The following is a 42,493-nucleotide window of genomic DNA, read 5'->3' on the forward strand; positions in this document are numbered from 1 at the left end:
AAAAAAATTCAAAGCTGCTATGATTAAGGGTCTAGAGAAAAAAGCTAAAAACATTGGTTATCAGCTTATTCCGGTAGGTGTTCATTAGCAGTGCCGCTCTCGTAGCGCTTATTGCGATCCAGCTTGCGATGTATCGAAGGAGACAGCAGAGCCCGCTGTCGTTCTTCGATACGTTTGAAGTCTGATGGTTTCGAGGCTTATTATTCAAACACTCTGAATGACAGCGGTGAATGCAGCTGTAGCTCCCGCTGCCCCACCAGCCACCTGCTGTCATCCTGAGCCCCGCCGCTGTCACATTGAGCGGAGTCGAAATGTCAACAGCGGGGTAAACTCCGTCGAAGTGTCGGCAGCGAAAATCAACAAATGAAGAAGTCTGCAGTATAGGATGAGATATCGGCTTCCACCTGTTGAGCATCTGGTTATTTGGAGACCGGGAACTCAATTCGACTTCTTTTGTTGATTTTTAAGAGCCCACTCAACCCACTTTTTATCCCCCATCATTTTCACTTGATTTAGCTGCAAAAATATTTCTGACAAGTTCAAACCCTTGCTGTGTGCGGCTTTGATGGGATGAGTTGAAATTCAGAGCTTTACTATTATCGGGATTGGCGTTTGGGATTTGTTGTGGATGGGGCAGTGCTGAACTCTGATGTTATTATCTCTAATTATTGACAGAGTAAATCATTTTCAGCGTTTCCAGATTTTACCCCCTTAAGTTTACCATTGCGTTTATATTTCTCCGGTTTAATTACATCTCTATATTTTACTTCCTTAAGTTTGCCATTGCGTCTATATTTCTCACATTTAACAAGATCTCCATTTTCGTCAAAAATCAGGTATTGTTCGAGATTTCCGGAATTATAGACCCATTTTGTCCAAATGCGTTTATTGAATCCATACAGAGTTACATTATCTATTCTTCCGGCTCTGTCAAACAGATATTCCGCTCCCATCTGAATTCCGTTTTGAAAATATTGATATTCCGACAGAGCATTTTTTTTTCGCCAATAAAAACTATATTGATACCCGTCAGGTGATCCGTTCTTGTAGTTTCTTACCCAAGAAAAACTGGAATTGGGATTTAAAAGTACTTCCAAACCATTGTTTATCCCATGGCTAAAATAAACATAACAGGACAGTCTTGAACTTGAATTATAAAAAATATATCGCCAGCCATCAACAAAACTGGAATCAATTAGAAAAACAGTCTCAACCGTTCCATTTTTGTCTATAACAACGTGTATTCCATTATCCAATGAATCAGTTGGCTGGTGCAAATGATAGCTGAGCGGGGAAAACGACCCGGAGCTTTTATCAAATTTCAACATGGCAAATTCCGATCTGGGTTTATGCTTATTCGGAATATATAAATAAGAGCTATCCTGAAAATCTTTAATGACAAACGTATCTCGTGGAATCACAACGTTCATATTCTTGAAAACCGAGTCGGCACACCGTACCTGAGCAGAAATATGACTACCACACAACAAAAATGAAATTATAATGATGATGTATTTCATATTATTTAATTCTTATTGGTTGCAATAAGATTGGTTATTCAGTAATAATACAATGCTAAAGTAAACCATTTTCTCTAATTATTGAGTATTCAAGCTTTTTTTAAGGCGTGCCCACAATGCAATCGTATAGCTGTTTTGTTTTCACAGAGCTAAGCTGCAAAAATATTTCTAATAAATTCAAAAACCAGCGCTGTGTGCGGATTTTATGAGATGAGTTGAAATTCCGTTGTTTGCTATTATCAGGATTGGCGTCTTGGGATTTATTGTGGATGGGTCAGTATCGCATTATATAATAATCTTGTATTTTACAAAGACGTCCTATAAAGGAAAAAAGACATCAGAGGAACTCCGATAATAAATAATGTGAATAGGAGTTTTAACATGTGTCGTTTGGAGTCCCAAATTTGTTCATTTTGTTCGTACAATTGCTCAATGTTTACAATTTTAAAATACCTAATTCCAAAAATGACAGGGGAAACTATCCCAACAATTAAAACAAATTCAATCGTATTTGTTTTAAGATATTGGCTTAGTGAATTTGGATACAAAATTCCTGATAAACTGCAAATTGAAACAGCAAGAGCGGCCATGTAGAAATTGAAATATAAAAATGCACTCCATTTAGCATCCTGTTTTGATTTAATCAGAAAGGATACAAGCCTGAAGATATTAATAAACGCCCAATCGAAAAAGTTCATAACCTGTTATTCTTTACCATTCTTCTTACATCGGCGGCAACGACAAGGCCTGCTTTATCTCTCTGAAATCAGGCAGATACTGCTTTTCACGTGCACGCTCCATGTCGTAAATGATTCTTCCGAAACGTCCGAAAAACGGGAATGCGATGTTGCGGTATTCGTAGGTCTCGTCATTCAGGATATCATCGTGATTGGTGTAAATGGTGGCGGCCAGAAAAAACTCAACACCTTCGCGGAGGTTGACAACATAGGCCACGTCCGAGGCAAAGCCGTAGCTGAGGCCCACCACATTGAAAACGCGCAAAGCCCCATCGTAGATGGTGTCTTTGTGGTCGCCCATTAGAAAATATTTCTTGTAGCTGTCTTCGTATTTCGGCCAGTTGTGATATTCCTCAAACATGGATTCACGCGGGTACATGGAAAAATACTGCAACAGAAACAGCCGGTCGTGCGGACTAAGGTCCCAGCGCTTCTGCTCATCAACCGCTTCGGGCATAATGAATGAAATGAGCATTTCGAGCGCATCTTCGAGCGGCAGATAGTTGTTGTTGCTGAAATCGCGGGGTTGTTCCAATATTTTTTTGCCATCCCAAAATCCTTTGCCAACTTTGGCATCGATGTAAGCGGGCAACTTGAATGCGGACTGATTTTCCTGTTCAGGCTGGCTGTAAATAATTTTTCCTTCATCGTCGTAGAAACAGAAAGGGTTGGTGAACCTGTTTTCATCATCATCGCATTTGGCAAAGCGTTTCAGAATAACCGGATCGGTGTATCCTTTGCGACGCAGACCATCATTCAGTTCTTTCTGCCCCACAAATTCGAAAAGCCGGTTGTAGCTCCAGTTGTCCGATGCAAGAAGAATTCTGCGAATAAAATTCGCAATACAAGGATAGTCCTCTAAACCGGAAGTGTCGGTTTTGAATTCAAACTGGCAGGAATGTTCCTTGCCGATACTCAGTCGGGTATATTTGTCAACGCCTCTGCTTTTGAGCGACTGCAGCTTTTCGAGGGTCAAAAGCAGGGTAGGCAGTTTAACAAGGCTGGCCGGGTAAAAATATTTACCACGATCTATTCCTAGTTTGTGATACGTGAGATGCGGTATTCCATATTTATCACGGTCAACCTGCACATAGATCAGCTGCAGTTCGTACCACTCGGGCATCATATACAATTCGGGAAATGAATCGCAATATTGTTCGAAGATAATTTTGCCAGGCAAACCGGATGTATCCCGATCCTTTGGCCAGTCCTGTGCAAATGCAACGGTAGTCCCGAGCAGACAGAAAACAAGTAATAAAATTCTAAAGAGCATTATCTGACCCTTACTTTCTGGCCGAGTCTCAGAACTGAATTTTTGTTGATTTTGTTGAGTGAACAGAGCTTGTCAACGGTGGTGCCATATTTCCTGGCAATTGCAGACAGGGTGTCTCCTTTTTTCACAATATAGTAATTCCCAACAGCAGTACCGTTGGCCGTAGATCCCTTATAGTCACCCTGGCTGCTGGTGCTGCCTCCATATTGTTTGGTTGTGGTGCCTGTTTCTGTTCCTGTATTGGTTCCATTAACACCATCGGCTACATATGCTTTGTGACTTTGAGAAATTTTAAAATCATTGGCAGTCAGCACAATGGTATCCATTTTCAGGTCAAGCGAATCAAAGGACATTATTTTAAGCGGATCAAAAGCATGGTCGCGGTAGCGGCATTCGAAGTGAAGATGTGGTCCAGACCAGTGTGCACCAGTATTTCCGCCACCACCAATTACCTGACCGGCTTTAACCATCTGGCCGGGCTTGATATACATCTTTGAAAGGTGCGCGTAGTAGGTCTCCAAGCCATTGAAATGCCGGATTATTATCAGATTACCGTAACCACCTGTGTTGTATTGTGCGTAACGAACTTTCCCGTCGAAAGCAGCCCTTATGGGAGTTCCGAAATCAAGACCGATGTCAACTGCTTTGTGCGGCCTGCCTGAACGCCAGCCAAATCCGGAAGTAATTCCGCCCAATAAGGGGGGCGTGAATTTGTGCAGACTGTCCACCAGAGCAAATTTTACCGTATCGGGCAGCGGTTTATCTTCCGGATACATGTAAGCAAATGTTATATCATTCCAATATTCGGTAAAAATGCGTGCCGTGTCGGCGATGGCTTTGTCACGGGCCAGATCTTCGATGGAACTAACATACGACCACACATTATCACTGAATAATACAATCTGTTTACCATTAGCTTCAACCGTGTCTATTACAGTAGTTGAGGCCCATTGTCCGGCTGATGTGAGTGACATCAGAACAAGGCCGAAAAATGCTGAAAGAGTGATCCCGGTCTTTGATTTAATCATCCGCTATTTTTTTCTTGTAGCTACAAAGATATTGGATTCTTCGTTATAACCAAAACGAAAACTCAGCTTTGAGGCATTTTGCGGCCATGATTTTTTTAAATCTTCCTGATAAAAGTGTGAAAAAACAGGGATTGGTCGTGTATAAATTCCATAATATCCAAAATTCCAATCATTTTTGTTAAAAAACCTACAAGGAACTCCGCTGTCATCCTGAATGAGGAATTTTGAATGAGAAAGAACGATCTCTCTGATTTTATCATATTTGTCCTCGTGCATGCAGTAACTGCTTGATTTTACAATGGTTGTCATGTTGGTAGGTAGCGACTTCAGGAAGGTTTCAGCTTCGGGCATGCTCGCAAAACCATCGTTTCGGATGCTTACGCTGTAATAATACAATTTGTTCAACTTGTTTTCGCCGGGTCTTAAAAAGGTGATTTCAACTCCGTTGCTAAACTTTTTACCTGTTTTGTCCAGCACTTCGGTTTCACTTAAAACCTGTTTGCCATCTTTCGAAATGGTGGCGGGGCTAATATTCTGAATATGCAGATTCAAACGTGCCATAAAAAACAACAATACAGGAATGGTTCCTTTGATCTGCTCATTGTTCATCTGTACCTTCATGCTTTTTGTAATGAAGAAGCTCAGGTTCAGATTATCCCTGATGGCATTGTTGAGCGCTGCGAAAAACGAGGGCATTGAGTTTTCAATCTTTGTGATATCCGGAATAATTCCCACAGGTTCCAGTGCAACCATGTAATAGTTTTCTGCCTTCGGCAGGAAGGTGTACATGTAAACAAAGTCGGGTCCGCTGAAAGGATAAAATACATCGGAGGTAGTCTCATTTATTCCGTTTAATTCCTTGTCGATCCAGGGTTGCATAGCTCCCAGTTTGTTTTTCTGAAATTCCGCCCAGCTCTTGTCAATGTCGGCTGAGTAGTTTTTCCATTCTGTCTTTTCGGTATATTCTTTCAGAACGCTGCTGTCGCTAACAGGCATCCCAGCTACAAACCGCGCAATATCATTGTAGAAGTGATTCAGAACTATGGTCTCGGTTGGTGCCACAGTGTCATTCGAAGTAGAGTCGGTACCATTTTGTTTGTCCTTGCTGCTTCCGCCGCATGAAATCATGAAAAAGATGCTGAGCATCAGGATGAAAAGACTTGTTTTCATATTGTTTTTGGTTTATTTGATTGCTTGCTGAAAAAATACAGAACAGCGCCTACTGCAATGGTTGCTAGTCCGAGCAACGATTCCAGCGGTCGCGAGTAAATCACGAAAATGGTGATCCAGAGATTGAAAATCAGAAAAATAATTGGTGTAACCGGATAGCCCCAGGTTTTTACAGGCCGCTCTGCGTCTGGAAATTTGCGTCTGTGGACAAAGACTCCAAGTACTGTGAAGAATGTGAAAAGATTGAGCACAAACCCCGTGTACATAATCAGAGATTCGAAAGTTGAAGTGATAATCAGAACGAAACTGATTGCAAATTGGGTGATCAATGCAATATACGGAATGCCGTTTTTATTTTTCCTGGCCAAAAAACGCAGCAGTTTGAAATCTTCACCCATGACTAAGGTAACGCGCGGGCCGGCAAATATCATGGAGCTAATGCTTGAAACAAGCAACAGCGATATAAAAAGCCCCATAAATACTCCAAGTTTGTTCCCGAAAATATACATGGCTGCAATGAGTCCGATTTCGGGATTGCCAACCATCTCATCAACAGGCGTTGAAATCAGAAAAACAAAATTCAGCAGAATGTACAGAACCATTACCACTACACTTCCGATTACGAGCGACTTTGGTAATTGCTTTACCGGATTTTTCAGATCGTTCACAAAATAGGCCGATGCGTTCCAGCCACTGTAGGCATAGGATACAAAGACCAGTGCAACGGCAAAGGCCGGATTCAGAATATCATTGCCTGTGTCAGCGCTCACCGCAAATGAGAGTGGCTGGGCTTCCGGAAGAAAAAACAATCCGGCACCAACAAAAATGACAATAAAAGTTAGTTTCAGAATTGTAAAAACATTTTGAAATCCGCCGCCAGTCTTTATTGAGTTGCTGTGCACCATTGTAATGAGCGCCAGAATGATTATCCCGGCTATCATGGGCGTTGTTTGAAGCCAGTTGATGGAATAGGTGTTACTTAATATATCAATTGACTGATGATAATAGGTGCCAAAAGCTATGCATGCTGCGGCCACTGGCGCTGCAAATCCGATGGTGGCTGATATCCAGCCGGCCAGAAATCCAAGCGCGGGGTGATATATTTTGCTCAGAAAATTATATTCGCCACCGCTGCGGGGCATGGCTGCACCAAGCTCTCCGTAAACAAAGGAGCCGAACAAGGCCATAATGCCGCCAATAGCCCATAGTATCAAAATGGCAGCAGGATTTTTTATATCGAAAAGCTGAAAACCAAGAGATGTAAATACTCCGGTTCCAACCATGTTGGCTATCACGAAGTTGATGGCAGTAAAAAGCGTGAGTTTTTTCAGATCTTTATTCATCAGGAGAGACATTGATTGTATTGCGAGGCAACTTTAAACATTTCAAGATATTCTTTCGGATCAACAGTGAGTAAATAACGAATCGGATCAACAGGCTTTCCATCTTTCCATATTTCATAATGCAGATGCGGCCCGATCGAAATTCCAGTGCTGCCTACAAACCCTATCACATCGCCTGCACTCACCTTCGATCCGGGATCGACCTTCGACTCAAGTAGTTGAGCATAAAGGCTGTAGTATCCATGTCCGTGATAAATATATACCATGGTTCCGTAACCAGCCAGATTTTTAGGCACCTCCTGCACAACACCATCACCTGAAGCCAGAACTTCTGTACCAGCTCGGGCTGCAAGGTCTAACCCATTGTGCTGACGCGCTGTTTTAAAAATCGGATGTATGCGTTTCCCAAATCCTGACACCAGCGAATAACTGCCTTCTTTAAGCGGAACGCGTATCGGAAGTGAATGAATATAATCTGCATTATTTTTCAAAAAATACCCAGCGAAGTCAATGCGAATGGCATCTTTGTAGGCAATATTCTCAATTTTGCTGTAACGGGCTTTTACCAGTGATAGCATACCGGAAAACTCAGCACTGTGTGAGTTGTTCTGGGATTCTTCGAGCAGTTGGTTGCTCAGCAATGTGGTATCGGGCGGATCAGTTTCGAAAATCTCGCGGAATAAATGCCGGTCCTGCAATTCAAGATTACGTAGCAATTCAATATTTTGCTGATACTGAAGCTCCGCTTTTTCATAGGTTTCTTTAAATACAGCCAGATCGTGTTCTTTTTTTCTGACGTCCTTCGATTTGATGAATGTGGTTCCCAGAAGAATAAACAGCAAGCCGAAGGCAATTCCGACCAGCAGAACATAAAGCACATTGCGCCATCGCGAGTGCTTTTTATACACCACTTCGTAGTGCATCGTCTGCGGATTGAAACGTAAATGTTGATCGGACATGTTTTGAAATGTATGCAAAATTAATAAATAAACTAATTTTGCAGATAGTTTTATTAAGTACATTACAGAACAAGCTCCCTATGACCAGCAACGAAATCCGAAAGGCCTTTCTCGATTTTTTCAATTCGAAGTCGCATTCAATTGTTCCTTCAGCCCCCATGGTGCTTAAGAACGACCCTACATTGATGTTCACCAACGCAGGTATGAATCAGTTTAAGGATTATTTCCTCGGGAACGAAATTCCGAAAAGCAAACGGGTGGCCGATAGCCAGAAATGCCTGCGCGTATCGGGTAAACACAATGACCTCGAAGAAGTTGGCATTGATACTTACCATCATACCATGTTCGAAATGCTTGGCAACTGGTCCTTTGGTGATTATTTCAAGAAAGAAGCCATCGAATGGGCCTGGGAACTGCTGACTGACGTTTTTAAACTCAACAAAGACCGTTTGTTTGTTACCTATTTCGGAGGCGATGAGCATGAAAAGCTTGATCCTGACACCGAAGCCGCAGACTTTTGGAAAACACATATTGACGAAGCTCGCATCCTGCCTGGCTCGAAGAAAGATAATTTCTGGGAAATGGGCGATACCGGCCCCTGTGGCCCGTGCTCCGAAATTCATGTCGATCTCCGCTCCGATGCCGAACGTGCTGCTGTTGACGGAAAAACATTGGTCAACAACGATCACCCGCAGGTGATTGAAATATGGAACCTGGTTTTTATTCAATATAATCGCAATGCATCAGGCAAACTCGAGCCACTGCCGGCAAAACATGTTGATACCGGCATGGGTTTCGAACGGCTGGTAAGAGCTATTCAAAATAAATCATCGAATTATGATACCGATGTGTTTACGCCGTTGATTGCTGAAATCAGCTCTCTGAGCGGGTTTGAATATGGTAAAGACGAAAAGAAAGACATTGCAATGCGCGTAATTGCCGACCATATGCGGGCTGTAAGCTTTGCTATTGCTGACGGTCAGCTGCCTTCTAATGCCAAAGCGGGTTATGTTATCCGCCGCATTCTTCGTCGCGCTGTGCGTTATGGTTATTCATTTCTTGATTGTAATGAACCTTTCATGCATAAGTTGCTCCCTGTCCTTGAAAATCAGATGGGACAACAATTCCCGGAGTTAACAAAACAAAAGGAACTTATTGGCAATGTGATCCGTGAAGAAGAAAACTCTTTCCTGCGCACCCTGGCAACGGGCGTTCACATGTTTGAGAATTATGTTTCAAAACTGGCCGGAAGTAAAACCATTGATGGGAAATTTGCTTTTGAATTGTATGATACTTACGGCTTCCCGATTGACCTGACTTTGCTGATGGCGCGCGAACGCAGTCTCGATGTTCAGATTGACGAATTCAATACTTTTCTCACAGAACAGAAAAACAGAAGTCGCAAAGACGCTGCTGTAGCCGCCGGCGACTGGGTTGAAATTATTCCGGATGTAGTTACTGAATTCACCGGATACGATCATCTCTCCGACGAGGTGCGCATTGCGCGCTATCGTTCGGTGGAACAAAAAGGTAAAATTATTTTTCAGATCGTGCTCGACAAAACACCTTTCTATGCCGAAAGTGGCGGTCAGGTGGGCGATTCAGGCATGCTGAAATCCGAAAAGGATGAAATTGAAATCATTAATACCATCAAGGAAAACCGCTTGATTATTCATGTTACAGACACGCTGCCCGAAGACCCAAAAGCTGTTTTCAAAGCCGACGTGAATGCCGATTATCGTGTCAGCATCATGCGTAACCATTCAGCTACCCACTTGCTGCACGAAGCACTGCGCGCGGTTCTCGGAACACATGTTGAACAGAAGGGATCTCTTGTTTCTCCTGAACATCTGCGTTTCGACTTTTCGCATTTTCAGAAATTGAGCAATGAAGATTTGTTGAAAGTTGAACGTTTCGTCAATGAAAAAATTCGCGAAAATATTCCATTGGATGAACACCGCGAAATGAAGCAGGATGAAGCTTTGGCAATGGGTGCGATGGCGTTGTTCGGCGAAAAATATGGCGACAAAGTTCGCGTAATCCGCTTTGGAAGCAGCGTTGAGCTCTGCGGAGGAACACATATTCCTTCAACCGGAATGATTGGTTATTTCAAAATAGTTTCTGAAAGCGCGATTGCAGCTGGTGTTCGGCGTATCGAAGCAGTGTCGGGTGTACTCGCCGAAGCATTGATTGAAAAGATGGACGAACAACTCCGTGGTCTGAAAGAAATATTCAAAGGAAAGGATCCTGTTGTTGCCGTGACCGAATTGAATGAAAAACTTTCAGGACTTCAGAAAGAAATGGAAGCCCTGAAAAAAGAAAAGCTGATTTTGCTTGCGCCCTCATTGCTGGCTGAAGCCAAAGATATAGCAGGTATAAAATTCCTCGGGAAAATACTGGATGTTCCAACCGGTGATCTGAAAGACATTGCCTTCGGACTCCGCACTCTGAGCGACAATCTGGTGGCTGTGCTTTGTTCCGCCAACGGCGAAAAGGCCGGAATCACGCTTCTGATCAGCGATAAGCTTGTGAAAGAAAAAGGCTTGAACGCCGGTCAACTTATTCGCGAAATTGCCAAACCCATCAACGGCGGTGGCGGCGGCCAACCTTTCCTGGCCTCAGCCGGCGGCACCAACAAAGATGGTTTGAGCGAAGCCATTGCAGCTGCTGAAGCAATTTTCGGAAAGTAATCGCTGTGCGACGTTTGCAACGTCGCACACCCCTAATAGGTATTCCACCCACTCATTTCGCCAACAGCCTTCCGCACTTTTTCGCGCGTAGCTCCGGCCGGATAACCAACTGAAATCAGCAGTGGCACACGTCTTCCGGATGGTATGTGTAGTAACATTTTTACTTCTTTTTCATTGAACCAGCCAATCATGCAGGTTCCGAGTCCAAGCTCGGCCGCCTGCAGGCAGAACTGATTTGCTGCAATTCCAATATCGAGCAATGAATATTCTTTGTCTTTGATCACACTTCCGATTTTTGAAAGAATATTCATTTTTTCGAGCACGAGGGCAACCATCACTGGTGCTTGCGTAGCAAATCCATTCATGCCAAGGCTGGCAGCACATTCCGCTATTTTGTTTTTCAGCTCCGGATCGTCAACCACTATGAATTTCCATGGTTGCGAATTGTTTGCCGAAGGCGCTATGCGTGTCGTTTCAATACATTGTTGCAGCTTTTCCTTATCAACTGGCTGATCCGAATATTTGCGATCGCTCTGACGTATTTTGGCTAGTTCTGTGAAGGTCATGTCTTTTTAATTTAGTTGTAGGTTTTTCTTTTGTTTTTGTACTTTATAGCTTCCAAAAATAAAATGGAAAGTAATGAAAGCGAGCACAGTATTAGTACTGTAGTGTGGAGTATATTAAAAGTCGTTCTATCAATAAAAATTTCAAGTATTAATAAGCCAGCTAATAAGTACCAAAGAAAACGAATTTGAATTTGTATTTTTCTATACACTATAGCATTACTCCAATTCCTGAATGTTTCGTTGTCAGGATTGTTTTTCATCAACCATTTAAAATCATAATGTGATTTAGAGTAATTTCTCAATTCAAAATTGGCAACGCCTCTATCGAAACGTAGGATTCTATAAAAGTCAACATCATTCATTTTTGAAAGATCAAAGCCATTGTAATTCTCAAAGAGAACTATGGCTTTATCAAGATAAGTTAATGCTTTTAAATAAGATTCTTTAGTTACTAAATGATGCGCGTAGTCAGCGGTAAGCCGCATAACCGCTTCATGATTTTCGTCCGTGGTGATTTCTTGATTTTCAATAAGGAATGTGTTTTCTTCATACAAGCGAATAAATGCTTCCGGCGATTTTGTTTCGCCTGCTGTATAAACCTTATCGTATAGTTCTTTAATAGTCATTTTGGGATTTGAAGTGAAACTGCAAATTAAAGAAATTTTGTAGAATATAGAATATTGGGAAAATTCTTTTTCGGGAAATTGGGACAATATCAGAAATAAATAAATCAGTCTAGTCCAGACATGTTATCAATTCTACCGTGCAAACGCCTGCACCTCATCAATCAATCCCTGATCAAATGCCTCTTTCACGCAGTCCCATTCGCCGAGGCGATTGAAATACAAACTTGCATAATTGCGCTGGATCTGCGTTCCGTGAAACAGGTAAAAACGAATTTGCTCAAACCCTACATTTGAGGTGACCACGCCTAACGCAAAATCAACAAATCGTGTCATCGCAAAATCAGCATGAACGGTAAGATGCTCAAATATAAAATCCACATCAGCGGCAGTGCCTGATTCAGCCCGCTCAATAAGCTCCTGAAGCTTTCCGTGGAAGTGATGTCGCGACATGATATACAAAGATACGAAATCGTTAAACCTCCAGCAGCAAACAATCACAGCTGCGCGAAGTTTCTTCGTACAGCTGTGCGGAGTTTTCCAACTCCGCACTGTACTGGCCTTAATTTTGCAACGCGCTTGCTCATTTTTAACTAAACAGCTGTGCGAAGTTTTTTAACTTCGCACACAAATAATAGCCACCATGAAACACTTCGCCATTCTCATCCTGCTTGCTTTAGTATCTGCAGCCGGCGTAGCTCAGAACGAAGCCGTTGTTGTATTTGATAAGGAAAATTTTCTGGGCGACTCGCGAAATATTTATAGTCACTGGAATCCGGAAGGCCTTTCTGATGTATTCAATAACCGCATCGGCTCGATTGATATTCCGGAAGGGACATGGCTTATCATCTTTGATGAAACAGGCTTCCGCGGACATCATCTGGTGCTCGAAAGCGACTGGACTGCTACTGGTGATTTTGCTGCATGGAACAACAACATCAGCTCCATCCTTGTGATGCGCGATGCCGAGAGCGGACTCCCGGTGCAGCAAACACCTGTAAATACTAACACTACGACAAATTCTTCAAACTGGAATACTTCAAATTCCAATGATAATTCGAATCAAACTATCTACATCGAACCAGTTGTTCAAAACAATTATATTCCACAAAACTCCGGAGTTTTTTATAACATTGAAGCAGCCGTGAAAAACCCGGAAGCTGTCATTGTCCTTGATGTTCGAGGACAGAACCTGACCACCTGGCCGTCATTTTTCAGCAACATGAAAAACCTGCAGGAGCTCTATATCAGCAACAACAGTTTCAGTTCATGGCCATCTTTTTTCAGCGATTTGAAACAGCTGCGTGTAATAGTTGCTGAAAACAATAATTTTACTTCGTTTCCATCGTATTTTTCCGAATTGAAAAGTCTCGAAGTATTGGATTTATCAGGCAATCCCATTACTTCATTTCCGTCATTTTTTCACGAGCTCTCATCGCTGCGCGAATTGGATATGAGCAATACGAAAGTCAGCAGTTTTCCATCGTTTTTCAATGAATTGACCAGTCTGGAAAGTCTGAATATTGCGCATACCGATATCAGTAGTTTTCCTTCATTTTTTGATGAGCTCATACGCCTGCGCTGGATGGATATTTCCGGAACCGGAATCACGGATCTGCCCTATGGGATTCGTTCTATGAATATTGTGATTGTTGGCAGACCGGACTGAGAAGAGACTTCTCGTCAGAAAAAACCACTAAGTTCCCGGTTGAACCTGAAAGTGATGTAGCTGTTTTATTCTCCGTCAACTTCCTCAATAGTCAGATCATCATTATACACAACTCCGGCTGCAATTTCTGGTGAACAATATAATCCAAAGTGCGCCTGAGCAAGTTTGTTGTCAACGCCTTCCACATTGGCCCATGAAACCAGCAGCCCGTTTTGCCACACCTTTGCGTAACCGTTTTCACCTAAGTCAAGATAAATTTTTATTTCAACCCATTCGCGCTGTGGAAAAGGGATGCTGGATGTCTGGAAAACATGTTCCTGCTGACCTTGTAGTGGCACATGCATCAGATGGATATATCCCTCCTGGTTCAAATTAACAAGAACTGTTCTGCTCCAATTATCTGACTCATCGCAGGAAAATGTGGCGAGACTGAACCAGTCGTTTTCACCACCGGCGGTATCGGCTTGCAGAGCCATGTCGAGCCACACTTTGAAGGTGATGTAGCAAGGTGTGGTAAATGAACCTCCATCCGTTTTATACAGCTGAATAGTGGGATAAGCGCGATGATTGTTGTTTTGGATTGCTGTAGATGGAGCATTGGGTCCCGTTATCCACGCTTTATGCGAAAAATTGCCGTTGAAAACAATGGAGTCGCTCAGCTCATGAAAACATGTATTCAGATAACCTTGTGGTGTGATGTAGAATCCATCAAAGTCGGCAATGCTTTCAAACGATGTTTCGAATGCCCGTTTTTCTTCTTCATCCTTGCGGCATGAAGTGCAAAGCAGAACAACTATCAGAAAAGGACTTAGTATTGATTTCACATGTTGCGGTTTAATCCATAGCAATATTACAAAGTTTTTTCTTGCTTTCGCATATTAGTGTTCCCCCAATGTGCCTGTTGACCTATACTTGCTAGAGTTTACCTCGCCGACATTACTCCGTTGAGGTCAATATGACGTTCAACACTTCGACGGAGTTTACCCCGCTGTTCATACTTCGACTCCGCTCAGCATGACAGCGGCGGGGCTCAGTGTGACAAAGGCGGGGCTAAAATGTCAGGGAGTGCACCCAACATTTTGGCGTTCGCATGACTTAGTTTGAGAATGGGAGTGGAGCGATCCCGGAATCGTTGGGTGCTGTCGGCTTATTTAATTCTTTCCTTAGCACGGACCCTTCACCATGACATAAAACTCCTTCAATTCCCTTTTTTTATCAGGGCTCAGTTGGTGCCAGCGAATACCCTGAATGGCGCCTTCCAGCGCGCATAACTTATTGATGCAGGCTTCGGAATCGATAGCGCTGATCCGGATAAATGCGTTTTCACTGCCAACTGCTTTTAGTTGCGCTGGAGTTTCAATCCCTGCCTGCATGAGCAGCTCTGCAAGCGTTTTGCCTATATTCGGCAATGAAGTAAGATGTGCTTCTGCAATTGCCATGAATGATATTTCTTTGAACAATATTACAAATATATCTTGTTTGCTCAAACTAATAATAAATTATTTGCAGCAGAAAAAATGAAATTCATTCCGTCAGGATTTAAGGAACCGGGCGGAATAATATTTACCCTTGTATAGACCTACGATACAATATACACCAACATTGAGATGCTGAATATTGAGCGAATATAACCGGCTTTCATAAAGAGACCAAGAAACAAGTTTTCCGTTTGCATCAAAGATTTTAATTTCATCAAAGATGTCTGATGTTTCAATGGTTATAAAGGACTCGGCAGGATTGGGAAAAACCTGAATAACAGGGTTGTTGTTTTCTGCCAATTGTTCAATCCCCGTATTGCCCGAAACGGTTAGCACGGCCGTGTTTTCTGCAGAAAGGCTGTAGCCGTCGAACAGACAATAGTTGAATGAGTCCACACCGTTGAAACCGTCAAAAGGATAATACTCAAAAGATCCATCGTTGTTCAGCTGCACCTGCCCGTTGGCAGGAGGCTGAGTAATCAGCGCAACCATCAGCGATCCGTCGAGATCAAAATCGTTTTTCAATACGCCATCAACCGATGCAATATTCACCGGATAAGTTTCGTCATTGAAAATAAACGAATCACGGACAGCTATGGCGGCTGTATTGAATTCAGGAAGCCGGTCCTTCATCACATAGTACGATGTTTTTAAAGTATCAGTCAGCGAATCTGCATTTACAACGGTCCACGTATTCCATAAAAACCTGTCGGGAGTTGTAACCCAGACACTGTCGTACCAGACAGCGATATTTATTCCTTCTGTAACGGTGTCTTCTTTGGTCGGCGTCAGGCGATTGTCGTTCAACACTTTCAGCTGATCCGGCGCAACCACATTCAGCAGGCTCCAGGGAAGCCTGATTGCGATTTTATCGTCATAAATGGTTATGGCATCTTTTGATGAAGGGCTCTGAAAACTGTAATTGACCTGTAAACTCCCGACATATTGAACGGCCGAATTTTCACTGTTGTTTTTCCATCTGACAATAACCCAGGGAGCGCCGTCGCTGGCAATGGAATGATAAACCTGCATGGAATCTGAGGTCTGATGCCATATTCCATAGGTGTCATATGCTTCCGTGACATATAGTTCGGCCGAATAATTTGTAATATGCAGAAAAAATTCGGACCGGACCGGAATGATCGTACCATCGGGCAGCTGCGATTCTCCAAGACTGTCAGCATAGGTGTCAAGGGCAATCCACATGTTGTCCGGGATATTCAACGGGTTCAGCAATCCGATTTCCATTTCGAAAAATGAATAATTGGCATCTGCTTTTATTGTTGTGATCGGCGAAGGATTTCCGAAAGAAATGATAGGGTGCATGCCGGGAATTTTATTGTAGCGGATTAATCCGAAATTCTGTTCGGCAGCTTCAATATTATGCCATCTCACGCGGCTTTCAGGAATATAATCCAACGGATCGGTAATCCAGGTTCGCTTGAACCATTCATCAATCCATGCAAAGTGGATACCCCCGCCACAGCCGGAACTTTCAATTGTTTTAAGAATACGAATATTCGTTTCGCCCTGTTCTGATTCATCAAAGCCGCCATGGTTCATGCCTGATGACGCATAATGAGCTGTGCCCCAGCTCGACGGAACACCACATTCGGCAATTATGAGCGGGAAGTCTTGATAGTGATCTTTAAGTGCGTTGAGATAGCCCAGATAGCTGTTTGATCCATAATTGTCGAAATATGTCAGATAATCAGATTGCTCACTCACAAAATCGGGATAGTACGGATATGCATGATAACTAATGAAAAGCCCTGCCGGGGCATTGGTCATGATGATTTTCGACAGGTCAACCGATGCGGTGTCTTCGTCAGCGTTTAATTCTTCCGGGTGTGTCAGCGGATCAAGAGTCGGCCAGGATGACATACTGACGGGTCGCTGTGTGTTGTAGCCTGCATTTTCATAGAATACCAGATGGTCAAGCGACTCCGTTATCCACGCTTCGGAGGCAGTGGCATTGTTAATGGAAAAGTGATTGCCTGAATAGCTGGTTATTCCTGTGTGATTTGCATTCGTCGTGAGAATTTCGCCTGGAAAGATTTCCCGGCCAATAATATAAGCCAGACACCATTGAGATACGTCGGTAGAATAATTGCCATAGGCCTTTCCCTGCCGCACTGGAATTGTTTTGTTTCCATGAACACAATCAATGTTTTCCTCTGCTTCGGAATAAAACGTGTCGGTCAGGAAATACAGATCGTTTGAATAGCCAGTGAGTTCTTCGTTTAGCCACACACCCTGGATGAACAGCAAGGGATTTTGGCGGTTTTGCAGATTGAAGGAATCAAGGACTTCATAAAATGCTGGAAAATGCAAAGTATAGAGCCGTATGCAGTTAAAACCGGCATCCTTTATCTGTGTGAACCATTTTGAATAATCTGCTCTTGTTGCGGCCAGCTCACCAGGAAATGTGCCCGGAACAGAGATTCCAAGGTTTGTACCTTTGACGAAAAACGGAACATATTCTGATCCATTCCATATCGTTAAGTGAGTATTGTCGGTCGAATAAGGATAATGCTGACTAAACGCACGATTTGTCAAAAGAATCAGCAGCAGCGTGAAAATTATTCCGGTTGCTTTCATTGTGGATTTTCTGACAGATATATGATGACTTCGTCTCTGTATTTACGGTCGGTCTGCATGATGTGGCTGATAAACCATTTCTTGATAAACATGGTCAGTTTTTCAAACAGCAACGTGTTTTTATAATTCAGTTCCAGCTTCATTTCCGAAACTTTCTGGATGAAAAATCCATGCTGGGCAATATGGCTTTCAATATCAGCATAACCCGATTTCCTGAGTAATTCCTCTTCGGTTTTGAAATGCTCCAGAATATAATTTTCCAATTTTTCAACAATGTTTTTCAATTGATCATAGTTGTTCAGATCAGCGTTCCTGCATTCGTTTTCCCACAATTCGAAAAAGCCGCGGTGCTGTTTGTCAATTTCGCTTATGTCAAGCAAATAGCTGTCTGTCCAGTTTTCCATAGTATGATATTTTTATTTGTCAAAAGAAGTCCTTGTCATTTTACCCCATCCTTTTTTATCTCTTTTAATGAAATAGGAATAATTTCCCAATAGTGAAAAATACACATTCATGGGGTGATAAATGAGTATTTCGGCCATGGCGATAAAAAACACAGAGAACAAAAATTTGTAACCTTTGTAACGGTTGAAGATACGTGTTTCATAATAAACCGCAAAAGAAGAAAAGAACAATGAAAATGAAAAAACGAATATAAGAAGAATTATGAACACAGGAACATTGATTGAGGCAAAAACAACCATAAAGAGGAAGTACAACAGACCCAGCGTTTCAATAATGGGAGCCAGCCATTCGAAAAACACCCAGTAGGGGAAGCTTAACAATCCCATTTTCCCATACCGCGGATTGAAGAAAAGATTTTTATGTTTCAGCACAGTGTCGATGGAGCCTCTTGTCCAACGGTTTCGCTGATTGCGCAGTGTTTTCAGTTTCGATGGTACTTCGGTCCAGCAGAGCGGATCGGGAATGAAGGCTACTTTGTATTTTTGTTTTGCTACCCGGTGCATGTATTTCCGCATTCTAACCACCAGTTCAAAATCCTCACCTACAGTCGTAACGTCGTAGCCTCCGGCCGCAATGGCAATTCTTCGGTCGAACAAACCAAAAGCACCGGAAATAATAAGCAATCCATTTATCCGGCTCCAGGCCATGCGACCAAGGGTAAATGCCCTGAAATATTCCAATACCTGAAATTTCGCCCAGAAGTTTTTCGGATAATTTACTTGTACAATCCGCCCTTCTTTGATTTCGCACGAATTTGCAACCCGCACAACTCCGCCTGCCGCAATCACTTTTTTGTCACTTTCTTCAATAAATGGTTTCACCATGCGCAAAACAGCATCATGCTCAACGATGCAATCCACATCTAAAGCCAGAAACAAATCGGATCTTGAAACATTGATGCCGGCATTCAATGCATCCGCCTTGCCTCCGTTTTCCTTATCTACAAATATCAGATTTGAATAGGCGGTGTTGGTCGATTTGTAAATGCTTCGGATCCGGGCTGTTTCGAAGGACAGATTGCTCGCATAATCAACTTCTGTCAGACTGTAATGTTCAATCACTTTCCGCAGACTGTCATCAGTGCTGCCATCATTGATCACAATGACTTCAAGCTTTGGATAATCGAGTGAAAGAAGGCTTCTGATGTTTTCTATTATTGATTTTTCTTCGTTGTAGGCTGGCGCTATGATGGAGATTGACGGGAGCTCCTTGAACTCCTTCATAGAACTAAATCTGAAGTGCTTCGACCGCCTGATGTAGAACGACAGATCGACCGACGACAGAATGGAAATGAATATATAGCTCAGAAAAAGAAATGAGCCATAAATCAGGAAAAACGAGTTTAATATGTCGTAGAAAATATTCATGATTTGCTGAAATTAATTAATGAACACACACGACACTTCTTTGTATGCCAGTGCCAGTTCATCATCTGTTACACCATCAAATTTTGCAAGTAGATTAATGTCACTCTTAAACAAAATCTTTAAAGTTTCAATCTTCACCAGAAGTGGTTGACTGTAGATGACAGAACTTAGAAAATCAGAAATCCTGTTATTCGTAATAATCTCTGATTTTTGCAGAATGATCAATCTGATTTCTTCAGTTTCTTTTTCAAATCTTTCAATGATCAGATCAGCAACTTCATTGATCGAAACAACTGAAAGCAAGGCGTCCCACCCAAGTTTTCTGATTACCGGATCGGAGTTGTCAATAAATCCGGCGATCAGGGCTGTATTCTCAGTATTGCTTGAATAGCGGTATTTTGCAAGTATAAGCCCCAGTTTGTTTTTATTGATATTGTCCGATGACAACAGGGCTTTGTAATCAATGTTGACTTTCTGATTTTTCAGAACCGAATTTACAATAACATTGATATCGAGCATTGAGAGCTCAAACTTTTCACCAATGAAATTCAATAGGTATTCATCGTTTTTCATCAGTCGTATCAGTGCGGCATATGCTTCGGTTCTCAATGCCACATTTTTGCTGCGGGCAAGTTTCATAATCTGCTTATCATTGCTGTTGATCCTCAGGTATGAAATTATTTTGACAGCGAGAATTTTGTCATCAAATTCGCCCTGATAAAGAAACGACTCAATTTTTTTTTGCAACTGCAATCTGTTGATCAGATGCAATAATCCGACGCTTAAGTCCATCGCAAGTGTTTCCTGAATTTTGAGATGCGCTTCTATAAACGATGTCAACTGAGACCTATTTTTCAGATATGGTTTTATCTTGCGGAACAGTCGCCGCCTGCGGGCTTCGGTGTTGAAATAATCCGACAGGAAATAATTTGTCAGGATGTAAGAAAAGAACGCATAATATCGTTCCCTCTGTGCATTTTCACGCTCACGCTTAATAGTGAAATACAAACTGCGAGCGATAAAAATAAAAATAAACGAAACTGACACAAAAATAAAACAGAAAACGAAATATATCCAATCAGGAAATTGTTGAATGAACTGATAAAAGGGATTTGTGAAGTGTATTTCTGAAAACGTTGTTTCAGGCTTGTTGAAGATGTAAAACAAGGCAACAAACAGCGCAATTACAATCACCCAGAATAGAACATTCAGTGCGGTTCGCGTATATTTCATGGTATTTGCTAAAAACATATCAGAATTTGTGTTTGAACAAAATTTCGATTGTGTATCTGTTTCTGAAACTTCCGGCAGTGTATTCCTCAGAGGCATAGGCTGCTGAAAGTCTCAGTTCATTGAATCTGACTAGTGCAATATTCTTTTCAAGTTTAATACGATAGTTTTTCAGAAGCAGATTTTCCGCCGGATTTGACAGCGAATAGCGCTCGTCGGGTGAGTTTCCATATATAAGCTCAAGACCCCAGAAGCTGGTGGAATTTCTGGCGTAATATCGTGTATTTAAAACGGCTGTGAGCGCATTTTTTGAATTCTGAACTACATAGTATGGACGCAGCGAAAACCACCAGTTTCTGTAGTACTTGCCGATGTGTCCGGTAGCAATAACCACATTATTGTTGCCTGTATTGAGAAAACGTCCGCCAAGACTAAATTCCATGTTTTTAAACGCAGGCAGGTAATACTCCACTCCAGCTCTGTGCTCAGGGAAAAGTTTGTTATAAATACCGGCTCCATAGTTCAGATATAGATAATGGCCGTTACTGAACGACTGATAAAGGTCTGCTTCGATCTGCAGGTCATTACTATTGAACCGGTTTGCGAAATTTAATCTGGGAATCAGTGTGGTTTTTTTTATTCTGAATGCGTAATCTGCATATAAAAGATGTTGCGTATCGGTGTTGTTTTCATCGAAAAGATCGATGGAGTAGAACAGAGACAAAGTGTTGGCACGGCTGAGCGTTTGCATTTCGTTGTACAGTTGCTTCAATGCTGTCGAATCAAGCAGGTTTGTATTGTTTTCAATCAATTCAATGCCCGCATCATATTCTCCAAGAAATTTATAAGCCAGCGACTGTTTCAGAACAAGATTGTATTGATTGCTGTAATTGTTCTGCATTGCAATTTCAGAAACTTCGAGCAGCCTCTTGTAGTCTTTGGACCAAAGCAGAATGTTCAGCCATGAATCATACAGTTCATCATTTTCAGGATTGATGGAATAGGCTTTGTCAATAAAGCGGATGGCATTCTCATAACTCCCTTTCCAGGCATATACATTGGCTTCGAATACCATTACATCGTAGCGCCCGGGATGAATTTTCAGTACCGTTTCTGCTTTTTCAATTGCAGCATCGTACTTGCCTGCACGCGAATCAAGGATGGCCTCTTCGAACAGGGAATCCGTGTTCACCTGAGCAGTGAGCAGAATTGTGATGGAAATAGATATTAAGAACAGGACAGATCGTTTCATGCTTTTTCGTTCTTTAGTGGTAGCAGTTCCTGAAAAGTTTTCACTACGGAATCAGGATTGAATGGTTTTTTGATAAAATAATTGGCTCCTGTCATAAGGGCCTTTCTTTCGCCTTCATATTCGGATACTCCGCAATATATGAAAGGACATGAAATCTTTCTTTTCAGCCTTAAGACCGAAATAAGTTCATAACTCGAAGTGCCGATAATCTCATCGTTCACAATTATCAGATCAACTTTGCCCTGTTCCGAAATCTTTCCGGCATCGGAAAAGGAAGTGTATATGATCAGCCTGGTGTCTGTTTCCGTTTTTTCAATAATTCGCTTGATGATCTGATTGAAAACCATATCGATTGAAAACAAAACAATCGTGTATTTCTTGTTGTCGTTCATTTTTTTAAGGAATTGTAATAATCAGCCAGTATTTTTTCCAGCATCGGGCGGTAGAATTTCCAGAAGAAACTGCTGCGTTCAAGCATTTCGGAAGGATAAAACAGAAAATCGAAATTCTGAACAAATCTGAAACCTGATGAAGAAATTGAAATCGGATTATCTGAAAAATCGCCTGCTAAGTAGTAATAAGGATAGTCTTTGTTCATCAGTACAGCCGGAAAGCTTTCAGGAATTTCCCATTGCTTCAGAACAGAAGCTCCTTTCTCATTTGTCTCGATTTTGTATTCTGAAACCATCTCGTTTGATTCACCCGTTCTGCATATGTCAAACCAGAAAGGATATTTAATTTCTCCGGCTACATTGTAATATTCGGCATACACAGAACCGGTAACAATATGCGGAACTTCGTTGGTCAGATGTGTTTCATTTTCAAGAATGACAATTCTGTCGTCATTGCGAACAAATGCAATCCCTGCTTTCTTAAACGGCCAATGGCCATTGTTCTGATCTTTATAATTCCGTATCAGCCAAAGTGGGATTTCCTTATTATTTGTTGTATCCAGATTGTCGAAATAGCGGCCGACCCAGCCGGTCCAGGTGATATCAAACTCTTCTTCATAGTCTTTTCTGATCTCGGGAGAAGTCGGCGAAGCAAATGTATTGAACTCATTAATAATCAGCTTCTTTTTATTTTTCATAATTCTGAGAAACTCCAGCTCGTTTTGTGACATGCCACCGTAAATCAGCTCAGATCTTTCGCCCATGCGGCCCGGCTTCATATGAGGTTTTGCCTGCGGGTATTCATTCAACCATTCAATCCTGTAAATTCCATACAGATCCGTGTAAAAGACCATATCATTCGCATCGGCCAGTTGCACCAGATACTCTCTGCTTTTTTCTTCCAGATCGTTTATTGTGTAGCCGCCGTTTCCGTCGGGGAAAAAGCCTATGTAATCCTTTTCCGGTTCATAAAAGGTATCATCTGGTTTCATGTATTTGTTTTGACGAAGCACCCAAAAGAAAGACATGTGTTCCTGATATTTCCTGTTCAGTACGGTCTTATCCAGAATGACAACCTTTAATGTTTTCCGGGGAGAAAAGTACCATGACAGAAACATGAATGCAGGTATTGCAATCAGCAAAACCAGAAATGTCAGAATTATTATTCTTATGTGAACTTTTTTCATTGCGTAAAGATATTATCTGCCGCATGTGTTTTTTTTCATTTCATGATATTTTGTAGGGTGATAATTATCATGTTTTCCGTCATCTGGTTACATTTGGATGGGCGACTTGTTTTGTGTCAATGTGATAGAAGTCATTGTCCTGCTGAGCCCCGCCGCAGTTATGCTGAGTCCCGCTGTCATCCTGAGACATCCAGCAAAACGCGTTTTGCAACCAGAAATAAAAAATGACAATGGGGCAAACATAATATTCCATCGTCCAATGGCGACGAAGGAGGCAGAGGATATGGAATCGTTATGTTTGCGGCAAAACCGACGATTCCATATTCTGCGATTCTCTCCGAACGATGGAATATCGGTTTTGCTGATTTGTTTGACTTTTAGTGGTATAAGATAGTGTGTCATTAGCAGCGGAGTCGAAGGATCGACAGTCGAATTTACTCCGTCGAAATGTCGATAGCAGGATAAACTCCGGCCGGGAACTAAGCCCTTGTTTTTCGTTGATTTTTGGCACGACCTTGAATTCACTTGAAAAATTTCCTATTTTCGCATATCAATCCTTCCCGATGAAACAGATTATTTTTTTAGTTGCACTGATCTTTTCAATCACTGTATCTGCCCAGCAGAGCGCCAATGATTTCTACGATGCCGGCACCGCAAAGCTAAACGCAAAAGATTACGCCGGTGCAATTCCTATGTTCACAAAATGCATTGAAATTAGCCCTTATTACTACGAGGCATATGTCGATCGCGGACGCTGTCAGTTTGCGCTTGGGAAGAAGGATCTGGCGCTGGCCGATTACAATCTGGCGCTGACAAAAAAGAAGGATTTCTACTTTGCATTTTACTACAGAGCGCTCTGGTACAAGGATGCAAAGCAAATGAAAGAAGCGCTGGCCGATATAACTCAGGCAGTGAACATTCGTCCGAAAGCAGCGGACCCCTACATCCTGCGCGCAGCCTGGTATGCAGAGCAGAACAACAACGATGCAGCACTCGCCGATTACAACAAAATTCTTGAAATCCGGCCCGATGACCCGGCTACATTGGTGTCGCGCGGAAAAATTTATTTCAATAAAGATATGCAGGAGCAGGCCTTTAATGATTTCTCGAAAGTAATTGACAAGAATAAAACATTTGGCGAAGCCTACTACTGGCGAGGTATTTTGCTGGAAAAACTGGAACGGTATCCGGTCGCCATTGAAGATTATACAGCAGCCATTGCAACTAAATTTTCGAATGAAGACATTTATCGACGCCGCTATAAATTGTGCATGGATGCTAAGCAATTTGAGACCGCAATTTCAGATCTCACGATTTTATTGACAACTTTTGCACCGAAAGATGCCTTGTTGTGGAACGCGCGTGGTCTCTGTTATGCGGCCACCAATCAGCACGAGCTTGCGATTGCAGATTACAACAAAGCGGTTCTGAACAACAGAGATTTCGAAGATGCTTATATCAACCGCGCCGACAGTAAAGTGGCAACAAATAAAGAAGCTTCGGCGCTCACTGATTACAATAAAATAATTCTCATCAACCCGAAAAACGGCTATGCATGGGAAGGCCGCGGCATCTATTATTTTAAAAAGAAAAATTACACAGCTGCGCTCGAAGACCTTGACAAAGCGGTAAAATTCAGTCCTGAATCTGGCAGAGCCTATTTTTATCGCGGTGTTTTGAAAGATCAGGCAGGAGATAAAAAAGGAACCTGCGAAGATTTGCAAAAAGCAGTTGACCTGAAATACGAAGGTGCTGCAGAAGCAAAGAAGCGCGCCTGCGGCGATGATAAGGGATCGTTTTAATGTGCTAGTTTGCTGATTTGCTAATGTGCTGATTTGCTAATGTGCTGATATATTGATGTGCTAATTTGAAAATGTCAGTTGCTTAATTTTGTCTTTATACTTTTATCTTTTATCTTGCGAAGATATGCGACTTCGTCGATGTGTTGCTTAGCCTATTTAAGAATATGAATAAGGTTTTACAATTCGAAATCTCTAAACACTTTTTGAAATATACCATTCAAGAAGTGCGGCTGTTTGTTTGTGGGGCTATCTAATGTTTATTCACGCATTTACATTTTTTGTGATAATTATAAAATTTCTTCAATAATTGTTTTGGCATTTGAATATTATTACTTTGCAATCCAAATTTGATTTTCTCTTTATTGATTTTTGATGAAAAAGCAAAAAAATTGGAATTGATATCACCATCATGTTCTATCAATAAATCATAAATTAAAGTTTTAGAATTGCAATCAAAGTCAAATTGATTAATGGCTATTTCTTTAATTTTTTGATTTGATGATGTTTTAAAATAGATTTTCATGTTTTTTATGTCATAAACAATTGACCATTCTGCACTTAATGCAACACTATCAAGAATTTCAAACGAATAATCAATTATTGAGCTGTTATTTTCAATGCCATAATTATTTATCATACGTGCTGCGGTTGTGAATCTGCAATCAATATTTCTTCGGTATTTCGATAATGACGTGTTATATGAATCATTTTCCAAAACAGTAGTCGGCAAATTGCCGCTTTTATAAACGATCATTGAATTATTTTGAAATTCGATGACTGCTGAATTTCCTGAACCATCACAAATCAGAAAATGCAATTCTTCTTCGATGGAACTTATTCTTAAGAATTTATTACTATTTATTACATCATCAATCGTTTCAGAATTATCTAATTGATATTGAATCCATTGAAATTCATTTATAGCGTTTCTATTATCAAAGTTTTCATATTCTGCACTTGCAAGCATTATTTCAATGACTAAACCTTTTTCATTAATTCCACCAAAAGGAAATTCTTTGCCAAATTGATTAAATGTAATACTTCCATATTTTGAAGTCCATTCAATCGGGGTTTCAGGTGGAAAAACCAATGACGTTTTTTTTATATTTCGTTTATTTACGACAATAATTCCGTTTTCTGAAAACCAATCCAGATTTCGCCCAAAAACCAGTTCATTTGCCGTTTTTATTATAAATGTTGTGCATGTAAATCCACTTAATGAATTTATTATTAGCAAAACTAGAATAATTATTTTTTTAATCATGAATCATTTTTTTACATATAACGTCTTAGCATTGTATCCATCATTTTGTAACAAAAATACAGCTTTTTATAAAATCATTATAAGGAAACTCTTTTTTTACCGCTGACTATTCTCACTGATCATCAACTCAACACTTGCCAAAAGCTAACAACTAGTTTGGAATTATTTTGTAACGATTGTAACGTATGTAACGCGTAACGAAAGATCAAACTCACGACTGATCACTTTTAAAATCCGTTCAGCGTCATAGTCACTGTCGGAATCAGCAGCAGAAAGCCGAGAATAATAAGCATTAAAATGAATTTCCAGGCCCATTTAAACCAGCGTTCATACGGAATTTTTGCCATGCTGAGAACGCCAAGCAAAACGCCAGACACAGGTGTAATCATATTTGTAATGCCGTCGCCGAGCTGAAATGCAATTACAGAGGCCTGACGTGAAATTCCGATAAGATCGGAAAATGGCGCCATCAGCGGCATAGTGAGCGCAGCCTTGGCCGAGCCCGATGGCATAATGAGATTTATAGCGGTTTGAACTACATACATGCCACTGACCGCAGAATATTTATTGTGCGAAAACAGCGAGGAGAGCGAGTTTAGAAGCGTATCAACAATGCCTCCTTCCTGCAGAATAATAATAATGCCGCCTGCAAGACCAACAATCAGTGCAGCAGAGAAAATATCTTTGGCACCATCGAGAAAATGTTTGGTGAATTCATTGGGTCGGTAATTAGCCGCAATGCCGCCCATGAGGCCCATTCCAAAGAACAGCGCGGCAATTTCGCGAATGTACCAGTGAAAACCAAGTACGCCGATAACGAGCGAAATTATTGTAAAAAGCATAATGTGCAAAATATACAACTGCACGCTTTTGCGCAACAGAAGCCATATTCCGGGAATAACAAACAGAAATGTAAGGACTGGCAACGCCGGAATTGTTACAGCAAAGGATCCAACCGTGATATCTGTATAAGGATATTCCGTCCAGAAAGCAATCAGCGACAACAGAATAATTCCAAAGGAAACCCATGCTGAAATACCCGCCTTTGTTTCAATCGGATGTTCATTGCTAGTTGCCTGATCGCGCCAGTACTGATCGGTTTCGTACACAACAGAGCGTTGCGGATTTTTATATACTTTGTTGGCATAAATCAGGATGTAGGTAATTCCGAAAATATTCAAAACAACCCACATAAAAAGTCTGTATTCAAGACCGCTGAACAGCGGAATCTGTGCAATGCCCTGTGCAATTCCGATGGTGAAGGGATTGAACATGGCACCTGCAAAACCCAGTGCTGCTCCCACAAAACACATACTTACGCCAACAATACTGTCGTAGCCCATTTTGATGGCAAGTGGAACAAATATTATTACGAATGCGATTGTTTCTTCACTCATTCCGAATACAGCACCGAATATTGAAAACATGAGCATAATGAGTGTGATGAGAATATTCCGGATGCCGATTTTTCGGAACAGTTTGTATTTTTCAAGTCGTTCAGCACGACTCAGAAATTTGATGATACCAATGTCGAGCGCTTTTGAAGAATTAATGATCCAGAAAGAAGCACCAATCACCAGAATAAAAACTATGATATCTGCTTTATCTACAAAGCCATCATATATTGAAGAAAGAATTTCCCAGCTTTGCGGATTGGTCTCGGTTTCGTGATAAGAGCCTTGTACAACGACATCGCGCTCCACGCCATTCACCATAATTTTTTCGCGCTCGAAAGCGCCACCCGGAACAAACCATGTGGCTGCTGCTGCGATAAGGATTATCGTAAAAACAATGACGTATGTACTCGGTATCTGTCGTTTCTTTTTCAGCTGGTCACTCATATGCGCTTGGTATTTCGTTGCGAAGATAATTATTTTGCGATGTTTTAGAAAAGAAAATCTTTTGTCATTCTGAATCTGGCTCACAGAGCAGATTGATGAGCAGAACCATTTTCCCTCCTGAGGAAAACGAAAAATTTCAAACTGGCTATAAGTGTGTGATTCAACATGGTTATAGCCAAAGTAAGAGAAACTTGCGTAGAAACGTGTTTACAAAGACTTTCAATCAAGCGAAAATTACTATTTTTGAAACATGAAATCTTTCACTGATATTATTTGCATTGAGCTTGGACTAAAGCCAACGCAGGTTGCCAATACAATCAAGCTTCTTGAAGAAGGAGCTACTGTGCCTTTCATTGCCCGATACCGTAAAGAAATGACCGGAACGCTGGATGAGGTTCAGATTATGGCGATAAAAACGCGCCTGCATCAATTGACTGAGCTTGAGAAAAGGAAATCAGCTGTGTTGGAAAGCATTAATGAGCAAGGAAAACTGACTCCTGAGTTGGAAACGAAAATCAAGAATGCTTCTACAATGCCTGAGGTAGAGGACCTTTATCTGCCATACAAACCCAAGCGCAAAACGCGCGCTACCATGGCCATCGCAAAAGGTTTGGAGCCGCTTGCCAAGCGGATTTTCAATCAGCATCCGTTTGATTTACTTGAAGCAGCACGTCATTTTATCAGTGAGGAAAAGGGCGTAACAAGCGAAGAGGAAGCCATTGCTGGTGCCCGCGATATCATTGCCGAATGGATCAGCGAAGATGCACGGGTACGTTCTGACTTGCGTGCATTGTTTATCCGAGAAGGTGTTATTTATTCAAAAGTGGTGAAGGGAAAAGAAGCCGACGGTGCCAAATTTGAAAATTATTTTTCTATTTCTGAGCCACTGGCCAAAGCGCCTTCACATCGAATTCTGGCTGTTTTTCGTGGCGAAAACGAAGGATTCCTGCGCGTTTCGGTCGAGCCCGAAACTGATAAAGCAGTTGATTTGATTGACCGGCGCATCGTTTCAGCAAACAATGCCATTGCCGAAGAAGTACAGAAAGCAGTTGACGACAGCTATAAAAGATTGTTGCAGCCATCGCTTGAAACAGAAGTGCGTAAATTTTATAAAGAGAAAGCCGATAAGGAAGCCATTATTGTTTTCGCCGACAATCTGCGGCAGTTGCTGCTTGCATCGCCTCTCGGACAGAAGACCGTTTTGGCCATCGATCCCGGATTCCGGACTGGTTGCAAAGTGGTTGTGCTCGATCCGCAAGGAAATCTGATGCACAACGAAACCATTTATCCACATCCGCCCGAAAACAAAGTGAAGGAGGCGTTGAATAAAATTGATCATTTGGTTGAAGCGTACAAGGTCGAAGCTATTGCCATTGGAAACGGCACTGCTGGCCGCGAAACGGAAACATTTATCAAACGTATTCAATTCAGTCGTCCCGTAATTGCGCTGGCAGTCAACGAATCCGGTGCTTCGATATATTCTGCGAGCGATGTTGCCCGTGAAGAATTTCCGGATTATGACATCACGGTGCGTGGTGCTGTTTCTATCGGACGTCGGCTCATGGACCCACTTGCGGAGCTGGTGAAGATTGATGCGAAAAGCATCGGAGTAGGGCAGTATCAGCACGATGTCGATCAGAACATGCTCAGGGAGAAGCTGGATGAAACAGTGATGAGTGCGGTTAATAATGTTGGTGTTGAACTTAATACTGCCAGCAAGCAGCTCCTGACCTACGTTTCGGGCATAGGCCCCGCCATGGCACAAAACATTGTTGAGCATCGTAAAGAAAAGGGAGTGTTCAAAACGAGAAAAGATTTGTTGAAAGTAAAGCGTTTTGGCGACAAAGCATTCGAACAGGCCGCTGGTTTTCTTCGCATTAAAGATGCATCAAATCCGCTTGACGCCTCGGCTGTGCACCCTGAGAGTTATGGCATTGTTGAAAAAATGGCGAAAGATCTCAATTGTACAGTTGCTGATTTGATTCATAATAAAGAGCTCCGTGCTCAGATAAAGCCACAAAATTATATTACTGAGAAATTCGGATTGCCAACTATTAACGATATTCTGAAAGAGCTGGAGAAGCCTGGCCGCGACCCGCGCGAAAAATTCGAGTTGTTTGAATTCGATCAGAATGTACACAATATCGATGATCTGATTCCCGGGATGGAGCTGCCCGGAATTGTAACCAACATTACCAAATTCGGCGCTTTTGTCGATATTGGTGTCCATCAGGACGGGCTTGTACACATCAGTCAGATTGCAGACCGCTTTATTGCTGATCCTTCCGAAGTATTGAAGCTGAATCAAAAAGTGAAAGTACGAGTGCTCGAAGTTGATAAAGCACGTAAGAGAATTAATCTGAGTATGCGGGGCGTATAAAACTGCAAATATGAAAACAGAAGAGATTCATGATTTATTCAATCGTTTCGAAGCTGCAGCCATCGACTTGAATGGTGTTGAATGTTGGAGTGCCAGAGAATGTAATTTGTCACTTAGAAATAGTAGCATAACAATCATAAAATTGCAAATTACAGAAAAATCACGATCTCTGAAAAATGCGTTCCAGACTGCCCCAGACCATTTTCCTGACGTCAGTAATATGGTCGTACGTGGCTCTGGAAGCGTTGTTGAAATTTGGAAAATCTATATAATCCGCTGTGAAAGCTGTTTTATTGCAACTTGTTGATACCATTATTTGGCTAAAAAGACAATTAGTAAAAATGAGAGAAATACTAAGATGAAAAAAAATAAACTCAGCAGTAGCACTGACCTTCTAGAGTCAATTATTTCATTGATTGAAAAAGCGAGAAAGCATGTTGCATTGTCAGTTAACAGTGAATTAGTACTTCTTTATTGGAAAATCGGCAAATCAATTAATGACGATTTCACAAAAATGGGAAAAGCAGATTATGGGAAGAAACAAATTGAAAAGCTATCAACGGAATTATCAATACTATATGGAAGTGGATTCAAAAAGCGAAACCTTCAGAGTTTTGTAAAATTCAATGCCGTTTTTCCTGATTTTGAGATTTTGCACGCACTGAGTGCAAAATTGTCATGGACGCATTTCAGACATATTATATACATTGAAGATGAAATAAAAAGGGAATTTTACATCCAATTATGCATCTATGAGCGCTGGAGTGTACGAACTTTGCAGGAGAGAATCGACAGTATGCTATTTGAGCGGACGGCAATCAGCAAGAAGCCGGAAAAGACAATTTCCGAAGATTTATTAAACCTGAAGGATGCCGAAAAAATGTCTCCGAACCTTGTTTTTCGCGATCCGTATGTGCTTGATTTTCTCGGATTGCACGACAGTTACAGTGAAAAAGATCTTGAGTCTGCTATTCTTGCCAATCTGCAGAATTTCCTCATTGAAATGGGAAGCGATTTTGCATTTATCGCCAGACAAAAACGCATTATAATTGATAATGAAGATTTTTATATTGATTTGCTTTTTTTTCATCGGGGACTGAAACGCCTTGTAGCAATCGACCTGAAACTAGATAAATTTAAAGCAGCATATAAAGGTCAGATGGAACTGTATTTAAGATGGCTTGAGCACAACGAACAAAAAGAAGGTGAAAATACGCCCATTGGGTTGATTCTTTGTAGCGAAAAGTCGAGAGAACAAATAAGTTATCTGATGCTGGATAACAATGAACAAATTAAAGTTGCAGAATACCTGACAGTTTTACCAGATAAAAAGACTCTGGAACGTAAGCTTAATCAGGCAATAGAAATTGCAAAAAACGCCCTTGGATCGGACGAAAAAGAAAAATGAAACAAAATTGCATGAAACCCATTTTAATAATATCACTGTTTTTTTTGTTTGCATTTCATGTTGATGCGCAAACCAAAACCTTCACTATTCCTTATGAATCGAAGGGGTATAATGTGACTATGACCTACAATGACATTATTCATTATTGTCGTTTGACGGATTCTTTGTACAACGAAGTTGTTTTTAAAAGCTTCGGCAAATCGGCTCAGGGTGATGATTTGCCGTACCTGATAATCGATGACGGATCAAAGACTGCGGATAAAATCACGCTGTGGATTCAGGCTGGAATCCATCCCGGAGAGCCGGAAGGCGTTGAAGCCGGATTTCTTTTTTTGCGCGATCTGATGACAAAACCGGAGCTAAAACCAGCGCTGCGAAATGTATGTGTGATTTTCATTCCTTGTTTTAACGTGGATGGACTCAAGCGTTTCGGACCATATAATCGCATCAATCAGAACGGGCCGGAGCAGATGGGCTGGCGCACAACTGCGCAGAATCTGAATCTGAACCGTGATTTTATGAAAGCAGATGCGCCCGAAATGCAATCGTGGTTGAAGCTGTACAATGAGATCAATCCCGATTTTATGATCGATTGCCATACCACGGATGGTGCGGATTATCAATACGCACTCACTTACGGTATGGATGCTTTCCAAACCTTGAATCCCGTAGTTGCTGCATGGTGCAATCGAAAGTACATCCCTTATGTTACAGAAAAAATGGAGCGTGATGGCATGCCGATATTTCCATATGTGGCATTTCGCCAATGGCACAATCCGCGCAGTGGTCTGCTAACCTACGGATCGCGTCCTATGCTGTCGCACGGTTATACAATTCTGACCGATCGCCCTTGTTTGCTCATTGAGACGCATATGCTGAAACCGTACAAATCGCGCGTTGAATCTACGTTGCAAATGATTCATCACACCTTGGAATTTTTGTCAGGGAATCGGGAGAGCTATAAATCAATGCTACGGGGAGCTGATCAGGAGCGCATTTCGGATGAATTTATTCATTCACCTTTTTCCATCGGCCTTGAAACAAGCATGAAAGACAGCACCATTATTGACTTTCTCGGGATGGAGTTCGACACCATTCCAAGCAGCATCACTGGCGGGATTTACTACAAATACGACAACACAAAACCAGTGACCTGGAAAATTCCGTTGTTCGATCATGTGTATGTGAGCGACAGCATAGATCTTCCTATGGCTTATGTTATCCCAGTTGAATGGGTCGAGGTGATAGATCGCTTAAAACTGCATGGAATCAGTATGATCAGTGTTTCTGAAAGTTCTGAAATTACCGTCACGGCATCGAAACTATCAGCAGTGAAATTCCCGCATACGAGTTACGAAGGGCGTTTCAGACCTGAATATATCATTAATGAATTTGATACCGCAGTCAGTATTCATAAGGGATCAGCATTGGTTCTTGTGAAACAGCCAAAGATAAAAGTGTTGGTTTGGTTGCTCGATGCCGCATCGGAGGATAGTTTTCTGAAATGGGGATTTTTCAACGCCATCTTTGAACAAAAGGAATATGGCGAAATGTATGTGCTCGAACCGATGGCCGAAAAAATGTTTGCTGTAAATCCGGCGCTGAAAGCCGAGTTTGATGCATTGAAAAATAGTGACCCTGCATTCGCTTCCAATCAGTGGTTGCAGATGAACTGGGTGTACAATCACACACAATATCGCGATCTTCAATACTGCGTTTATCCGGTAATGAAAATCAACAGTCAATCAGAATTGAAAAAATTATTACCTGAAAAATAGTCATGAAAGTTGTCACTTATAACCTCAACGGAATCCGCGCGGCCATCGGAAAAGGCTTTATAGAATGGCTTGAAAAGAGCAATGCTGATGTAGTATGTCTGCAGGAACTCAAGGCTCAACATGATCAGATTCCATCAATGGAATTTGAAGCCATCGGCTATAAAACATTTTTTCACAGTGCTCAGAAGAAGGGCTACAGCGGTGTTGGCATTCTCACAAAAATCCAACCCGATCTCGTAAAGGTCGGTATGGGCATTCCGGAATATGACTACGAAGGTCGTTTTATTCGTGCCGATTACGGCGACCTGAGCATTGTTTCGGCCTATCATCCTTCCGGCACTTCGGGCGATGAACGTCAGGCATTCAAAATGATCTGGCTCGATAAATATTTACATTATGTGCAGGAATTGCGCAAAGAGCGGCCCAATTTGCTTTTGTGCGGTGATTACAATATTGCGCATGAGCGAATTGACATTCATGATCCGGTAGGAAATGCAAAAAGTTCCGGCTTCCTGCCCGAAGAGCGTGAATGGATGACGAAATTTTTGAGTCACGATTACATCGATACTTTCCGGCATTTCAACAAAGAGCCGCACAACTACACCTGGTGGAGCTTTCGTGCCAATGCCCGCGCTAATAACAAAGGATGGAGAATCGATTATATTATGGCCACAGAATCGCTCCGTTCAAAACTTAAAGGCGCGGAAATATGGCCTACTGCGCTGCACAGCGATCATTGTCCTTCGGTGCTGGATATTGATGTGTAAAAACCTATTCAACCAGCACCCATTTTTTCAGAAAAGTTTTTTCGTTGCTGCGCAGAATGATAAAATAAACACCGCTCTGCAGGCCGTAATCAGACGCGTCGAAATAATGTATCTGCCGGCCGGTTGTTGTAAAACCTTCAAGCAGTTTTGTAATGACGTTGCCTGTTATATCGAGCAACTCCACGCTGAAAGGCGTAACGCTGTGCATCTTGAACGCCAGGCAGAATGAGCCCTCGGAAGGATTTGGAAATATTTCAATATCGGAATCAGGAACTGAAAATGTTTCTTCAATGCTTAAAGCAGTATCCACAATAGCGGTCAATATACTAAGCTGTCCGCTCTCAAGCCGTGTCCAGATGGGGCGTACAACATTATTGTGTGCTGTAATATTGGTGTAATCGCCAAAGAAAACAGATGAAGTTGGTGTAAACGGCGAATCACTTACTTTGAAATTTTCAAATGTTTGTCCACCATCTTTAGAACAGGCCATAAATACATCGGTGCGGTTATCCGTATAATTTCTGCGATCATACCAAATGAACCAAAGATATCCGGTCACCTGATCGATGGTCACCCAGGTGAAAAACTGCTGAGTTGCTGTAGTGTCATTATTTACACGCAAAGGAGTAGTCCAGGTATCACCACCATCGGTGCTTTTTACAAGCCATACATCAGTGTTGCTACTTCCATTTGTCTGATCGCTCCAATTGATATAAATTGTGCCCCGATATGGCCCCTGACTGGTATCACAAACTGTGACAGGTAGCCCGTTGGCGCGCTGAATACCGGGAACCATATAATCCCAGCCGCCACCCATCGGCGCAGCAAAAATATCTTCATCCAGCCAGGTGGCACCGCCATCAGAGCTGCGGTCGAACACAAGACCTTCAGGTCCGGCCCATGAAACATACACTTCGCCGTTTGGCCCGACTGCCGGAACGGCTCCTTCTACTGTATTATCAGAATCAATGCAGTCTCCGGCGACTTTGTTAATCCGTATCGCCGAATCCCAGGTCTGTCCGCCATCGGTCGATTTTGAAAATAAAATAGTGGTGCTGTCTGTTGAAAGTCCGCTGCCGTATTCATCAAACTGTGTCCAGGTCATGTAAATGGTATTTGTTTTACGGTCAACAACCGCCCATTGTTTGTCCTGTGCTTTTGTACCGTTTAGTCCGGCATATGTTCCGTCATTCCAGCTTCCATTTAAAGAATCCAGTTTTTGACATACGATTCGGTCAATCCAGTTACCACTGGCCGGGTTTGATAAATGAAAGAAATAAAATGCTCCTGCGGTGTCGCAAATGACAACGGGATCGCCCCAGACGCCATGACTTGAGGTGAGGATTCCGTGCGTCCATGTAATGCCTCCGTCCTGACTGATGTAATAATTGTCTAGATTGGCTCCGGCAACCAGTTCCTGTGTGTTTTTTGGATTGATAATAATGGTGGGCTCTTCCGGCGCATTCGTTGCCCCCACAACAATATTGACATGCTGTGATAAAAGGGGAAGCGGCAGAACCACCAGGGCAAACAACAGGATCGCAAATTGTTTTTTCATGACTGCGGATGATTTAAAGAAATTGCAATGTAAATGTAGTTAAAACCCTGATAGCATCAAATTCGTCAAAGATCCTTTTAAATCAGTTTGCGGTTTTTATCATTCAAGGAATTTCTTTTATCCGCTGTATGACTTGATTTGACGGTTTTGGAGAAACGGGTCTATAGATGTTATTTGTTTGAATATTACTACTTTGCAACGATTTGTCATTTGTTTTGTCTAAAGCTGAGAATAAATAAATTTGCATCAAATACCAACCCATGAAAATTGTATTTCTACTTTTTTCCTCCATACTGTCTGTTGCTGCTTTTGCCCAACAGGTTACTCAGTCCGAGGCTTTGAATCTTGCGCAGAAATTTATGTCTGCGAAAGCAAACAAAAGCATTCAGCTCAAAACGGTTTCATACGAAACAAAAGGCATCAGTCATATGTATTTTTTTACTGATGAAGCGAATACTTCTTTTGTTGTTATTGCGGGCGAAAAAATCACTTCGCCTGTGATAGCCTATTCCACCGAATCAGGTCTGGATGAGGTTCTGCCAGCACCTGTGGCTGATTATTTCCTGGGCACTGAAGCCAAGTTGGTTCAGGCAAAAAACAACGCTTATGTTCCGGATAAATCGGTTGAAGAAGAATGGGAATCCATTGCTGCCAACGGAAAACTTCCTGTTTATCTTAAATCGGCGGTTACGCCTTTGCTTTCTACAACCTGGAATCAGGACTGCTACTACAATGACAGTGTCCCTGAGCATGCCAGTGGCCCCTGCGGTCATTGCTATGCCGGATGCGTGGCCACGGCCATGGGGCAGGTGCTTAAGTATCACAATTATCCATCCGTGGGTGTTGGTTATAATGTTTATGGAACAGGCGCATATTCACATATCAGAGCTGATTTCGATCAGGCATCCTACAATTGGGCTGCAATGCCAAATTCCATAAATACTTACAACGAGCCTGTTGCCCAGTTGCTTTTTCATCTTGGGGTTTCTGTCAATATGGGTTACGCTTTTGATGGCTCGGGCGCAAATTCTTCCGATGCAGCTGCAGCTATGAGAGATCATTTTTCCTACTCGGATTATTTATTTTATGCAGAAAAAGATATGTTTCCCGAATCAATCTGGTTACAGGTAGTTGTCAATGACCTTAAAAGCCGCAGACCGATTTATTACAGTGGTTATGGAACAGGCGGCGGACATGCTTTTGTTTGTGACGGAATTGACAACAGCAATAAAATGCATATAAATTGGGGCTGGGGCGGTTCTGCCAATGGGTATTTTACCTTTTCAAATCTTGGAGGTTTTACAGATGGGCAAGGTGCCATTTTCGGTGTTGAACCCGAAACAGGCGATATTGAATACTGTGTGCCATCAGCTGTTTATACTGCAGCTACCGATACCATTGAAGATGGAAGCGGTGTCAATCGTTATGGCAATAACACCAATTGTTCATGGACCATTCAACCTCCCGGAGCAGGGCTGATTTATATTCACTTCACAAAGCTTGCACTTGATCAGGATATGGATGTCGCTTATGTTTACAATGGAACTTCTACAGCTGATCCACTTGTAAAATCTGTTACCGGATTTGATTTGCCACAAGAGATACTGGTTTGGGGTCCTTCAGCTTATGTTGTTTTTCAGTCCGATGCCATGCTGCGTGCCGATGGATTTGAATTCTATTATACTTCAAGCCTGGTGGGTATTGAAGATGCCTGGAATGAGGGTAAAATCACTGTTTTCCCGAATCCTGCCGACGATCGCATGAATATCGAAATTGATCCATTGATTCTGCCGGCCATTGAGCGTATTGAATTGATTTCCCTCAACGGACAAATTGTTACGGTTGTTGAAAATCCTGTTCAGTCGCAATGTATCGAAGTTGGTGCCCTCAATGCTGGAACCTATGGTTTGCGATTTACAGGCGCTGGAGATTCATTTTTCTCTTTTGTAGAAATTCAGTAATAAGATCTTTTTTTCGGTCGCAATACGGTCATGACTGTGTTGCGACCGTTGTTTTTTATCATGTTTACATTAAAGTTTGTTTTAGCTGGATTGAAAAAAGATTGCTATTTTTGCATAGTTATTTAAATCAAGTCTAAATAATGACTCTCAATGATCTAAATCCCGGTCAAACCGGATTTGTTGTTAAAGTGCGCGGCAGCGGCGCCTTCCGCAAGCGTGTGATTGAGATGGGCTTTACGGCAGGTCGCAGAGTGGAAGTTGTCCGCAAAGCTCCGCTGCAGGATCCGGTTGAATATCGTTTGATGGATTATGAAATCAGCCTCCGGCGAAGTGAAGCGCGTTCGATTGAAGTTGTTACTGAGGAAATATTACACGCTGAAATTGATTCCATTGAAAGTGGCTTCAACATTAAGGAAAAAATAACGCTGGATGTTCTGGAACACAAAGCCATTCAGCGTTCAAAAGAAATTGATATCGCCATTGTTGGCAACCCGAATTGTGGAAAAACGACATTATTCAATTTTGCTTCGGGTTCGACCGAGCATGTTGGTAATTACAGCGGTGTCACGGTGGAAGCCAAAACCGGGTCATTTCGTTTTAAAGATTATAAAATAAACCTGATCGACCTGCCGGGCACATACTCGCTTTCTGCCTACAGTCCTGAAGAACTTTTTGTTCGCAAGCAGCTGATATCTTCTCCGCCTGATTTCATTATAAATGTCATTGACGCATCCAACCTCGAGCGAAATCTGTTTCTTACAACCCAGTTAATTGAGCTTGACATTCCCGTTGTGGTGGCTCTGAATATGCATGATGAATTGCTGGCAAAAGGCGATTTATTCGATTACAAACAGTTGGGCGAAATGCTGGGAATTCAGTTCCAGCCTACCGTTGGACACAGAAACAAAGGTGTCAATGAGCTGCTATCGAAAGTGGTAGAATTGTACGAGAATCAAAATATATCAGTTCGTAAAGCTGAGATTCGATTTGTAATGGAGATTGAAAATGCCATCGATGCTATCTCTGAGCAGATGGCCGAGAGTCATTTTTTGAAAGAGGTAATTTCTTCGAGGTTCTATGCAATCAAACTACTTGAAAAAGATAAAGAGGCTTTGGCCGCTGCATCGCGCACTGGTTTCGAGCAAGTGATGGAAGTTGCACAACGCGAATCGGATAATATCGCAGCCATTTATCACACCGATACAGAGTCGCTGATAGCCGATGCACGTTATGGTTTTATTGCAGGTGCGCTGAAAGAGACCTACCGGCCTGGTATAAGAAAGGAATCATTTACATCGGTAACGCAACGGATCGACCGCATTCTGACTCATCGTTTCTTTGGTTTTCCGATATTTCTTTTTTTCATCTGGCTCATGTTTTTCTCCACTTTCTTTGTCGGGTCCTTTCCGATGCACTGGATGGAGCTTGGGGTTGGCTGGATTGGTCATCAGATCTCCGCTGTGATTCAGGATGGCTGGTTCAAGGATTTACTGGTTGATGGAATCATTGGAGGCGTTGGCGGTGTTCTTGTATTTCTTCCAAACATTCTCATTCTTTTTCTTTTTATTGCCATCATGGAAGACACCGGCTACATGGCTCGTATCGCCTTTCTGATGGACAAAGTTATGCATCGAATTGGTCTTCATGGCAAGTCCTTTATTCCTATGATCATGGGCTTTGGATGCAATGTGCCGGCCATTATGGCAACCCGCACGCTTGAAAATCCGACCGACCGGTTGCTGACTATTCTCATCAATCCTTTTATGTCGTGCAGTGCGCGGCTTCCTGTGTATATCCTCGTTATCGGCGCATTGTTTCCGCGCAACGAAGTTGCTATTTTATTTCTTGTTTATTCAATCGGTGTCTTGTTCGCGGTTTTGTTTTCATTGCTTTTCAAGAAAACAATTTTCCGAAAAACCGAAGCGCCCTTTGTGATGGAGCTGCCTCCATATCGCATGCCTACTCATCATGCCATTTTCCGGCATATGTGGTTTCGAGCGTCGCAATATTTGAAAAAAATGGGAGGAATTATTCTATTTGCTTCTGTGCTTATCTGGGCGTTGGGTTATTTCCCAAGAAATCAGGAGGTGCCGGTCGAATTAAAAACTGAGCTCGAAATGGTCTCCAGCCAATTGGCCAGTACCGACGAAATTCAATTGAATAAAGCAACAATTTTGGTTGACAGCAATTCTCTGTTAATGCGTCAGTCACAGCTTGAACAGCAGATTGAATACGAGCGGCAGCAAAACAGCTACATAGGTCGTATTGGAAAGTTTATTCAGCCGGTTATGGAACCACTTGGTTTCGACTGGCGTTTGTCGGTGAGTCTTGTTGCCGGAATCGCAGCTAAGGAAGTGGTTGTTTCTACCATGTCTGTTTTATTTGCCAGCGACCATAAAATGGAAGATGGTGGTCGCATTGCGGCAATTAAACAGCCTGCCGGGAAGTCGCTTGGCGAGCATCTTACAGCTGATGTGAACGGAGGACCCGTTCTCAATCCGGTTACCGGATTTGCATTTCTGATGTTTGTGCTGTTGTATTTCCCTTGTGTCGCAGTGGTTGCGGCCATCCGCAAGGAAACCGGCGGTTGGAAATGGGCGCTGTTTACCGTAGGTTATACTACAGCTGTAGCCTGGCTGGTAGCTTTTGCGGTTGTGCAGATTGGATGCTTATTTTATTAATTAACGAAAAATACATGGTATTTGGCGATTAAATGATTAGATTTGTGTAAAATTCAAAATCATGAAATTCGTCATCGCATTTGTTATTCTGGTGTTTTCATATTCGGTTACTTTTGCTGATTCTCCGCTGACTTCCACCCAATTCTACAAGGCCTACGAAGGTTCTCCAAAGGTGCAGGAAGCGCTGAAATGCAACGGCGTTCTTTCCGAAGATTTGATGAAATTTCTGAATTCGAAAAAAAACAGCATCGCTTTGAAAATGGCTGTCATCAACGCTATCGGCTGGAATTTCGATGGTCTTGACAATTACACCAGCTACAATAATTTTCTTGGAAAGAAAAAAGGCAAGGGATCACTTAAGGCTGATAATCTGCTATGTCTTGCTTATTTGAAAGCAATGGGTGGTTATTTCGATTGCGCCGATGCCCTCAGAATGGCCGACGAAGCGCTGGCGTTGAATCCGCAATCCTATACTTTCAATATTATCCATGGCCTCATAAAAGCGCAGGTATTGTTCGATGTGAGCTGGTGCGAATTGTGGAATGCAACGGATATTGTGCGCAACAATACCAGTCTCAATAGAGACATGAATGCGGAAGCCATCCGGATTATTTTTGAATACATGGATCTTTATGAAAATGAATGTGAGTGATTAACTATCTAAATTATAAATGCTATGGAAGAAAAAGTAAATTCAATGCCGCGTATCGGCGAAAGAGCGCCTGAGTTCAAGGCCGTAACAACACAAGGTGAAATAAATTTTCCGGCTGACTACAAAGGAAGCTGGGTGATACTTTTTAGTCATCCTGCAGACTTTACACCGGTGTGTACTTCGGAATTCATGACTTTTGCAAGCATGGAAAAGCAGTTCAACGAAGCCAATTGCAAACTGGTTGGACTTTCGGTTGACGGCTTGTACAGCCACATTGCATGGTTGCGTACCATCAAGGAAAAAATTGAGTACAAAGGGATGAAGAATGTGGAAGTTACTTTCCCGCTCATCGAAGATATTACCATGGAAGTAGCTCTGAAGTATGGAATGATGATGCCCGGCGAAAGCAATACCAAAGCGGTTCGCGCGGTATTTGTGATTGACCCGAAAGGATTTATCCGCACCATCATTTATTATCCGCTAAGTCTCGGACGTAATTTTGATGAGCTTTATCGTGTTGTGTTGGCGCTGCAGACTGCCGATGAGTTTGGCATTGCTACTCCCGCCGACTGGCGTCCTGGCGATGACGTTATTGTTCCAACGGCCGGTTCATGCGGTGTTGCAAAAGAACGCATGGAAAACAAAGATGCTGACACGCATTGCTACGATTGGTTTTTCTGCACAAAAAAACTTGACAAAGACACTGTGCTGAAGAAAATTCTAAAGAAGTAATTTAAGTATACATGGCACGGATTGCAAATCATGAGTGTTCGAAACACTGAAAACGATTAAATCATTTTTTGGATTTTTAATTTCAGACAGTTATCAACAAAATATGTTAATAATTCTGT

General features: G+C 42.0%; 33 protein-coding genes. 12 read left to right on the forward strand and 21 right to left on the reverse strand.

Features of this window, described 5'->3' with window-relative positions:
- Positions 1 to 665: 665 nt before the first annotated feature.
- From A2W93_10795 to A2W93_10820, 6 genes are all read right to left on the reverse strand, one after another.
- Positions 666 to 1,520, reverse strand: a complete 855-nt coding sequence (locus A2W93_10795) for a hypothetical protein (GenBank protein OFY56402.1) — start codon at positions 1,518 to 1,520, stop codon at positions 666 to 668.
- 723 nt (positions 1,521 to 2,243) lie between these two features.
- Complete coding sequence (locus A2W93_10800; protein OFY56434.1) at positions 2,244 to 3,383, reverse strand: hypothetical protein; 1,140 nt, start codon at positions 3,381 to 3,383, stop codon at positions 2,244 to 2,246.
- A gap of 146 nt (positions 3,384 to 3,529) precedes the next feature.
- Complete coding sequence (locus A2W93_10805) at positions 3,530 to 4,558, reverse strand: hypothetical protein (GenBank protein ID OFY56403.1); 1,029 nt, start codon at positions 4,556 to 4,558, stop codon at positions 3,530 to 3,532.
- Positions 4,559 to 4,561: 3 nt separating this feature from the next.
- Positions 4,562 to 5,728: a hypothetical protein gene (locus tag A2W93_10810; GenBank protein ID OFY56404.1), complete on the reverse strand. Its 1,167-nt coding sequence runs from the start codon at positions 5,726 to 5,728 to the stop codon at positions 4,562 to 4,564.
- Positions 5,725 to 7,083 carry an amino acid permease gene (locus A2W93_10815; protein OFY56405.1) on the reverse strand — a complete coding sequence of 453 codons (1,359 nt, stop codon included), beginning with the start codon at positions 7,081 to 7,083 and terminating at the stop codon, positions 5,725 to 5,727. The genes A2W93_10810 and A2W93_10815 overlap by 4 nt, the downstream gene beginning before the upstream one ends.
- Entirely contained in the window at positions 7,071 to 8,030 is a 960-nt protein-coding gene (locus A2W93_10820) for a hypothetical protein (protein ID OFY56406.1), read from the reverse strand. The genes A2W93_10815 and A2W93_10820 overlap by 13 nt, the downstream gene beginning before the upstream one ends.
- Positions 8,031 to 8,110: 80 nt before the next feature.
- Between A2W93_10820 and A2W93_10825 the strand changes: the two genes are divergently transcribed.
- A complete protein-coding gene (locus A2W93_10825) occupies positions 8,111 to 10,720 on the forward strand; it encodes an alanine--tRNA ligase (protein ID OFY56407.1) in 2,610 nt (869 codons plus the stop codon).
- 32 nt (positions 10,721 to 10,752) lie between these two features.
- Here A2W93_10825 and A2W93_10830 read toward each other — a convergent pair whose 3' ends face one another.
- From A2W93_10830 to A2W93_10840, 3 genes are all read right to left on the reverse strand, one after another.
- Positions 10,753 to 11,286 carry an NAD(P)H nitroreductase gene (locus A2W93_10830; protein ID OFY56408.1) on the reverse strand — a complete coding sequence of 178 codons (534 nt, stop codon included), beginning with the start codon at positions 11,284 to 11,286 and terminating at the stop codon, positions 10,753 to 10,755.
- An 11-nt stretch (positions 11,287 to 11,297) separates the two neighbouring features.
- Positions 11,298 to 11,912, reverse strand: coding sequence for a hypothetical protein (locus tag A2W93_10835; GenBank protein ID OFY56409.1), 615 nt, complete (start codon positions 11,910 to 11,912; stop codon positions 11,298 to 11,300).
- Positions 11,913 to 12,044: 132 nt separating this feature from the next.
- Positions 12,045 to 12,362: a hypothetical protein gene (locus A2W93_10840; protein ID OFY56410.1), complete on the reverse strand. Its 318-nt coding sequence runs from the start codon at positions 12,360 to 12,362 to the stop codon at positions 12,045 to 12,047.
- Between the two features lie 190 nt (positions 12,363 to 12,552).
- On the opposite strand from A2W93_10840, the gene A2W93_10845 reads away from it, so the two are divergent.
- Entirely contained in the window at positions 12,553 to 13,578 is a 1,026-nt protein-coding gene (locus A2W93_10845) for a hypothetical protein (GenBank protein ID OFY56411.1), read from the forward strand.
- Between the two features lie 65 nt (positions 13,579 to 13,643).
- Here A2W93_10845 and A2W93_10850 read toward each other — a convergent pair whose 3' ends face one another.
- From A2W93_10850 to A2W93_10890, 9 genes are all read right to left on the reverse strand, one after another.
- Positions 13,644 to 14,402, reverse strand: coding sequence for a hypothetical protein (locus A2W93_10850; protein OFY56412.1), 759 nt, complete (start codon positions 14,400 to 14,402; stop codon positions 13,644 to 13,646).
- Between the two features lie 339 nt (positions 14,403 to 14,741).
- Positions 14,742 to 15,017: a competence protein TfoX gene (locus A2W93_10855; GenBank protein OFY56413.1), complete on the reverse strand. Its 276-nt coding sequence runs from the start codon at positions 15,015 to 15,017 to the stop codon at positions 14,742 to 14,744.
- A 93-nt stretch (positions 15,018 to 15,110) separates the two neighbouring features.
- Positions 15,111 to 17,657 carry a hypothetical protein gene (locus tag A2W93_10860; GenBank protein OFY56414.1) on the reverse strand — a complete coding sequence of 849 codons (2,547 nt, stop codon included), beginning with the start codon at positions 17,655 to 17,657 and terminating at the stop codon, positions 15,111 to 15,113.
- On the reverse strand, positions 17,654 to 18,061 hold the full coding sequence (locus A2W93_10865) for a hypothetical protein (GenBank protein OFY56415.1): 408 nt from the start codon (positions 18,059 to 18,061) through the stop codon (positions 17,654 to 17,656). Before A2W93_10865 ends, A2W93_10860 begins: the two co-directional genes overlap by 4 nt.
- A gap of 12 nt (positions 18,062 to 18,073) precedes the next feature.
- Positions 18,074 to 19,489 carry a glycosyl transferase family 2 gene (locus A2W93_10870; protein ID OFY56416.1) on the reverse strand — a complete coding sequence of 472 codons (1,416 nt, stop codon included), beginning with the start codon at positions 19,487 to 19,489 and terminating at the stop codon, positions 18,074 to 18,076.
- Positions 19,490 to 19,501: 12 nt separating this feature from the next.
- On the reverse strand, positions 19,502 to 20,740 hold the full coding sequence (locus A2W93_10875) for a hypothetical protein (protein ID OFY56417.1): 1,239 nt from the start codon (positions 20,738 to 20,740) through the stop codon (positions 19,502 to 19,504).
- A gap of 1 nt (position 20,741) precedes the next feature.
- Positions 20,742 to 21,971 carry a hypothetical protein gene (locus tag A2W93_10880; protein ID OFY56418.1) on the reverse strand — a complete coding sequence of 410 codons (1,230 nt, stop codon included), beginning with the start codon at positions 21,969 to 21,971 and terminating at the stop codon, positions 20,742 to 20,744.
- Complete coding sequence (locus A2W93_10885) at positions 21,968 to 22,363, reverse strand: hypothetical protein (protein OFY56419.1); 396 nt, start codon at positions 22,361 to 22,363, stop codon at positions 21,968 to 21,970. The genes A2W93_10880 and A2W93_10885 overlap by 4 nt, the downstream gene beginning before the upstream one ends.
- Complete coding sequence (locus A2W93_10890) at positions 22,360 to 23,550, reverse strand: hypothetical protein (protein ID OFY56420.1); 1,191 nt, start codon at positions 23,548 to 23,550, stop codon at positions 22,360 to 22,362. Before A2W93_10890 ends, A2W93_10885 begins: the two co-directional genes overlap by 4 nt.
- A 97-nt stretch (positions 23,551 to 23,647) precedes the next feature.
- Here A2W93_10890 and A2W93_10895 point away from each other — a divergent pair, with 97 nt between their 5' ends.
- Both A2W93_10895 and A2W93_10900 read left to right on the forward strand, forming a co-directional pair.
- On the forward strand, positions 23,648 to 23,944 hold the full coding sequence (locus A2W93_10895) for a hypothetical protein (GenBank protein ID OFY56421.1): 297 nt from the start codon (positions 23,648 to 23,650) through the stop codon (positions 23,942 to 23,944).
- Positions 23,945 to 24,065: 121 nt separating this feature from the next.
- On the forward strand, positions 24,066 to 25,352 hold the full coding sequence (locus A2W93_10900) for a hypothetical protein (protein ID OFY56422.1): 1,287 nt from the start codon (positions 24,066 to 24,068) through the stop codon (positions 25,350 to 25,352).
- 250 nt (positions 25,353 to 25,602) lie between these two features.
- Here the strand turns inward: A2W93_10900 and A2W93_10905 are convergent, their stop codons facing one another.
- Both A2W93_10905 and A2W93_10910 read right to left on the reverse strand, forming a co-directional pair.
- Positions 25,603 to 26,616, reverse strand: a complete 1,014-nt coding sequence (locus tag A2W93_10905) for a hypothetical protein (GenBank protein ID OFY56423.1) — start codon at positions 26,614 to 26,616, stop codon at positions 25,603 to 25,605.
- Between the two features lie 227 nt (positions 26,617 to 26,843).
- Positions 26,844 to 28,457, reverse strand: coding sequence for a short-chain fatty acid transporter (locus tag A2W93_10910; protein OFY56424.1), 1,614 nt, complete (start codon positions 28,455 to 28,457; stop codon positions 26,844 to 26,846).
- A 250-nt stretch (positions 28,458 to 28,707) separates the two neighbouring features.
- Here A2W93_10910 and A2W93_10915 point away from each other — a divergent pair, with 250 nt between their 5' ends.
- The 4 genes from A2W93_10915 (at position 28,708) to A2W93_10930 (ending at position 34,790) form a co-directional block, all read left to right on the forward strand.
- On the forward strand, positions 28,708 to 30,837 hold the full coding sequence (locus A2W93_10915; protein OFY56425.1) for an RNA-binding transcriptional accessory protein: 2,130 nt from the start codon (positions 28,708 to 28,710) through the stop codon (positions 30,835 to 30,837).
- A gap of 358 nt (positions 30,838 to 31,195) precedes the next feature.
- Positions 31,196 to 32,245, forward strand: coding sequence for a cytoplasmic protein (locus tag A2W93_10920; protein OFY56426.1), 1,050 nt, complete (start codon positions 31,196 to 31,198; stop codon positions 32,243 to 32,245).
- Positions 32,242 to 34,023: a hypothetical protein gene (locus tag A2W93_10925; GenBank protein OFY56427.1), complete on the forward strand. Its 1,782-nt coding sequence runs from the start codon at positions 32,242 to 32,244 to the stop codon at positions 34,021 to 34,023. Before A2W93_10920 ends, A2W93_10925 begins: the two co-directional genes overlap by 4 nt.
- A 2-nt stretch (positions 34,024 to 34,025) precedes the next feature.
- Positions 34,026 to 34,790: an exodeoxyribonuclease III gene (locus A2W93_10930; protein ID OFY56428.1), complete on the forward strand. Its 765-nt coding sequence runs from the start codon at positions 34,026 to 34,028 to the stop codon at positions 34,788 to 34,790.
- A 4-nt stretch (positions 34,791 to 34,794) separates the two neighbouring features.
- Here the strand turns inward: A2W93_10930 and A2W93_10935 are convergent, their stop codons facing one another.
- The gene (locus tag A2W93_10935; GenBank protein OFY56429.1) at positions 34,795 to 36,348 is read right to left on the reverse strand and encodes a glycosyl hydrolase; all 1,554 of its coding nucleotides are present in this window, start codon (positions 36,346 to 36,348) and stop codon (positions 34,795 to 34,797) included.
- A 260-nt stretch (positions 36,349 to 36,608) separates the two neighbouring features.
- Here A2W93_10935 and A2W93_10940 point away from each other — a divergent pair, with 260 nt between their 5' ends.
- From A2W93_10940 to A2W93_10955, 4 genes are all read left to right on the forward strand, one after another.
- A complete protein-coding gene (locus A2W93_10940; protein OFY56430.1) occupies positions 36,609 to 38,309 on the forward strand; it encodes a hypothetical protein in 1,701 nt (566 codons plus the stop codon).
- Positions 38,310 to 38,449: 140 nt separating this feature from the next.
- Positions 38,450 to 40,990 carry a ferrous iron transport protein B gene (locus A2W93_10945; GenBank protein ID OFY56431.1) on the forward strand — a complete coding sequence of 847 codons (2,541 nt, stop codon included), beginning with the start codon at positions 38,450 to 38,452 and terminating at the stop codon, positions 40,988 to 40,990.
- Between the two features lie 61 nt (positions 40,991 to 41,051).
- Positions 41,052 to 41,642 (forward strand): hypothetical protein, encoded by a 591-nt coding sequence (locus tag A2W93_10950; protein ID OFY56432.1) that lies wholly within the window; start codon positions 41,052 to 41,054, stop codon positions 41,640 to 41,642.
- A gap of 24 nt (positions 41,643 to 41,666) precedes the next feature.
- Entirely contained in the window at positions 41,667 to 42,374 is a 708-nt protein-coding gene (locus A2W93_10955) for a peroxiredoxin (GenBank protein OFY56433.1), read from the forward strand.
- Positions 42,375 to 42,493: the final 119 nt, after the last annotated feature.

Source organism: Bacteroidetes bacterium GWF2_43_63 (assembly GCA_001769275.1).
GTDB lineage: Bacteria > Bacteroidota > Bacteroidia > Bacteroidales > DTU049 > GWF2-43-63.

Excerpts from the sequence above, each read along its gene's own strand:
- A2W93_10815 (OFY56405.1), bottom strand. The coding sequence starts at position 7,083 with ATGTCTCTCCTGATGAATAAAGATCTGAAAAAACTCACGCTTTTTACT.
- A2W93_10845 (OFY56411.1), top strand. The coding sequence starts at position 12,553 with ATGAAACACTTCGCCATTCTCATCCTGCTTGCTTTAGTATCTGCAGCC.
- A2W93_10955 (OFY56433.1), top strand. The coding sequence starts at position 41,667 with ATGGAAGAAAAAGTAAATTCAATGCCGCGTATCGGCGAAAGAGCGCCT.
- A2W93_10840 (OFY56410.1), bottom strand. The coding sequence starts at position 12,362 with ATGTCGCGACATCACTTCCACGGAAAGCTTCAGGAGCTTATTGAGCGG.
- A2W93_10855 (OFY56413.1), bottom strand. The coding sequence starts at position 15,017 with ATGGCAATTGCAGAAGCACATCTTACTTCATTGCCGAATATAGGCAAA.
- A2W93_10890 (OFY56420.1), bottom strand. The coding sequence starts at position 23,550 with ATGAAAAAAGTTCACATAAGAATAATAATTCTGACATTTCTGGTTTTG.
- A2W93_10925 (OFY56427.1), top strand. The coding sequence starts at position 32,242 with ATGAAACAAAATTGCATGAAACCCATTTTAATAATATCACTGTTTTTT.
- A2W93_10825 (OFY56407.1), top strand. The coding sequence starts at position 8,111 with ATGACCAGCAACGAAATCCGAAAGGCCTTTCTCGATTTTTTCAATTCG.
- A2W93_10950 (OFY56432.1), top strand. The coding sequence starts at position 41,052 with ATGAAATTCGTCATCGCATTTGTTATTCTGGTGTTTTCATATTCGGTT.
- A2W93_10940 (OFY56430.1), top strand. The coding sequence starts at position 36,609 with ATGAAAATTGTATTTCTACTTTTTTCCTCCATACTGTCTGTTGCTGCT.
- A2W93_10885 (OFY56419.1), bottom strand. The coding sequence starts at position 22,363 with ATGAACGACAACAAGAAATACACGATTGTTTTGTTTTCAATCGATATG.
- A2W93_10905 (OFY56423.1), bottom strand. The coding sequence starts at position 26,616 with ATGATTAAAAAAATAATTATTCTAGTTTTGCTAATAATAAATTCATTA.
- A2W93_10865 (OFY56415.1), bottom strand. The coding sequence starts at position 18,061 with ATGGAAAACTGGACAGACAGCTATTTGCTTGACATAAGCGAAATTGAC.
- A2W93_10930 (OFY56428.1), top strand. The coding sequence starts at position 34,026 with ATGAAAGTTGTCACTTATAACCTCAACGGAATCCGCGCGGCCATCGGA.
- A2W93_10920 (OFY56426.1), top strand. The coding sequence starts at position 31,196 with ATGAAAAAAAATAAACTCAGCAGTAGCACTGACCTTCTAGAGTCAATT.
- A2W93_10870 (OFY56416.1), bottom strand. The coding sequence starts at position 19,489 with ATGAATATTTTCTACGACATATTAAACTCGTTTTTCCTGATTTATGGC.
- A2W93_10795 (OFY56402.1), bottom strand. The coding sequence starts at position 1,520 with ATGAAATACATCATCATTATAATTTCATTTTTGTTGTGTGGTAGTCAT.
- A2W93_10875 (OFY56417.1), bottom strand. The coding sequence starts at position 20,740 with ATGTTTTTAGCAAATACCATGAAATATACGCGAACCGCACTGAATGTT.
- A2W93_10835 (OFY56409.1), bottom strand. The coding sequence starts at position 11,912 with ATGACTATTAAAGAACTATACGATAAGGTTTATACAGCAGGCGAAACA.
- A2W93_10830 (OFY56408.1), bottom strand. The coding sequence starts at position 11,286 with ATGACCTTCACAGAACTAGCCAAAATACGTCAGAGCGATCGCAAATAT.
- A2W93_10800 (OFY56434.1), bottom strand. The coding sequence starts at position 3,383 with ATGATGCCCGAGTGGTACGAACTGCAGCTGATCTATGTGCAGGTTGAC.
- A2W93_10945 (OFY56431.1), top strand. The coding sequence starts at position 38,450 with ATGACTCTCAATGATCTAAATCCCGGTCAAACCGGATTTGTTGTTAAA.
- A2W93_10935 (OFY56429.1), bottom strand. The coding sequence starts at position 36,348 with ATGAAAAAACAATTTGCGATCCTGTTGTTTGCCCTGGTGGTTCTGCCG.
- A2W93_10820 (OFY56406.1), bottom strand. The coding sequence starts at position 8,030 with ATGTCCGATCAACATTTACGTTTCAATCCGCAGACGATGCACTACGAA.
- A2W93_10880 (OFY56418.1), bottom strand. The coding sequence starts at position 21,971 with ATGAAACGATCTGTCCTGTTCTTAATATCTATTTCCATCACAATTCTG.
- A2W93_10915 (OFY56425.1), top strand. The coding sequence starts at position 28,708 with ATGAAATCTTTCACTGATATTATTTGCATTGAGCTTGGACTAAAGCCA.
- A2W93_10805 (OFY56403.1), bottom strand. The coding sequence starts at position 4,558 with ATGATTAAATCAAAGACCGGGATCACTCTTTCAGCATTTTTCGGCCTT.
- A2W93_10910 (OFY56424.1), bottom strand. The coding sequence starts at position 28,457 with ATGAGTGACCAGCTGAAAAAGAAACGACAGATACCGAGTACATACGTC.
- A2W93_10860 (OFY56414.1), bottom strand. The coding sequence starts at position 17,657 with ATGAAAGCAACCGGAATAATTTTCACGCTGCTGCTGATTCTTTTGACA.
- A2W93_10810 (OFY56404.1), bottom strand. The coding sequence starts at position 5,728 with ATGAAAACAAGTCTTTTCATCCTGATGCTCAGCATCTTTTTCATGATT.
- A2W93_10895 (OFY56421.1), top strand. The coding sequence starts at position 23,648 with ATGGGCGACTTGTTTTGTGTCAATGTGATAGAAGTCATTGTCCTGCTG.